General features: G+C 65.5%; 55 protein-coding genes and 1 other RNA gene (2 of these 56 cut by a window edge). 29 read left to right on the plus strand and 27 right to left on the minus strand.

Going from position 1 to position 56123, the window contains the following annotated elements:
- The 5 genes from CO669_RS20470 to CO669_RS20490 all read left to right on the plus strand — a co-directional run.
- A protein-coding gene (locus CO669_RS20470; protein ID WP_097661747.1) for a ligase-associated DNA damage response exonuclease crosses the window boundary here: on the plus strand, positions 1 to 441 show its 3' portion. It extends 597 nt beyond the left edge of the window; only the last 441 of its 1038 coding nucleotides appear in the window; its start codon lies beyond the left edge, outside the window; its stop codon occupies positions 439 to 441.
- Positions 438 to 2207 carry an ATP-dependent DNA ligase gene (locus CO669_RS20475; RefSeq protein ID WP_097661748.1) on the plus strand — a complete coding sequence of 590 codons (1770 nt, stop codon included), beginning with the start codon at positions 438 to 440 and terminating at the stop codon, positions 2205 to 2207. The genes CO669_RS20470 and CO669_RS20475 overlap by 4 nt, the downstream gene beginning before the upstream one ends.
- A 324-nt stretch (positions 2208 to 2531) precedes the next feature.
- Positions 2532 to 2834, plus strand: a complete 303-nt coding sequence (locus CO669_RS20480) for a DUF6460 domain-containing protein (protein WP_097661749.1) — start codon at positions 2532 to 2534, stop codon at positions 2832 to 2834.
- A gap of 31 nt (positions 2835 to 2865) precedes the next feature.
- Positions 2866 to 3600 carry an MBL fold metallo-hydrolase gene (locus tag CO669_RS20485; RefSeq protein WP_097661750.1) on the plus strand — a complete coding sequence of 245 codons (735 nt, stop codon included), beginning with the start codon at positions 2866 to 2868 and terminating at the stop codon, positions 3598 to 3600.
- Position 3601: 1 nt separating this feature from the next.
- Positions 3602 to 4927: an MATE family efflux transporter gene (locus CO669_RS20490; protein ID WP_097661751.1), complete on the plus strand. Its 1326-nt coding sequence runs from the start codon at positions 3602 to 3604 to the stop codon at positions 4925 to 4927.
- A gap of 100 nt (positions 4928 to 5027) precedes the next feature.
- On the opposite strand, the gene CO669_RS20495 is transcribed toward CO669_RS20490, so the two are convergent.
- On the minus strand, positions 5028 to 6125 hold the full coding sequence (locus CO669_RS20495; RefSeq protein ID WP_097661752.1) for a quinone-dependent dihydroorotate dehydrogenase: 1098 nt from the start codon (positions 6123 to 6125) through the stop codon (positions 5028 to 5030).
- Complete coding sequence (locus tag CO669_RS20500) at positions 6122 to 6466, minus strand: DUF952 domain-containing protein (protein WP_097661753.1); 345 nt, start codon at positions 6464 to 6466, stop codon at positions 6122 to 6124. The genes CO669_RS20495 and CO669_RS20500 overlap by 4 nt, the downstream gene beginning before the upstream one ends.
- A 294-nt stretch (positions 6467 to 6760) precedes the next feature.
- On the opposite strand from CO669_RS20500, the gene CO669_RS20505 reads away from it, so the two are divergent.
- Complete coding sequence (locus CO669_RS20505) at positions 6761 to 7414, plus strand: S24 family peptidase (RefSeq protein WP_097661754.1); 654 nt, start codon at positions 6761 to 6763, stop codon at positions 7412 to 7414.
- Between the two features lie 133 nt (positions 7415 to 7547).
- Complete coding sequence (locus CO669_RS20510) at positions 7548 to 8300, plus strand: carbonic anhydrase (protein WP_097661755.1); 753 nt, start codon at positions 7548 to 7550, stop codon at positions 8298 to 8300.
- Between the two features lie 116 nt (positions 8301 to 8416).
- Here CO669_RS20510 and CO669_RS20515 read toward each other — a convergent pair whose 3' ends face one another.
- The 5 genes from CO669_RS20515 to CO669_RS20535 form a co-directional block, all read right to left on the minus strand.
- Complete coding sequence (locus CO669_RS20515) at positions 8417 to 10060, minus strand: lysine--tRNA ligase (RefSeq protein WP_097661756.1); 1644 nt, start codon at positions 10058 to 10060, stop codon at positions 8417 to 8419.
- 153 nt (positions 10061 to 10213) lie between these two features.
- On the minus strand, positions 10214 to 11149 hold the full coding sequence (locus tag CO669_RS20520; protein ID WP_097661832.1) for an ABC transporter substrate-binding protein: 936 nt from the start codon (positions 11147 to 11149) through the stop codon (positions 10214 to 10216).
- Positions 11150 to 11349: 200 nt separating this feature from the next.
- Complete coding sequence (locus CO669_RS20525) at positions 11350 to 11940, minus strand: SCO family protein (protein WP_097661757.1); 591 nt, start codon at positions 11938 to 11940, stop codon at positions 11350 to 11352.
- A 24-nt stretch (positions 11941 to 11964) separates the two neighbouring features.
- On the minus strand, positions 11965 to 12159 hold the full coding sequence (locus tag CO669_RS20530) for a hypothetical protein (protein ID WP_097661758.1): 195 nt from the start codon (positions 12157 to 12159) through the stop codon (positions 11965 to 11967).
- 147 nt (positions 12160 to 12306) lie between these two features.
- On the minus strand, positions 12307 to 12828 hold the full coding sequence (locus CO669_RS20535) for a hypothetical protein (protein ID WP_198964138.1): 522 nt from the start codon (positions 12826 to 12828) through the stop codon (positions 12307 to 12309).
- A 278-nt stretch (positions 12829 to 13106) separates the two neighbouring features.
- On the opposite strand from CO669_RS20535, the gene CO669_RS20540 reads away from it, so the two are divergent.
- The 7 genes from CO669_RS20540 to CO669_RS20570 all read left to right on the plus strand — a co-directional run bounded on the left by CO669_RS20540 (position 13107) and on the right by CO669_RS20570 (position 20663).
- Entirely contained in the window at positions 13107 to 14765 is a 1659-nt protein-coding gene (locus tag CO669_RS20540) for an FAD-binding dehydrogenase (RefSeq protein ID WP_097661759.1), read from the plus strand.
- A 3-nt stretch (positions 14766 to 14768) separates the two neighbouring features.
- On the plus strand, positions 14769 to 15686 hold the full coding sequence (locus tag CO669_RS20545) for a CE1 family esterase (protein WP_097661760.1): 918 nt from the start codon (positions 14769 to 14771) through the stop codon (positions 15684 to 15686).
- A gap of 150 nt (positions 15687 to 15836) precedes the next feature.
- The gene (locus CO669_RS20550; RefSeq protein WP_063199776.1) at positions 15837 to 16187 is read left to right on the plus strand and encodes a RidA family protein; all 351 of its coding nucleotides are present in this window, start codon (positions 15837 to 15839) and stop codon (positions 16185 to 16187) included.
- 170 nt (positions 16188 to 16357) lie between these two features.
- Positions 16358 to 16723, plus strand: a complete 366-nt coding sequence (locus CO669_RS20555; RefSeq protein ID WP_198964139.1) for a nuclear transport factor 2 family protein — start codon at positions 16358 to 16360, stop codon at positions 16721 to 16723.
- A 78-nt stretch (positions 16724 to 16801) separates the two neighbouring features.
- Complete coding sequence (locus CO669_RS20560; protein WP_097661762.1) at positions 16802 to 19399, plus strand: ligase-associated DNA damage response DEXH box helicase; 2598 nt, start codon at positions 16802 to 16804, stop codon at positions 19397 to 19399.
- Between the two features lie 42 nt (positions 19400 to 19441).
- Positions 19442 to 20113, plus strand: a complete 672-nt coding sequence (gene pdeM / locus CO669_RS20565; protein ID WP_198964140.1) for a ligase-associated DNA damage response endonuclease PdeM — start codon at positions 19442 to 19444, stop codon at positions 20111 to 20113.
- 118 nt (positions 20114 to 20231) lie between these two features.
- A complete protein-coding gene (locus CO669_RS20570; RefSeq protein ID WP_097661764.1) occupies positions 20232 to 20663 on the plus strand; it encodes a hypothetical protein in 432 nt (143 codons plus the stop codon).
- Between the two features lie 126 nt (positions 20664 to 20789).
- Here CO669_RS20570 and CO669_RS20575 read toward each other — a convergent pair whose 3' ends face one another.
- Positions 20790 to 21572, minus strand: a complete 783-nt coding sequence (locus CO669_RS20575; RefSeq protein WP_198964141.1) for a DUF2865 domain-containing protein — start codon at positions 21570 to 21572, stop codon at positions 20790 to 20792.
- A 295-nt stretch (positions 21573 to 21867) separates the two neighbouring features.
- Positions 21868 to 22431, minus strand: a complete 564-nt coding sequence (gene pyrE / locus CO669_RS20580; protein ID WP_097661765.1) for an orotate phosphoribosyltransferase — start codon at positions 22429 to 22431, stop codon at positions 21868 to 21870.
- Between the two features lie 201 nt (positions 22432 to 22632).
- Between pyrE and CO669_RS20585 the strand changes: the two genes are divergently transcribed.
- Positions 22633 to 23259, plus strand: a complete 627-nt coding sequence (locus CO669_RS20585; RefSeq protein ID WP_097661766.1) for a glutathione S-transferase family protein — start codon at positions 22633 to 22635, stop codon at positions 23257 to 23259.
- 180 nt (positions 23260 to 23439) lie between these two features.
- On the opposite strand, the gene CO669_RS20590 is transcribed toward CO669_RS20585, so the two are convergent.
- The 3 genes from CO669_RS20590 to CO669_RS20600 form a co-directional block, all read right to left on the minus strand.
- Positions 23440 to 24075 (minus strand): LysE family translocator, encoded by a 636-nt coding sequence (locus CO669_RS20590; RefSeq protein WP_097661767.1) that lies wholly within the window; start codon positions 24073 to 24075, stop codon positions 23440 to 23442.
- A gap of 242 nt (positions 24076 to 24317) precedes the next feature.
- A complete protein-coding gene (polA, locus tag CO669_RS20595; RefSeq protein ID WP_097661768.1) occupies positions 24318 to 27383 on the minus strand; it encodes a DNA polymerase I in 3066 nt (1021 codons plus the stop codon).
- Positions 27384 to 27599: 216 nt separating this feature from the next.
- Entirely contained in the window at positions 27600 to 28667 is a 1068-nt protein-coding gene (locus CO669_RS20600; protein WP_097661769.1) for an acyltransferase family protein, read from the minus strand.
- Positions 28668 to 28862: 195 nt separating this feature from the next.
- On the opposite strand from CO669_RS20600, the gene CO669_RS20605 reads away from it, so the two are divergent.
- From CO669_RS20605 to CO669_RS20630, 6 genes are all read left to right on the plus strand, one after another.
- Positions 28863 to 30179 (plus strand): UDP-glucose dehydrogenase family protein, encoded by a 1317-nt coding sequence (locus CO669_RS20605; RefSeq protein WP_097661770.1) that lies wholly within the window; start codon positions 28863 to 28865, stop codon positions 30177 to 30179.
- A 143-nt stretch (positions 30180 to 30322) separates the two neighbouring features.
- A complete protein-coding gene (gene hrpB, locus CO669_RS20610) occupies positions 30323 to 32797 on the plus strand; it encodes an ATP-dependent helicase HrpB (RefSeq protein WP_097661771.1) in 2475 nt (824 codons plus the stop codon).
- A gap of 128 nt (positions 32798 to 32925) precedes the next feature.
- Complete coding sequence (locus CO669_RS20615) at positions 32926 to 33438, plus strand: TIGR02281 family clan AA aspartic protease (protein ID WP_198964142.1); 513 nt, start codon at positions 32926 to 32928, stop codon at positions 33436 to 33438.
- Between the two features lie 77 nt (positions 33439 to 33515).
- A complete protein-coding gene (locus tag CO669_RS20620) occupies positions 33516 to 33812 on the plus strand; it encodes a nucleotidyltransferase family protein (RefSeq protein WP_097661773.1) in 297 nt (98 codons plus the stop codon).
- Complete coding sequence (locus tag CO669_RS20625) at positions 33802 to 34149, plus strand: HepT-like ribonuclease domain-containing protein (protein ID WP_097661774.1); 348 nt, start codon at positions 33802 to 33804, stop codon at positions 34147 to 34149. Before CO669_RS20620 ends, CO669_RS20625 begins: the two co-directional genes overlap by 11 nt.
- A gap of 159 nt (positions 34150 to 34308) precedes the next feature.
- Complete coding sequence (locus CO669_RS20630; RefSeq protein ID WP_097661775.1) at positions 34309 to 35808, plus strand: phosphomannomutase/phosphoglucomutase; 1500 nt, start codon at positions 34309 to 34311, stop codon at positions 35806 to 35808.
- Between the two features lie 160 nt (positions 35809 to 35968).
- Here the strand turns inward: CO669_RS20630 and CO669_RS20635 are convergent, their stop codons facing one another.
- The 9 genes from CO669_RS20635 to CO669_RS20675 all read right to left on the minus strand — a co-directional run bounded on the left by CO669_RS20635 (position 35969) and on the right by CO669_RS20675 (position 43458).
- On the minus strand, positions 35969 to 36478 hold the full coding sequence (locus tag CO669_RS20635; RefSeq protein WP_097661776.1) for an Lrp/AsnC family transcriptional regulator: 510 nt from the start codon (positions 36476 to 36478) through the stop codon (positions 35969 to 35971).
- Positions 36479 to 36548: 70 nt separating this feature from the next.
- The gene (locus CO669_RS20640; protein WP_198964143.1) at positions 36549 to 37499 is read right to left on the minus strand and encodes a sugar kinase; all 951 of its coding nucleotides are present in this window, start codon (positions 37497 to 37499) and stop codon (positions 36549 to 36551) included.
- A 10-nt stretch (positions 37500 to 37509) separates the two neighbouring features.
- Complete coding sequence (nudC, locus tag CO669_RS20645; RefSeq protein ID WP_097661777.1) at positions 37510 to 38454, minus strand: NAD(+) diphosphatase; 945 nt, start codon at positions 38452 to 38454, stop codon at positions 37510 to 37512.
- A 9-nt stretch (positions 38455 to 38463) separates the two neighbouring features.
- Positions 38464 to 38883, minus strand: coding sequence for an HIT domain-containing protein (locus CO669_RS20650; protein WP_097661778.1), 420 nt, complete (start codon positions 38881 to 38883; stop codon positions 38464 to 38466).
- 263 nt (positions 38884 to 39146) lie between these two features.
- Positions 39147 to 40274, minus strand: coding sequence for a muconate cycloisomerase family protein (locus CO669_RS20655; RefSeq protein WP_097661779.1), 1128 nt, complete (start codon positions 40272 to 40274; stop codon positions 39147 to 39149).
- On the minus strand, positions 40271 to 41026 hold the full coding sequence (locus CO669_RS20660; protein ID WP_097661780.1) for an SDR family NAD(P)-dependent oxidoreductase: 756 nt from the start codon (positions 41024 to 41026) through the stop codon (positions 40271 to 40273). The genes CO669_RS20655 and CO669_RS20660 overlap by 4 nt, the downstream gene beginning before the upstream one ends.
- Complete coding sequence (locus tag CO669_RS20665; RefSeq protein ID WP_097661781.1) at positions 41026 to 41832, minus strand: amino acid ABC transporter ATP-binding protein; 807 nt, start codon at positions 41830 to 41832, stop codon at positions 41026 to 41028. The genes CO669_RS20660 and CO669_RS20665 overlap by 1 nt, the downstream gene beginning before the upstream one ends.
- Entirely contained in the window at positions 41829 to 42491 is a 663-nt protein-coding gene (locus tag CO669_RS20670; RefSeq protein ID WP_097661782.1) for an amino acid ABC transporter permease, read from the minus strand. The genes CO669_RS20665 and CO669_RS20670 overlap by 4 nt, the downstream gene beginning before the upstream one ends.
- A gap of 121 nt (positions 42492 to 42612) precedes the next feature.
- Positions 42613 to 43458: a transporter substrate-binding domain-containing protein gene (locus CO669_RS20675; protein WP_097661783.1), complete on the minus strand. Its 846-nt coding sequence runs from the start codon at positions 43456 to 43458 to the stop codon at positions 42613 to 42615.
- Positions 43459 to 43640: 182 nt separating this feature from the next.
- Here CO669_RS20675 and ffs point away from each other — a divergent pair.
- The 5 genes from ffs to CO669_RS20700 all read left to right on the plus strand — a co-directional run bounded on the left by ffs (position 43641) and on the right by CO669_RS20700 (position 47157).
- An RNA gene (gene ffs, locus CO669_RS20680) (signal recognition particle sRNA small type) lies at positions 43641 to 43737 on the plus strand.
- A 94-nt stretch (positions 43738 to 43831) separates the two neighbouring features.
- Complete coding sequence (locus CO669_RS20685; RefSeq protein ID WP_097661784.1) at positions 43832 to 45673, plus strand: DNA polymerase III subunit gamma/tau; 1842 nt, start codon at positions 43832 to 43834, stop codon at positions 45671 to 45673.
- Positions 45674 to 45703: 30 nt separating this feature from the next.
- The gene (locus CO669_RS20690; RefSeq protein WP_097661785.1) at positions 45704 to 46024 is read left to right on the plus strand and encodes a YbaB/EbfC family nucleoid-associated protein; all 321 of its coding nucleotides are present in this window, start codon (positions 45704 to 45706) and stop codon (positions 46022 to 46024) included.
- A gap of 1 nt (position 46025) precedes the next feature.
- Positions 46026 to 46628 (plus strand): recombination mediator RecR, encoded by a 603-nt coding sequence (gene recR / locus CO669_RS20695; RefSeq protein ID WP_097661786.1) that lies wholly within the window; start codon positions 46026 to 46028, stop codon positions 46626 to 46628.
- A 91-nt stretch (positions 46629 to 46719) separates the two neighbouring features.
- Complete coding sequence (locus tag CO669_RS20700; RefSeq protein WP_097661787.1) at positions 46720 to 47157, plus strand: hypothetical protein; 438 nt, start codon at positions 46720 to 46722, stop codon at positions 47155 to 47157.
- A 137-nt stretch (positions 47158 to 47294) separates the two neighbouring features.
- Here CO669_RS20700 and CO669_RS20705 read toward each other — a convergent pair whose 3' ends face one another.
- From CO669_RS20705 to CO669_RS20715, 3 genes are all read right to left on the minus strand, one after another.
- The gene (locus CO669_RS20705; protein WP_097661788.1) at positions 47295 to 48659 is read right to left on the minus strand and encodes an AmpG family muropeptide MFS transporter; all 1365 of its coding nucleotides are present in this window, start codon (positions 48657 to 48659) and stop codon (positions 47295 to 47297) included.
- 203 nt (positions 48660 to 48862) lie between these two features.
- Positions 48863 to 49141, minus strand: coding sequence for a GIY-YIG nuclease family protein (locus CO669_RS20710; RefSeq protein ID WP_097661789.1), 279 nt, complete (start codon positions 49139 to 49141; stop codon positions 48863 to 48865).
- Positions 49142 to 49271: 130 nt separating this feature from the next.
- Positions 49272 to 50471 carry a DNA recombination protein RmuC gene (locus CO669_RS20715; protein WP_198964144.1) on the minus strand — a complete coding sequence of 400 codons (1200 nt, stop codon included), beginning with the start codon at positions 50469 to 50471 and terminating at the stop codon, positions 49272 to 49274.
- A 171-nt stretch (positions 50472 to 50642) separates the two neighbouring features.
- Here CO669_RS20715 and def point away from each other — a divergent pair, with 171 nt between their 5' ends.
- The 3 genes from def (at position 50643) to truA (ending at position 53165) form a co-directional block, all read left to right on the plus strand.
- Entirely contained in the window at positions 50643 to 51167 is a 525-nt protein-coding gene (def, locus tag CO669_RS20720; RefSeq protein ID WP_097661791.1) for a peptide deformylase, read from the plus strand.
- A 208-nt stretch (positions 51168 to 51375) separates the two neighbouring features.
- Positions 51376 to 52308, plus strand: coding sequence for a methionyl-tRNA formyltransferase (gene fmt, locus CO669_RS20725; RefSeq protein WP_097661792.1), 933 nt, complete (start codon positions 51376 to 51378; stop codon positions 52306 to 52308).
- Positions 52309 to 52427: 119 nt separating this feature from the next.
- Entirely contained in the window at positions 52428 to 53165 is a 738-nt protein-coding gene (truA, locus tag CO669_RS20730; RefSeq protein WP_198964153.1) for a tRNA pseudouridine(38-40) synthase TruA, read from the plus strand.
- A gap of 189 nt (positions 53166 to 53354) precedes the next feature.
- Here the strand turns inward: truA and dapE are convergent, their stop codons facing one another.
- The 3 genes from dapE to dapD all read right to left on the minus strand — a co-directional run.
- Positions 53355 to 54521 carry a succinyl-diaminopimelate desuccinylase gene (dapE, locus tag CO669_RS20735; RefSeq protein ID WP_097661794.1) on the minus strand — a complete coding sequence of 389 codons (1167 nt, stop codon included), beginning with the start codon at positions 54519 to 54521 and terminating at the stop codon, positions 53355 to 53357.
- Positions 54518 to 55174: a DUF805 domain-containing protein gene (locus CO669_RS20740; RefSeq protein ID WP_097661795.1), complete on the minus strand. Its 657-nt coding sequence runs from the start codon at positions 55172 to 55174 to the stop codon at positions 54518 to 54520. The genes dapE and CO669_RS20740 overlap by 4 nt, the downstream gene beginning before the upstream one ends.
- A gap of 150 nt (positions 55175 to 55324) precedes the next feature.
- On the minus strand, positions 55325 to 56123 hold the 3' portion of the coding sequence (gene dapD, locus CO669_RS20745; RefSeq protein ID WP_097661796.1) for a 2,3,4,5-tetrahydropyridine-2,6-dicarboxylate N-succinyltransferase. 47 nt of this gene lie beyond the right edge of the window; 799 of the gene's 846 nt are visible here — the last part of the coding sequence; the start codon falls outside the window, past its right edge — the gene reads right to left on this strand; its stop codon occupies positions 55325 to 55327.

Here is a 56123-nt window from a genome sequence, read left to right on the forward strand (position 1 = left end):
GGTGCGATGGAGACGATCACCGCGTACTACCAGAGCCGCGGCATCGACCTCGGCGAGCTCAGGCCGGTGAAGGACGTCAAGAAGGGGGCGCTCGCCGGTACCATCACGCTGGCACCGCCCTCGGCGACGTCAGATCTGTGGACGCGCCGCTTTCCCGATCCCGTCACCGCTTTCGCCTCGGGCTGGATGCGCGTGCGCGCCCGGGCGCGGCAGCGCGGCGTCGAGTTGCCGCTGGTGATTTCCGACCACGCCGATTGGGACGGTCTCACCGCCACCATTGGCGCGACCGGCGCTGGCGAGATCTGGGTCACGCACGGTCAGGAAGATGCGCTGGTGCATTGGTGCAGGTCGCAGGGCCTGAAAGCGCAGCCGCTCGATCTCGTCGGCTATGGTGACGAGGAGGAGAGCGAGGCGCCGGCCAGTGACGAGGCCGAGGCATGAATCGCTTCGCCGAACTGCTCGACCGTCTCGCCTACGAGCCCGGCCGCAACAACAAGCTGCGTCTGCTCGCCGGCTATTTCCGCGAGGTCGGCGATCCCGATCGCGGCTATGCGCTCGCCGCGCTCACCGGCGCACTCAGCTTCAAGCACGCCAAGCCTGCGCTGATCCGCGATCTCATCGCATCGCGCACAGATGAAGTGCTGTTCGGGCTGAGCTACGACTATGTCGGCGATCTCTCCGAGACGGTCGCGCTGATGTGGCCGAAGGCGCCAACCATTTCGCAATCCTTTCAGAGCCACCCCTCTCCCCAACCCTCCCCCCTTGTCGGGGAGGGGCAGGGAGGGGGCTACTCCGGGCGAGATGCTGACGAGTCTCCTCACGCGCGCCACCACAACAACCCGCCGCCGCCGACCCTCACCGAGGTCGTCACCACGCTGCGCACGCTCGGCAAGACCGAGTTGCCAAAACAGCTCGAGCGCTGGCTCGATGAGCTCGATGAGACCGGCCGCTGGGCGCTGCTGAAGCTCGTCACCGGGGCGCTGCGCATCGGCATCTCCGCGCGCCTTGCGAAAACGGCAGCGGCCGCGCTCGGCGACAAGGACCCGCACGAGGTCGAGCTGATCTGGCCGGGGCTCAGCCCGCCCTATCTCGACCTGTTCGCCTGGCTGGAAGGCCGCGGCGACAAGCCCGTCAATCGCGATCCCGCGCCGTTCCGCCCGGTGATGCTGGCGCATGCGATCGAGGACAGCGATTTCGCTGCGCTCGATCCCGCCGACTACATCGCCGAATGGAAATGGGACGGCATTCGCGTGCAGGCCGTCGCCGGTCGCGACGAGCTTGGCCGCATCACCGCGCGACTCTATTCGCGCACCGGCGAGGACATCACGGGAAGCTTTCCGGATCTCGTGCCGTCGCTTCGATTGCCGGGCGCGATCGACGGTGAGCTTTTGATCCTGCGCGAAGGCCGTGTGCAGAGCTTCAACGTCCTGCAGCAGCGGCTCAACCGCAAGGTCGTCTCGCCCAAGCTGATCAAGGCGTTTCCAATCCACCTTCGCGCCTACGACCTGCTCGGCGATGACGAGAACGATTTGCGCGAGCTGCCGTTCGCGGAGCGTCGTGAGCGGCTGGAGACCTTCATCGGGAAGCTCGGGGATCCCCGCATCGATCTGTCGCCCACCGTTTCCTTCGCGAGCTGGGCGGCGCTGACCGCCGCACGCGCCGATCCTGCAAGCGCAGGCGCGGGCGAAGACGCGGATGCGGTCGAGGGCGTCATGCTGAAGCGGCGCGATGCGCCTTATCTGCCGGGACGGCCGAAGGGGCAGTGGTGGAAGTGGAAGCGCGATCCGCACATCATCGATGCCGTGCTGATGTATGCGCAGCGCGGCCACGGCAAGCGCTCGTCCTATTATTCCGATTACACCTTTGGCGTCTGGACCGCCGGCGCTGGTGGCGACGAACTGGTGCCGGTCGGCAAGGCCTATTTTGGCTTCACCGACGAGGAGCTGCTGCAGATCGACCGCTTCGTCCGCCGCAACACCACGGAAAAGTTCGGCCCCGTTCGCCATGTCGTGCACGAGCCGGAGCAGGGGCTGGTGCTGGAGGTCGCGTTCGAGGGCCTGCAGCGTTCGCCGCGCCACAAATCCGGCGTCGCCATGCGCTTCCCCCGCATCAGCCGCCTGCGCTGGGACAAGCCACCGCGGGAAGCCGACCGGCTGGAGACGCTGGAACGGATGCTGAAGGCGGAGACGGTGGAGGTTGAGGCGTGAAGGGGTGTGATCAGTCGGACTTTGGCTGCGCCTGCGTGCACGCCTCGTCCTTCGAGACGCCCGCTTTACGCGGGCTCCTCAGGATGAGGACGGAGTGCGTGGCAGCAGTTTCAACGGGCACCGATGCCGATTAGCCTCATCCTGAGGAGACCGCGAAACGGTCGTCTCGCAGGATGGCGGCCGGGACACAATCTCATCGGACGGCGGGAGAGACAAACCGACCATCGAATTAAACTCCCGTAACCCGATTGACGCGTGGTTGCGGGTTCCCCATGTGCCTCGCCGTGCCCTATAATGGGGTCGAATCCCCCTGAGGAGTTTGAGATGGTCCAAGACGTCAGAGATTTGCCGGCCGGCCGCAATGATGGCCTGAACCGCTTTCTCGGCGGCTCGCCGCTGGCGGTCGCGTTTCGGCTGGTCCTGCTCTCGATCCTGGTCGGCGTCGTGCTGGCCGCGATCGGATTCGATCCGTGGAACATCCTCACCAGCATCCGCCTGCTGTTCCAGCACCTGTGGGATCTCGGCTTCGACACCATCAACTGGCTGTGGCGCTACTTCCTGCTCGGCGCGGTCATCGTGATCCCGATCTGGCTGCTGTCGCGCGTGTTCGGCACGCCGCGCCGCTAAGTTCAGCCCGTCCGGAAGGAGCCCGCAGCCGATGCAACTCCGCTTTGTCGGCTGCGGCGACGCCTTCGGCTCCGGCGGCAGGCTCAACACCTGCTTCCACGTCTCGGGGCGCGAGGCCAACTTCCTGATCGATTGCGGCGCGTCGGCCCTGCCGGCGCTGAAGCGGCTCGAGATCGACCGCAGCGAAATCGATCTCATCCTCATCACTCATTTCCACGGCGACCATTTTGCCGGTCTGCCGTTCCTCCTGCTCGACGCGCAATTCTCGCGGCGGACCAGGCCGCTGACGATCGCAGGCCCGCAGGACATCGAGAGGCGACTGCGTGAGGTGATGGAGGTCTTGTTCGAGCATTCCTCGACGACCAAGCAGCGCTTCGAGCTCGACGTCGTCGAGCTCGCGCCCGGGCAAAGCCGGACCTTCGGCGCCGTGACGGTGACGCCCTATCCGGTGGTGCACGGCGAATCCGGGGGGCCCTTCCTCGCCTACCGTGTCGAGGCCGAGGGCCGGACGCTCGCCTACAGCGCCGACACCGAATGGACGGAGACGCTCATTCCGCTGGCGCAGGGCGCGGACCTTTTCATTGCCGAGGCCTATATGTACGAGAAGGTGGTCAAGAACCATCTCAGCCTGAAGACCTTGGAACAGCATCTGCCCGACATCGGCGCAAAGCGCCTGATCCTCACCCATATGAGTGACGACATGCTGTCGCGGCTGGATGATATCGCGCATCTCGCCGCCGAAGACGGTATGGTCCTCGTATTCTGACATGCACGCGCCCGCTCCGCTCAAGATCGGATCCCGTCAGGTGTTCGCCATCGCCGGTCCTGCGATGGTCGCGAACCTGACGACGCCGCTGATCGGCGTGGTCTCGACCACCGCGATCGGCCGGCTCGACGATGCGGCGCTGCTCGGCGGCGTCGCGATGGCTTCCGTCATCTTCGACTGCCTGTTCTGGCTGTTCGGCTTCCTGCGCATGAGCACGCTCGCCTTCACCGCGCAAGCGCTCGGCGCCGGCGAGACGCGCGAGCCGCCCGCGATCCTGGCGCGCGGCTTCATCGTCGCCGGCCTGATCGGCGCCGCTCTGATCGTCCTGCAGCTGCCGCTGGCGGCACTCCTGTTCGACCTGATGGGCGGCAGCGAGGGCGTGACGCGGGCAGCAAAGACCTATTTCAAGATCCGGATCTGGTCCTCGCCCTTCGCGCTGGCCAACTACGTCATCCTCGGCTGGCTGATCGGCCTCGCCCGTGCCAATTCGGCCTTGCTGCTTCAGGTCGTCATCAATCTCGTCAACATGGCGGCGACGATCCTGCTGGTGCTGGTCTACGATACCGGCATCGCCGGTGCCGCGATCGCCGCGCTGCTGTCGGAGGCGGTCGGACTTGCCCTCGGCGTGATCGTCTGCCGGCATTATGCCGACGCCGGCTTCGCCGTCCCGTACGCGAACCTGCTCGATCGAGCGAAGCTGTTGCGGTTGCTGGCGGTGAATTCCGACATCATGATCCGCACCGCGGCGCTGATCGCCGTGTTCCTGTTCTTCACCGCCAAGGGCGCGCAGGCCGGCGACGTCACGCTGGCCGCCAACTCCGTGCTCAACAATTTTCTGCTGATCAGCGCCTTCTTTCTCGACGGCCTCGCCAATGCGGCCCAGCAGCTTTGCGGCCGCACGCTCGGCGCACGCGACCCCAAGGGCTTTGCCGCGTCGACGCGGCTGGTGCTGCTCTGGGGGCTCGGCTTCGCGATCGTCGTCGCCGTGCTGTTCGCGCTGTTCGGGCCGGCGCTGATCGACTTCATGACGACGAGTGACGACGTCCGCCGGGCCGCGCGCGAATTCCTCCCTTTCGTCGTGCTGGCGCCCATCCCCGGCGTGTTCGCCTTCGGCTTCGACGGCATCTATATCGGCGCGACCTGGGCGCGCGAGATGCGCAACCTGATGCTGGCCTCGCTCGCCATCTTCCTCGCCACCTGGTGGGCGCTGCAATCGTTCGGCAATGCCGGGCTGTGGTGGGCGCTGATGGCCTCCTACCTCTCGCGCGGCGGCCTGCAGGCCGCGCGCTATCCGGCGCAGTTCAGGGCGACGTTTGCGAAGTCGTGAATTCGTAGCCCGGATGGAGCGCAGCGAAATCCGGGGCCGCCGTAGTTGCGGATCAAATCCCGGATTGCGCTGCGCTCCATCCGGGCTACGGGGTCACGCCCTACATCCCCGGCCAGTCTTCGGCGGTGAGGGTCGCTGCATCGGCGCCGACGATCTCGGACAGCGAATCGCGCCCGGTGCGGAGCAGCGTCGAGGTGAGGTCGCGCTTGATCTCGTCGACGAGGCCGAGGCCCTTGTAGACCAACGACGAATACAGCTGGATCAGGCTGGCGCCCGCGCGGATCTTGGTCAGCGCGGCGCCGCCGGAGTCCACGCCGCCGACGCCGATCAGCGGAAATGCGCCCTCGACGCGCACATAGGTTTCGGCGACCATCCGCGTCGACAGGCGGAACAGCGGCCGGCCGGACAGGCCGCCTTGCTCCTTGGCGCGCATCTCCTCCCGCAGCGTGCTCGGCCGGGCAATCGTCGTGTTCGAGACGATCATGCCGTCGACCCTGCGTGAGCGCGCGACCTGCACGACATCGTCGAGCTGGGCGAGGCTCAGATCCGGCGCGATCTTGAGCAGCACCGGCGTGTCGCCGGCCTTCTGCCTGACACGCTCGCGCGCGTCGATCACGCGTGCGAGGAGATCGTCGAGCAGCGCGCCTTCCTGCAGATTGCGCAGGCCAGGCGTGTTCGGCGAGGAGACGTTGACGGTGAAATAGCTCGCGACCGGCGCGAAGGTCTCGATCAGCTTGACGTAATCGGCGACGCGATCCGGCGAATCCTTGTTGGCGCCGACATTGACGCCGACGATGCCGCCGTGCTGCGCGCGCGCGGCGAGCCGGCGCAGGGCCACGTCCGCGCCGTCATTGTTGAAGCCCATGCGGTTGATGATGGCTTCGTCGCGCTCGAGGCGAAACAGCCGCGGCCTGGGATTGCCGGCTTGCGGCTTCGGCGTCACCGAGCCGATCTCGACGAAGCCGAAGCCGAGCCGCAGCAGCGCGTCCGGCACCTCCGCGCTCTTGTCGAAGCCGGCGGCCATGCCGATCGGGTTGGGAAAGTTGAGTCCGAAGGCGCGCATCGCGAGCTTGGGATCGTCGGCGCGCGGCTTGATCGGCGGCAGGAAACGCAGGCCCTGGATCGCCAGGCGATGCGCATCTTCCGGGTCGAGCCAGCGCAGCACCGGCAGCGAAAAGGCGTCGAAAGCGCGGATCACGGGGCAAGCTCCGGAACGTCGTGGCCGCCGTCGGAGCGGATGTTGAGATTCGTCACCGCGATGACGGCGCCGAGATCGAGCTCGCCATAGAGATGAGGAAACAGCTCCTCATTGCGCGAGCGCTCCCAGCGCAATTCGCTGCCGAGCGCGTCGCTGTCCACCTCGACCAGGAACAGCGCGCGCTGGCCGAAATAGTGCTTGCGCAGGGTCTCGGGAACCTGGGCGGCGGTCGAGAGATGGATGAAACCGTCGCGCGCATCATCGGCGCTGCCGAGGTAGACGCCCCGCCGCTCCGCCTCACGCCAGGCCGAGGCCGGACAGATTTTGTAGATCTTGACCACCGCTTGCGCAGCCCTGTTGCTCTTTGAGTCTTTTGGGTTTTTTCGTCTATCGCGGGTCTTTTAAACCCCCGGCGCGACCGTAAAGGCCGCCCCTGCCGAACTCAAGACCTCAAGCCATTTCCGGTCCGATGAAATCGAAACGAGGGCTCCAGGTCCTCGTTTTGACGCGTTTTCCTGGCGCGAACCGGTACTCGCCTCGCTTGAAACGCTTTCGCCCGCTGCCTCTTGCGCGAAAATCGGAAAACCGGTTGATTTGAGGATAGTTTTCCTGGGTTGCGACAGGCTGGACCTTCCATGGTCAGACAGGCCAAAGCGCAGAGGATACTGACTCACGACCAGATCTGGGTCGCGCTGGATCGGCTGGCGGAGCGCGCCGGTCTGTCACCGTCCGGCCTTGCCAAGCGCGCCGGGCTCGATCCCACCACCTTCAACAGGTCCAAACGCGTTACCTCGGACGGCCGCGAGCGCTGGCCCTCGACCGAATCGATCGCGAAGGTGCTGGCCGCCGCAGATTCCTCGATGGCGAGCTTTGCGAAGCTGATCGACGACGACGCGGGCGATGGCCGCTCGGTCCCGCTGCTCGGCTTCGCTCTGGCCGGCGCGAGCGGGGCCTTCGACGAGTCCGGCCTTCCCTCCGGCAAGGGCTGGACCGAAACAGCGCTTCCCGCCACCGAGGACAGCCACACTTTTGCGCTTGAGATTTCCGGCGATGCGTTCGCCCCTGTCTATCGCGACGGCGACATCGTGCTGGTTTCGCCGGGCGCGCCGATCCGCAAGGGCGACCGCGTGGTGGTGAGGAGCAAGACGGGCGAGGTGACGATCGCAACGCTGCGGCGCCGCACCGCGAGGGCGCTGGAGCTGCACTTGCTCGATGCGCCGCAGGCCGGGCGCACGATGGCGACGGGCGAGGTGGCGTGGATTGCGCGGATCGTGTGGACGAGCCAGTGATCATGACCTTGGCCGCCTCGTGACCCGCATTCCTGCGGGCCGCGTTTCATTCCGATCGCCATTGCGACTCACCGGCCCTCTCGCATAGGTTGCGGCCGATACTACCGGCCCAGCTTTATCTTAGGGGAATACGATGAATCGCCGTCACGCCTTGAAGGCCCTCGCGGGTCTCGCGCTTTGTCCGTTGTGCAAGCCAGCTTTCGCCGCCGAAGGCGCGCATTGGAGTTATGAAGGCGCCGGCGGCCCGGCCAAATGGGGCGATCTCGACACGGCCAACAAGGCCTGCGCGGTCGGCCTGCAGCAATCGCCGATCGACATCGAAGGGACGATCAAGTCGCAATTGCCGGTTCTGAAACCGAATTGGGGCAAGAACGCTGACACGATCGTCAACAACGGTCACACGATCCAGCTCAACTTCGCCGAAGGCAGCACGCTGATGCTGGGCGACGTCAAGTACAAGCTGCTGCAGGTGCACTTCCACCGGCCGAGCGAGCACATGATCGGCGGCAAGAATTTCCCGATGGAGGCCCATTTCGTCCATCGCAACGAGGCCGGCGGGCTCGCCGTGGTCGGCGTGCTGATGGCAGAGGGCAGGGCGAACCCGGCTTTCGGCAAGATCGTCAAGACCATGCCGGCGGCGGAAGGCCCCGCGGTGAAGGCCGATGCCGGCATCGATCCGCACGCCATGCTGCCGACCAAGCTCAGCTACTTCCGCTATCCCGGCTCGCTGACGACGCCGCCCTGCTCGGAAGTGGTCGAGTGGCTGCTGCTGACCACCCCGATCCAGGTGTCGTCCGCCGACGTCGCCGCGTTCGCAAAGCTCTATCCGATGAACGCGCGCCCGGTGCAGAAGGACAACAGGCGCTACGTGCTGAAGTCGATCTGAGCGAGCGCTGAAGGTCCGTAGCCCGTATGGAGCGCCGCGCAATCCGGGACGACTGGAGCGCTCGTGAAGACCCCGGATTGCGCTGCGCTCCATCCGGGCTACACGCTACATCTTCCTCACGCGCTCCGCGCCAGCGCGCCGTCGATCATGTTGACGGCGTTCTGCACACCGTACACCGCGACGAAGGAGCCGAAGCGCGGGCCCTTCTCCTGGCCGAGCAGCACCTGGTAGAGCATGTTGAACCAGTCCAGCGTGACGCCGGGACGGCCGTCCTTGCCCTTCTTGACCTGGTCGAGGAAGGGCTCGCGGCGGCCGATCTCGTAGACGACGTTCTGGATGTCCTCGGCCGATGCCTCCGGCGCGAGCTGTGACAGCGCATCGCGCAGATCCTGCAATGCGGCGCGCTCGGTGTCGTTGGGCACGCGGAACTGCTTCGTCGGCGCGACGAAGTCGCGGTAATAGTTGATGGCGTAGCCGACCATCGCATCCAGCTTCGGATGCGTCTGCGGGCTCACGCCGGGACGGTAGCGGCCGATGAAGCCCCACAGCGTCTCGGCATTCTCCGCGTTCGACGACGACACCAGCGTCAGCAGCAGCTGGAAGGTGACGGGCATGTCGCCCATCGGCGGCTTGCCGTTGTGGATGTGCCAGACCGGATTGCCGAGCTGCTGCTTGCCGTCTTGCTTGGCAAAGCCATCAATGAATTGCTGATAGTCGTCGACCTGGCGCGGGATGACGTCGAAAAACAGCCGCTTCGCCGCCTTCGGTTCGCGATACATGAACAGCGACAGCGATTCCGGCGAGGCGTAGCGCAGCCATTCGTCGATGGTCAGGCCGTTGCCCTTCGACTTCGAGATCTTCTGGCCCTTCTCGTCGAGGAAGAGCTCGTAGTTGAAGCCTTCGGGCGGGGAGCCGCCGAGCGCCCTCGCAATCGCGCCGGACAGCTTCACGGAATCGATCAGGTCCTTGCCTGCCATCTCGTAGTCGACGCCGAGCGCGACCCAGCGCATCGCCCAATCGGCCTTCCACTGACACTTGACGTTGCCGCCGGTCACGGGCGTCTCGACTTCCTGGTTGGTATCGGGGTCGACATAGGTCACCGTGCCGGCCGCGACGTCGCGGCGGATCATCGGCACCTGCAGCACGATGCCCGTGGTCTTGCTGATCGGCAGGAACGGCGAATAGGTGGCGCGACGATCCGGACCGAGCGTCGGCAGGATGATGTCCATGATCTTGTCGTAGGCGGCAAGCATCTTGAGCAGCGTCGCGTCGAAGCGTCCGGACTTGTAGTAGACGGTCGAGCTGGCGAACTCGTAGTCGAAGCCGAAATGATCCAGGAACGCGCGCAGGCGCGCGTTGTTGGCATCGCCGAACGACGGATGCTCGTTCGAGAACGGGTCCGGCACGGACGTGAGCGGCCGCCCCAGATATTGCGCCAAGAGATCCTTGTTCGGCACGTTGTCGGGCACCTTGCGGAAGCCGTCCATGTCGTCGGAGAAGGCGAGCAGGCGCGTCTTGATCTTGTCCTCGGTCAGAACGCGGAAGGCATGGCGCACCATCGAGGTGCGCGCGACCTCGCCGAAGGTGCCGATATGCGGCAGGCCCGACGGCCCGTAGCCGGTCTCGAACAGCACCTCGTCCTTCGGGCTCTTCTTCAGCCGCGCGACAATGGCCTTCGCCTGCTCGAACGGCCAGGCGTTGGATTGTTCGGCGAGCGCACGCAGGTCGCTCGGGCTCATGCTGGGATCGATAACAGACATCAAGAAGGGCCTCCGGGCCGCGGAAAATAGCGATTTTTGCGCGGAATGCAAAAATAGTCTTGGTCGTCATTCCGGGGCGATGCGCAGCATCGAACCCGGAATCTCGAGATTCCGGATTCGCGCTTCGCGCGCCCCGGAATGACGATTGATTGGTTAGAACGGGCTCACCGAGAAATAGCGCAGCCACAGGTCGGTGTAGCGGCCTTTTTCCCAGACCCGGAACAGCGCCCAGTTCAGGGCCTGGCGCAGCACGTCGTTGCCCTTGCGGACGGCGATGCCGATGCCTTCGCCGAAGAAGCGGCTCTCGACGAAGGGGCCGCCGGAGAAGGCACAGCAATCGCCGGAATCGGTGCCGTTGATCCAGAACGCCAGCGAGATGGCGTCGCCGAAGATGAAGTCAACCTCACCCTTGCGAAGTGCGGCGCGCATCGCATCGTCGTTGGGATAGGGGTGCAGCTCGGCGTCGGTGAACAGGGCCTTCAGATAAGCCTCGTGCGCGGAGCCGGCGATGACGCCGACCTTCTTGCCCTCGAGATATTCCGGGCGGATCTCCGGCATCACCGCGTCCTTGCGCGAGGCGAAGCGCGCCGGCACGCGGTAATAGGGATCGGTGAAATCGACCCTGGCCCGCAGCTGCGGGCTCACCGCCATCGAGGCGATGATGGCATCGCCCCGGTTGGAGGAGAGCGCGTCGACCAGCGTCTCGAAGCGGCGCATCTGCACCGTGCAGGTGACCTTGATCTCCTCGCACAGGCTGCGGGCGAGATCGACGTTGAAGCCGGCCGGGTTGCCGTCGGCGCCGGTGTAGTTGAACGGCGGATAGTCGGTCTCGGTCAGGAAGCGGATCACGGTCAGGCGCGACAGGTCCGGCCGCTCCGGGCGCCGCCGGGGATCCCAGAAGCCCGGCACGGCCTGCGGCGCCGCCTGGGGCGCGACCTGCGGCGTGGCCTGGGGTGCCGCCGGGGGTCGCTTGGCGGGCGCCTGGGCCTCGGCGGCGGGGACGCCGGCGAGCAGGCAGGCACCAACGGCCAGCCCCGTCAGCAAGCCAAGGACAGATTTGGACGATTTCGCCTGTTGCGATGGAGCCATCGGCCGGAAATGAAGGAATTTCATTGGGATCGGAGGGCGTTATAGACCATCCGGGCCGGAACGCGAGTGCCGATTGCGGGCTGGGCAAAGGTCTCTCAGGCGTCATGCCCGGGCTTGTCCCGCCCGCGCGGCCGAAGCCACTTCGGAAGGCTATGCCCGGCCATGACGATGTGGAAAGCGCTCGGCCTAAATCAGGGGCCTCAGAGATACTTCTTCAAATCCGCCGCCGCCTCTTCCGGCGTCCGCTTCAGATTGAACGGCGAGACGAACCTTCCGTCGCGGTCCATCAGGTAGATCAGCGCGGTGTGGTCCATGGTGTAGTCGCCGTCCTTGGTCGGGACCTTCTTGGCGTAGACCCGGTAGGAGGTGACGACCTTGGCGGTCTCGGCGGGATCGCCGGACAGGCCTTCGAGGTGCGGATCGAAGCTCGACAGGTACTCCTTCATGGTCGCCGGCGTATCGCGCTCGGGGTCGACCGAGATGAAGACGGCATTGACCTTGTCGGCATCCTTCCCCATCGCGCGCAGCACTTCCGAGATCTCGAACAGCGAGGTCGGGCAGACGTCGGGGCAATGGGTGTAGCCGAAGAAGATCAGGGTCGGCTTGCCCTTCAGGTTCTTGTCGGTGACGGCCTTGCCGTGCTGGTCGGTGAGCTGGAACGGGCCGCCGATCGCAGCCGGCTGCGCCACCTTGCTGACCCCGCCCATGGCCCAGAACAAGATCAGGAGCCCGACGACGAGACTTGCGGCGAAGGCGGTCGCGATCACCAGCGGGCGGGTGGCGGAACTCATGAGCGGAAAACTTCCTGTCGCGGATCAGAAGCAGGCGGCGAAACCGGTCCTGATGATTTCGAAGAACATCTGCGTGCCATAGTGGAACCACAGCGCCAGCGCGCCGAGCACGAGCAATCCGCCGATCGCCGCACCCACCCACAGCAGCACGGACGGCGTCCGGCCGGCAGTGGACGAATTGTCCTGTAACGGATGCGAGGGGTGCAGGGGTTGAGCCATGACAACGATCGGGGGGCGAAGGCCCGGGTTCCAGGCTCTCAGATAGGCCTTGGCCCGCCGGCGGGCAAGGCGGCACCAGCCCCTCAAGGCGCTATCAGCGGTCAAAGCGCCGCCGGAGGCCGAAAGAATGTTGTCAGGCTGGGAGCGTCAGTGCAGCAGCTGGCCGCGGGCGGATTCGAGCTGGTCGCCTTGGGGGAGCGGCCGGCGCGACGGCTTGATGGTCGAGGCCTGCGCGTCGAGGTAGCAGGGCTTGTACATGGCCTGAAGCTGCTTGCCCTTCAGGAAGAGCATGTGCGGGGTGAGGCCGCCGCGCTGGCTGATCCAGCGCTTCACCTGCGAGGGGTACATCGCATAGAGCATCTGGGTCGCCTCGGGATTGGTCACGGCGCGGCCATTGCTGCCGAAATCCCAGGCGGCGTGGAAGCCGAGCGTCGCGCTCGAGGTCACGCAGATGCGGTCATGCGGGATGGCGCCGAGGACGATGGTGCAGGCGGAGGCACACAGGCCGTCGATGATGACGGTCTCGCCGGATTGACGCAGGTCCTGGTACTTGTCGACGTAGGTTCCAATCCGGCCACCGCGGTCATCCGCGATCCGAACCACCGCGTGAGAAGCCCCCATGCCAGCGATCAAGAGAACTGCCGCAAGCAACCCCGTCAGAAACTTCATTGTCCCCCGCCCCGGTCGAATTCGAATCTGCGTGTCAGGTGGTGATGCCCGGCTAGCGTCCGTCGTAACCGCGGTTTTGTCTAGGCAGGCCGGCTGGCTCAAAACAAATTCAAATCCAGTGTTGCGTCCGCGCTGCACTCGGTGGGTCTCTATCCCAAAGTGGAACAAGTTAAGGATGTCTTGCGCGCCACGCCCTTGATCTCAGTTACAACCGCTGGCTTCAATCCGGGCGAATACAGGGGAATCCATCGAGGAGGGAATCATGGAGGGGGAAAACCATGGCTGAGGAGACCGATGTCATCGTCGTCGGCGCCGGATTGTCGGGCCTCGTTGCCGCAACCGAGATCGCGGACGCGGGCAAGCGCGTGATCGTGGTCGACCAGGAGGGCGAGCAGTCGATCGGCGGCCAGGCGTTCTGGTCGTTCGGCGGATTGTTCCTGATCAATTCGCCGGAGCAGCGCCGGCTCGGCATCAAGGACTCCTACGACCTCGCGATGCAGGACTGGCTCGGTACCGCCGGCTTCGACCGCGACGAGGATTTCTGGCCACGCAAATGGGCCGAGGCCTATGTGGCGTTCGCCGCCGGCGAGAAGCGCGACTGGCTGCGGGCGATGGGCCATCGCATCTTCCCCGTGGTCGGCTGGGCCGAGCGCGGCGGCTATGACGCGATGGGCCACGGCAATTCCGTGCCGCGCTTTCACGTCACCTGGGGTACCGGCCCCGGCATCGTCGAGCCGTTCGAGCGCCGTGCGCGCGAGGCCGTCAGAAGCGGCCGGCTGGTCTTCAGGTGTCGCCATCGCGTCGACGCGCTTTCGATCACCAACGGGACGGTCGATGGCGTCAGCGGCGCCGTGCTCGCGCCTGATGCTGTCGAGCGCGGCAAGAGCTCGTCCCGCAACGTGGTCGGCGAATTCGCGATCAAGGCCCAGGCCGTGATCGTGGCGTCCGGCGGCATCGGCGGCAATCACGAGCTGGTGCGGCAGAACTGGCCGGAGCGGCTCGGCACGCCGCCAAAGTTCATGATCTCCGGCGTGCCCGAGCATGTCGACGGCCGCATGATCGGCATCACCGAGAAGACGGGCGCGCGGCTGATCAACCGCGACCGCATGTGGCACTATGTGGAGGGCATCCAGAACTGGAATCCGATCTGGCCGCGCCACGGCATCCGCATCCTTCCGGGGCCGTCGTCGATGTGGTTCGACGCCACGGGCACGCGGCTGCCGGCGCCGCTGTTCCCGGGCTCCGACACGCTCGGTCAGCTCAAATACATCATGTCCACCGGCTATGATTATTCCTGGTTCATCCTGACCCAGAGCATCATCAAGAAGGAGTTTGCGCTGTCGGGGTCGGAGCAGAACCCCGATTTGACCGGCAAGAGCTGGCGCATGACGATCAAGCGGGCCACCAACAAGGGCGCGCCGGCGCCGGTCGAGGCGTTCAAAAGCCATGGTGTCGACTTCATCGTGCGCGACAAGCTCGAGGACCTCGTCGCGGAGATGAACAAGCTTGCCGGCAGCGACCTTCTCAAGCTCGAGCACATCAGGATGCAGATCGAGGCGCGCGATCGCGAGATCGCCAACCCCTACGTCAAGGATGCGCAGGTGATGAACATTCACAACGCGCGCCGCTATATCGGCGACAAGCTGATCCGCACCGCGTCTCCGCACAGGATTCTGGATCCCGCCCAGGGGCCGCTGATCGCGGTCAAGCTCAACATCCTCACCCGCAAGACGCTGGGCGGTTTCGAGACCGATCTCGACTCGCGCGTGTTCGGTGCCGAAGGCAGCGTCATTCCCGGCCTCTACGCGGTCGGCGAAGCCGCGGGCTTCGGCGGCGGCGGCGTGCACGGCTATCGCTCGCTGGAAGGCACGTTCCTCGGCGGCTGCCTGTTCTCGGGCCGCAACGCCGGGCGCGCGGCAGCGAAAGCGGTGGGATAGGTCATGCGGTGGTGGATGCGTATCGGGGCGCTGGCCGCGACATTGATCGTCGCTTCGTCTGCATCCGCCGAGACCATCGACGTCAACGGCGTGAAGCGTTCCTACACCGCGCAGCTTCCGGGAAAGAAGCCGGCTCCGCTGGTGGTCGTGCTGCACGGCAAGACCCAGCGCGGCGCCGACATGATCGCGCGGACGGCGTGGCCGCAGGTCGCAAAGCGCGAGGGTCTTGCCGTCGTGTTTCCCGACGGCCTCAACCATGCGTGGGCGGACGCGCGCACCAAGGCGGGGCCCACGCTGCGCGGTCCGCCCGAGGGCACTGACGACGTCGCCTTCATCGCAACGCTTGTCGAGAAGCTGGTGGCGGACGGCACCGCCGACGCCAAACGCGTCTATGTCACCGGCATCTCCAATGGCGGCGCCATGGCGATGACGCTCGTCTGCGCCCGCGCCGATCTGTTCGCGGCCGGCGCGAGCGCGATCATGAACCTCACCGACGAGTCCGCCGTCACCTGCCATCCGTCGCGGCCGCTGCCGATGCTGCTCATGAACGGCACGGCCGATCCGCTGGTGCCCTATGCGGGCGGACGCGGGTCGAGCTATTTTGCCGCAGACGGATTCTGGTCGACCGAGGAGACGCTGGCGTTCTGGCGCAAGCTCAACGGCTGCGAGGCCGATGACGCGGCCAGCACCGAACTGCCCGACAGGAACGCTGCGGACCAATCCACGGTGACGCGGATCTCCTCGCGCTGCCCTCAAGGCCACGACGTCGTGCTCTATCGCGTCAACCATGGCGGCCATCGCATGCCCGGATTGTCTCCGGATGCCCGCTTCCCGAGGGTCGCGGCGGGCCTGCTCGGGCCGCAGAATGCCGACATCGACGGCGCCGAGACGATCTGGGCTTTTTTCAGTCGGTTTCCGTAAAGCCACATGCGCAGTGGTGACGCATGCGCCGCAGGCCACGCATGCGTGCGGGGCAACACATGCGTGCCCTGCAACGCAATGCGTGCCAGGGGTGGCAGAGCGCGAGGTGCTGGGCTAGACAGGGCCGCCATTTCAGTGAGGAGACCCCCAATGAGCATTCAGCGTTTCGAAACCGGCCCGCGCATGAGCCAGGTCGTCGTGCACGGTAACACCGTCTATCTCGCCGGCGTCGTCGCCAACAAGGCGGCCGGCGAAAGCGTGACGAAGCAGACCCAGGACATCCTGGCCACCATCGACGGCCATCTCGCCAAGGCCGGCACCGACAAGTCGAAGCTGCTCTCGGCTACCATCTACATCACCGACATGAAGACCTTCGGCGAAATGAACGCGGTGTGGGACGCCTGGGTGTCGCCCGGCAACACGCCCGCGCGCGCCACCGTCGAGGCCAAGCTGGCGGCGCCGCAATACACCGTCGAGATCATGGTGGTTGCCGCGAAGTAATCGTCGCGAACGATCCACAACCGAAAGAAGCGCGATGAGGGCATCATCGCGCTTCTTTTTTTGCACGTACCTCAGCTTCTTTGCGCATGACCTCCGAGGTAATCGATCGGCGCACGCATTCCTTCGATAGTGACGGTCAGCCGAACACGGCGTCCTCGAAGGAGATCACCATGACCGACCCCGTCACCATCGCCCGCCGCTACATCGAGCTCTGGAACGAGCGCACCGCCGGCCGCCGCCGCGAGCTGCTCGGCGAGGACTGGACGAATGATGCGAGCTATGTCGATCCCCTGATGAAGGGCGACGGCCACGACGGCGTCGAGGCGCTGATCGCGGGCGTGCAGCAGCGTTTTCCCGATTTCAAGTTCAGCCTGATCGGCGAGCCCAATGGCTACGGCGACCATATCCGCTTTTCCTGGGGCCTCGGTCCCGACGGCGCTGACAGCCCGATCAAGGGCACGGATTTCGCCGTGCTGAAGGACGGCCGGATCAGAAGCGTGACCGGATTTCTCGATCAGGTGCCGCCCGCGGCGTGAGACGGGCGGCTCTCCCCGTGCAGGCAGGGAGGGCCGCACCCCTCGACGAAGCCACTCTCGCGGCTTACCTGTCATGGCGTGACGCGCCGCATCCTCAAAAGTCAGGCCGAGACGCCTTCGCTGCTGCCCGACCGCTTCAAGGCGTGGTTCGCGGCTCGCGGCTGGTCGCCGCGCGCGCATCAATTGGAACTGCTGGAGAAAGCGCGCGAGGATGCGAGCGCGCTGCTGATCGCACCGACCGGCGCCGGCAAGACGCTGGCGGGATTTCTGCCGACCCTGGTGGAGCTTTCGACCGAGGCGGCCGAACGGAAAGCCGCCGAGAAGCAAGGCCTCGTCTCCACCGGCCGTGGCCTGCAGCGGACCGGCGGCTTGCACACGCTCTATATCTCGCCGCTGAAAGCGCTCGCCGTCGACATCGCGCGCAATCTGGAACGGCCGATCGCGGAGATGGGCCTGCCGATCAAGGTTGAGACCCGCACCGGCGATACGCCGGTGTCGCGGCGCCAGCGGCAGCGGCGCTATCCGCCCGACGTGCTGCTGACGACGCCGGAGCAACTCGCGCTGCTGCTCTCCTCCGACGACGCGCCGTTCCTGTTCTCCTCGCTCAAGCGCATCGTGCTCGACGAGTTGCATGCGCTGGTGACGTCCAAGCGCGGCGATCTGCTCTCGCTCGGCCTCGCGCGGCTGTGGCGGCTGGCGCCGCAGATGCGCGCGATCGGCCTGTCGGCCACGGTGGCCGAGCCGGAGCAGCTCGCGCGTTTCCTGGTGCCGCAGCCCGATGGCCGGGAGCAAGCAGCCGACATCGTCGTCGCCGGTGGTGCTGCGCCCCCTGAGGTCGAGATGCTCGACACGCGCGAACGCCTGCCCTGGGCCGGCCACAGCGCGCGCCACGCGCTCCCCGAAATCTACGAGCTGATCAAGGCGAACAAGACCACGCTGGTCTTCGTCAACACCCGCAGCCAGGCCGAGATGCTGTTCCAGAATCTCTGGAGCATGAACGACGACGGCCTCGCCATCGCGCTGCATCACGGCTCGCTCGACGTCGCCCAGCGCCGCAAGGTCGAGGACGCGATGTCGGCGGGCAGATTGCGCGGCGTGGTCTGCACCTCCTCGCTCGACCTCGGCGTCGACTGGGGCGATGTCGATCTCGTCGTCAATATCGGCGCGCCCAAGGGCTCCTCGCGCCTGATGCAGCGCATCGGCCGCGCCAACCATCGCCTCGACGAGGCCTCGCGCGCCGTGCTGGTGCCGGCCAACCGTTTCGAGGTGCTGGAGTGCCGCGTCGCGATCGACGCCATTGCCGAGAATGCGCAGGACACGCCGCCGCTGCGTACCGGCGCGCTCGACGTGCTGGCCCAGCACGTGCTCGGCTGTGCCTGCGGCGAGCCGTTCCTCTCTGACGAGCTCTATGCCGAGGTCCGCACCGCCGCGCCTTACGCAAATCTGTCGCGGCAGGATTTCGACGATGTCGTCGATTTCGTCGCCTCCGGCGGCTACGCGCTGAAGACCTATGAGCGCTTTGCCCGCATCAAGCAGGACAAGGAGGGCCGCTGGCGCGTCGCCAATCCCAAGGTGCGGCAGAGCTACCGGATGAATGTCGGCACCATCGTCGAGGACGACATGCTGAAGGTGCGCCTGGTGCGCTCACGCGGCGGCGGCCATGGAAAGGCTGGCGGCTCCACCGGCGTGATCGCGCGCGGCGGCCGGCTGCTCGGCGAGATCGAGGAAGCCTTCATCGAGGGCCTCTCGCCCGGCGACACCTTCGTGTTCTCCGGCGAGGTGGTGCGCTACGAAACGCTGGTCGAGGATCAGGTCTATGTCTCGCGCGCGCATGACAAGGACCCCAAGGTTCCCTCCTATATGGGCGGCAAGTTTCCGCTCTCGACCTATCTCGCCGAACGCGTGCGCCGCCTGCTCGACGATGGCCGCGCCTGGGGCGGCCTGCCGGAGCAGGTGCGCGACTGGCTGTCGCTGCAAAGGGACGTCAGCCGCGTGCCGGCCGTGCGCGAGCTCCTGGTCGAGAGCTTTCCGCGGGCCAACAAGCACTACATCGTCTGCTATCCCTTCGAGGGCCGCCTTGCGCATCAGACCCTCGGCATGCTGCTGACGCGCCGGCTGGAGCGCGCCCGCGCCCGGCCGCTCGGCTTCGTCGCCAACGAATATGCGGTGGCGATCTGGGCGCTCGGCGATCTCTCCGCCATGATCCGCGATGGCCGCATCGATCTCAATGCGCTGTTCGACCCTGACATGCTCGGCGACGATCTGGAGGCCTGGCTTGCCGAATCCGCGCTGATGAAGCGCACGTTCCGCAACTGCGCCATCATCTCCGGACTGATCACGCGCCGGCATACCGGCGAAGAGAAGAGCCGCCGTCAGGTGCTGTTCTCGACCGATCTGGTCTACGACGTGCTGCGCAAGCATCAGGCCGATCACGTCCTCCTGCGCGCCGCGCGCGCCGACGCCGCCACCGGCCTGCTCGATCTGCGCCGCCTCAGCGACATGCTGATGCGCATCCACGGCCGCATCACGCATCGGGAACTCGACCGCGTCTCCCCCCTCGCGGTGCCCGTGATGCTGGAAATCGGCCGCGAGTCAGTCTATGGCGAAGCTGCAGACGAGCTTTTGGCCGAAGCCGCCGATGAGCTCGTCAAAGAGGCGATGGATAGAAGCGGGTAAGACGTGACGACAGGCGCGCAGGTTTCGGAGGATGTCGACGACATGCGCGTGTCCACGGTCACCATCAGCGATGTGACCTTCGCCGCCGATCTCTCCGGCGCGCTGTTCTGGGAGGAGCAGCGCCTGCTGGTGGTCTCCGACCTGCATCTGGAGAAAGGCTCCAGCTTCGCCGCGCGCGGCGTGCTGCTGCCGCCTTACGATACGCTGGCGACGCTCAGTCGTCTCGCTGCTGTCATCTCCCGCCATGATCCGCGCACCGTCATTGCACTCGGCGACAGCTTTCACGATCGCACCGCGCATGAACGGTTGTCGCCGGACGACCGCGATGCCGTCGCCGCGCTCCAGGCCGGCCGCGACTGGATCTGGATTTCCGGCAACCACGATCCGATGCTGCCGCGCGATCTCGGCGGCACCGTCGCGGACGAGGTCGCGATCGGCCCGATCACCTTCCGTCACGAGCCGACCGGGGCGCGCGGCGAGATCGCCGGCCATCTCCATCCCAAGGCACGCGTCTCCGCGCGCGGCCGCTTCCTGGAGCGCCGCTGCTTCGCCTCCGACGGGATGCGCGCGGTGATGCCGGCGTTCGGCGCCTATGCCGGCGGCCTCAGCATCCGCGACGCCGCCTTCGCGAAGATCTTTCCGGCCAGGGGCTTCGTCGCCCACCTGCTCGGCGACCGCCGCGTCCACGCGATTGCGGCCTCGCGCTGTTCCTGAGATTCCGACGCCATCTCAGAACAAATTAAGAACACTTTAGCAAGTCTTTGATATATCATTGTGATTCGGCACGTTGCCGACACAATATCTAGCGTCTGTCAGACTTTGCGAGGACTAGATGTCCACCATCGCCTTCGATCAATTTGCCCTCACCCGGATCGCCGATTTCGCGCGCTCGCTGTCACGGCTGCATCAGGCGGCGCGCCGCCAGAGGATCGACGACGACCAGTTCGACCGCGAGTTCAACGCGGTGTGCCAGTCGATCTGGGGCTACACCATCGACGATGTCAGCGACGAACTGTTCTCGACCGAGGACCATCTGTTTCTGGACACGCTGGACGAAGCGCAGGCGCGCATTTTCGCGGCCGAGCAGGGTTACGACCTCGTCGCCGATCACGGCATGCTGACGGACTGGTGGGGTTTCTGCTGGATGATTTTGGCGGAGAAGCGCGGATTGCTGACGGCGGAAAACCGCGCTGCCGCGCGCGCGGCTATCGAGGAGAAATACCTGGCGGCACCGAATGTGATCGGGGTGATCATCGGGAGGTGACGGCGCGCTCGCCGTCATTCCGGGGCATCGCGCAGCGATGAACCCGGAATCTCGAGATTCTCAGGTGCGCAATTGCGCACCATAGTTCGATGCTGTCGCATCGCCCCGGAATGACGATCCTTGCTACTATTCCAGCCCCGCCCGCTTCGCCGGTTTCTGCGTCGCCGTCTTCGGCACCGTCACATTGGGCAGCGTCTCACGCACGATCTCGGTCGATGCCGGCGCGTCTGCCGACACCGTCTCCGCGCGCACCGGGGCCACCTTCATCTCGCCGAGGCGGGCGCGGACCTGGGCGGTGAGGCCGGGATAGGAGGCCACGGGAGTGAAGTCGGCAGCCTGATCATTGCCGACGCGGATGCCGGTATAGGCGACGAGGCCGTCGGTGGTGGCAATGACGTCGCCGGCCTTCAGCGAGGAATCCAGCGCAAGATCGACCGGGGCAAGGCCGACCGGCTCGCGGCCATTGCAGGTGCAATCCGAACGCAGCGCCTTGCGGTAGGCGAAGGCGTTCTCGCTGTCGGCATAGCGCTCGCCGGTCTGCGACGCCGCACCGTCGATCGAGGAGCCGAAATAGACCTTGGTCGCGCTGGCGGGACAGAACGCCTGACACATCTGGGCCGGCGAGGCGAGGCCGCGCATCAGCGGAAAATATTTGCCGTCGCAGCTTCGCACGCAAAAGGCAGGTCCCGAGCCTCCGGCCGCAGCCGAGCGGGTTGGCGGCACATATGGCTGGGTTGCGGGATTCTGCTGGCCGGTGAAGGGATCGGCGTAGGAGCTCGCCTGTTGCGGCACCTCGCGCTGCGGCCGCTGCTGCTGCATGCCGCCGAAGAAGAAGTCGAACAGGCCTTCGGCCGAAACCGGGGCGGGAGCCGCAAGCAGCGGTGCTGCAAGCGTGGCGGCCACAAGCATCGCGCGACGCCGCCGGCGCGCATGGAACAGGACTGTACGCAACGCTCACTCCACCCGACGCAACTGAACCGGGCCGCGACCAGCGAGGTCTTGGCACATGATTCACCATAAGCCGGGATGGTAAATGAGCGGTTGAAGGCCTCTTCACCTCTCCCCGCTTGCGGGGAGAGGTCGGAATGCGCGCTGAAAGCGCGGATTCCGGGTGAGGGGGTACAGGTCTCCCGGCGATCTCGCGTCGTGGATAGAGCTCACCTCGACCCTCTCCCCGTAAGAACGGGGCGAGGGAGAAGAAAGATCAGCCCTTCAAAAACTCCGACGCCTTGTACAGCGAGCGGAACGGCAGGCCGGCCGCGCCGAACGTGTCGGTGGCGCCTTCCTCGCGATCGACCATGGTCAGCACCAGCACCACTTCGGCGCCGGTCTCGCGCACGGATTCCACCGCCTTCATCGCCGAGCCGCCGGTCGTGGTGACGTCCTCGACGATCACGACGCGCTTGCCCGCCAGCGTCTCGCCTTTCGGCAGGCCCTCGATCGCGAGCTTGGCGCCGTGCTCCTTGGGCTTCTTGCGCACGAAGAAGGCTGCGATCGGATGTCCCTTGATCCAGGAGATCTGGGCCAGCGCGCCGGCCAGCGGCACCGCGCCCATCTCGAGGCCGCCGATGAAGTCGAGCTTGTCGTCCTTCAGCGCCTCGTAAGTCAGCTCGGCGAGCAGCGTCGCGCCCTCGGGGTCGAGCATGGTGGGCTTGAGGTTGAAGTAGAAATCGCTCTTGCGGCCCGACGCGAGCGTCACCTCGCCGCGGCCGAAGGAGCGCCGGCGGATGATTTCGAACAGGCGGGCGCGGGAGGCAGATTTCGACACGGCGGTCCCTCGAACAGCGTTTTTGGAGGAGGCGGAATTTATCCGCGACCGACGCGACATTCCAGAGGGGGCGTCCCTCGTCAACAGGGATCGGCCATCCCCGGCCGCCGGTTGTGGGGGCGCGACCTTCTGGAGTAGGTGAGAGCCCGGATCGGGCCGCCGCCTCCTCGGGGAGGAAGCGGGCATGGGAAGGACGCGAAAATGACCATCGAGCTGCACACCTGGAACACGCCGAACGGCCGCAAGATCTCCGTCGCGCTGGAGGAGATGGGGCTGCCCTACAAGGTGATCCCGGTGAACATCACCAAGGGCGAGCAGATGGCGCCGGAGTTCCTGAAGCTGTCCCCCAACAACAAGATCCCTGCGATCCTCGATCCCGATGGCCCGGACGGCAAGCCGGTCAGCATCTTCGAATCCGGCGCAATTCTGCTGTATCTCGGCGAAAAGACCGGCAAATTCCTGCCCAAATCGCTCGCGGGCCGCATCCCGGTCTATGAATGGCTGATGTGGCAGATGGGCGGCTTCGGCCCGATGCCCGGCCAGGTGCATCATTTCATCGCACTCGAGAACGAGCATGATCGCGCCTACGGCCTGAAGCGCTACATGGCCGAGACCCGCCGGCTCTACGGCGTGCTGGACCGCCGGCTGGCGGATCGCGACTTCGTCGCGGGCGAGCTCTCGATTGCCGATTTTGCCATCCTGGGCTGGGCTTGGCGTCACCCTCGCCACAAGGTTGATCTCGCCGATTTTCCCAACGTCAAGCGCTGGTACGACGCCCTGATGGCCCGCCCGGCCGTGAAACGGGGCATGGAGGCGAAGCTGGATTGAGGGGGCTTACCCTCCCCTGGAGGGGGAGGGTCGATCGCGCGCAGCGCGAGCGGGGTGGGGTGATCTCTCCACGCGGACACTGTTGGACGGGGAGATACCTTCACCCCACCCCGCTACGCATTCCGCTTCGCTACATGCGCAGCGACCCTCCCCCTCCAGGGGAGGGTGAAGAAAGAAGTCTCACACCTTCTTCGCTTCCACCGCCATCCGCACGGCAAGCCCGGCCAGCACCGTGCCCATCAGCCAGCGCTGCACCAGCATCCAGCTCGGCCGGTTCGCCAGGAACAGCGCGATCGAGCCGGCGGCGAGCGCGATCATGGCGTTGACGCTGACGCTGATCGCGATCTGGATCGCGCCCAGCGCCACCGACTGCGTCAGCACGCTGCCGGCGGCGGGATCGATGAACTGCGGCAGCAGCGCCAGATAAAGCATCGCGATCTTCGGGTTGAGCAGGTTGGTGACGAAGCCCATCGCGAACAATTTGCGCGGGCTGTCGACCGCGAGCTGCTTCACCTGGAATGGCGAGCGTCCGCCCGGCTTCACCGCCTGCCAGGCCAGCCAGAGCAGATAGCCGGCGCCGGCAAAGCGCAGCGCGTCGTAAGCAAAGGGAATCGCGAGCAGCAGCGCCGTGATGCCGAACGCCGCACACAGCATGTAGAACACGAAGCCGAGCGCGACGCCGCCGAGCGAGACGATGCCGGCCGCGGGGCCTTGCGTGATCGAGCGCGAGATCAGGTAGATCATGTTCGGTCCCGGCGTCAGCACGAGACCGAGGCAGACGAGGGCGAAGCCGAGCAGAGCGGAAGTGTGAGGCATGGGTGAACCGGGGTGCAAGACGGCACGGTTCTAATATGCGCGGGCCAGGGGAGCCATCGCGCAATTGCTCGGAGGACAATTCGGTACTCGCAGACCACTTCAGTGTCGTCCCCGCGAACGCGGGGACCCATACCCCCAGGGAGAAATTTGACACGAGATGGTCATGGGCAATCTTCGCCTCACTCGATCCTGTGGCTATGGGTCCCCGCGTTCGCGGGGACGACGACCGAGTATGTGGCGCCTCAATGCGCCTCGTCCCAGTTGTTAGCCGCACGCGCATCGACATGCAGCGGCACCGACAGCAGCACGGCCGGGAACGGCGCGTCCTGCATCACGTGCTGCACGACCGGCAGCGTCGCCTCGACTTCGGCGTCCGGCACCTCGAAGATCAGTTCGTCATGCACCTGCAACAGCATCTGCGCCGACAGATTCTTTGCCGCGAGCGCGTCTTCCACCCGCGTCATGGCGCGGCGGATGATGTCGGCGGCGGTGCCCTGCAGCCGCGCGTTGATCGCGGCGCGCTCGTTGAAGGCGCGTACCGAGGCGTTGGAGGCCTTGATGTCGGGATAGTGCATCTTCCGGCCGAACAGCGTGGTGACGTAGCCATGGCTCCGGCAGAAATCCCGCGTCTCGTCCATGTAGGCGCGGATGCCGGGAAAGCGCTCGAAATATTTCTTGATGTAGGCCGAGGCTTCCTCGCGCGCGATGCCGAGCTGATTGGCGAGCCCGAACGCGGAGATGCCGTAAATGATGCCGAAATTGATCGCCTTGGCGCGGCGGCGGATCTCGCTTGGCATGCCCTTGATCGGCACGCCGAACATCTCCGACGCCGTCATGGCGTGAATGTCGAGGCCATCGCGGAACGCCTGCTTCAGCACGGGAATGTCGGCGATCTCCGCCAGCAGGCGCAGCTCGATCTGCGAATAGTCGGCGGAGACGAGCTTGTGGCCCTTCGTTGCGATGAAGGCGCGGCGGATCTTGCGGCCGTCCTCGGTACGAACAGGGATGTTCTGCAGATTCGGCTCGTTCGACGACAGCCGGCCCGTCGTGGTCGCGGCCAGCGCGTAGGTCGTGTGGACGCGATGGGTCTGCGGGTTGACGTAAGTCGGCAGCGCGTCGGTGTAGGTCGATTTCAGCTTCGAGACCTGGCGCCACTCCAGAATCTTCTTCGGGAGATCGTGGCCCTGCTCGGCGAGGTCGTCGAGCACCTGCGCGGTGGTCGACCACGCGCCGGTCTTGGTCTTGGTGCCGCCGGACAGTCCCATCTTGCCGAACAGGATGTCGCCGATCTGCTTGGGGCTGCCGACATTGACCGGCTCGCCCGCGATCTCCTGGATCTCGGCCTCGACGCGCGCGGCGGTCTGGGCGAAGTCGCCCGAGAGCCGCGACAGCACCTGGCGGTCGATCGAGATGCCGCGCCGTTCCATCCGTGCCAGCACCGACACCAGCGGCCGCTCCAGCGTCTCATAGACGGTCGTCATGTGCTCGGCGACAAGGCGCGGTTTCAGCACGCGCCAGACCCGCAAGGCAACGTCGGCGCCTTCGGCCGACAGCGCCGCGGCCTTGTCGATCGGCACCTGGTCGAAGGTGATCTTGCCCTTGCCGCTGCCGAGCAATTCGCTCTCCTTCAGCAGGGCATGGCCGAACCAGCGCTCGGCGAGCGAGTCGAGTTCATTCGAACCTCGTCCGGCATCGAGCACGTAGGAGATCAGCTTGGCATCGTCGATGTTGCGCAAGGTGATGCCGTGCTGCGCCAGCATCACAGCGGCGAATTTGATGTCGAAGCCGATCTTGAGAATGCCCGAGGATTCCAGCACCGGCCGCAGCGCTTGAATCGCATCCTCATGCTTGACCTGGTCCGGCGCGAGGCCGGCGTCGAACAGGCCGGCGCCGCCGCCGGACTGCTTGTGCGCCAGCGGCACGTAGCAGGCCTCGTTCGGCGCCAATGCCAGCGCGATGCCGCAGAAATCAGCCTGCATCGGATCGATGGAGTTGGCCTTGAGCTCGATCGCGACATGACCGGCGTCATGGATGCGTCCGACGAAGGCGTTGAGCTCCTTCAGCGTCTTGATCGCCTGATATTTGGTTCGATCGACCGGGAGCTTGCGCAAGGCCTCCTCGCGCACGGCGGCCAGCGAGATCGGCGCGCCCTTGAGGCTGGCCGATTTGTCACCCTTGTCGCCGCCCGTTGCAGCGACTGCCGGCGCGGCGAAGAGATCGCCGGAGGCTTGGGACGGTGTTGCTGTGGCGGCCCCGCCGGCCCTGGCGCTGCTGCTGTTGCTCGCATCGGCATCGACATTGGCCGGATCGATCTGCGAATAATCGGCGACGCGGCGCGTCAGCGTCGTGAACTCCATCGCCTTGAGGAAGGCGATCAGCTTGCGTGCGTCCGGCTCGTGGACGGCGAGATCGTCGAGCGGCACCTCCAGCTCGACCTTGTCGTCGAGCAGCACCAATTGCCGCGAGATGCGCGCCTTCTCGGCATTCTCCAGCAGCGCCTCGCGCCGCTTCGGCTGCTTGATCTCGGTGGCCCGGAACAGCAATTGCTCGAGGTCGCCATATTCGGTGATCAGCTGCGCCGCGGTCTTGATGCCGATGCCGGGCACGCCGGGCACGTTGTCCGTGGAATCGCCGGCCAGGGCCTGCACCTCGACGACCTTCTCCGGCGGCACGCCGAACTTCTCGATCACCTCGGGAATGCCGATGCGGCGGTCCTTCATGGTGTCGTACATCATGATCTTGTCGTTCACGAGCTGCATCAAATCCTTGTCGGAGGACACGATGGTCGTGGTGGCGCCGCGCTCGCTGGCCTGCCGTGCATAAGTCGCGATCAAATCGTCGGCCTCGAAGCCGCCCTGTTCGAGGCAGGGCAGGTCGAAGGCGCGCACGGCTTCACGGATCAGCGCGAATTGCGGGATCAGGTCGTCCGGCGCGGGCGGCCGGTGCGCCTTGTATTCAGGGTAGATCTTGTTGCGGAAGGTGACTTCCGACTTGTCGAACACGATCGCCAGATGAGTCGGCCGGTTGTCGGCGGGCATGTCGCGGAGCAGCTTCCACAGCATGTTGCAGAAGCCGAGCACCGCGTTGACCTGCAGGCCGTCGGACTTGCGGTTCAGCGGCGGCAGCGCGTGATAGGCGCGGAAGATGTAGCCGGAACCGTCGACCAGGAAGATGTGGTCGCCCTTGCCGGCCGCCTTTGCCGCAACCGGTTTGGCAGCAGCTGGCGCGGCGGGCTTGGTCTCGGCGGCGGCCTTGGACGCGGCCTTGGTGTCAGCTTTGGCGGAGGTCTTTGGGGCGGTTTTGGGCATGGCCGCAATGTATGAATTTTTGCGGGCTTTGACAGCCTTGGACGGGGGATTTTTGCCTCGCTGGCGCCGCTATCCCCCGCTGACATTCGCTACGTCCTCCGCTGTCATTCCCCGCGAAGCGGGGAATCCAGTACGCCGCGGCCTATCGATCAACAACGATCGTCTCTGGAATACTGGGTCGCCCGGTCGAGCCGGGCGATGACACCGAGAATGGTGCTACTCCGCCGCCTGCAACACCGGCCCCGCTTTCTTCGGCGCGATCCAGAACGCATCGGGCCGCTCGAACAGGAAGTCGGCATGCAGCCGCAGTGCAATCCGCCAGATCGCGAGCGCACCGAGCACGCCGACGACGGTGACGATCAGCGACACCGTGCCGATGTCGGGAATGATGCCGGTGCGCAGCAGCAGCGTCCTCGTCGTCGCCATCGGCAGGAAGAACGCGAGATAGATCACGATCGAATGCTCGCCGCAGAAGCGCAAGAAGTTCATCCACTGGGCGCGCGCGAGCAGCGTGCCCATCGTGATGATCGCGCAGGCGCCGGCAAAGCCGAGCACGAGCGAGACGAGCTTCCATTCGCTGGCCCCCAGCACGACGAGGCCGGCATTGACCAGCGCCCAGGTCGCGAGCGCCGCGAGCGCAAGCGCCGGGTGCTTCCGCGCACGGTCCGACAGCGCGAACACGTAAGGCGCGAACAGATAGCCCGAATAGAAATAGACGAAGCGCGCGCAGAACTCGTCGATGACGGTCCAGCCGGTCGAGATGCGGGCCGTCTCCAGCGCCGCGGCGACGAGCCAGACCGCGAGCGGCGGTATCTTGCGTGTCAGTTTTGTGACGACGAAGAAGATCGGCAGGAGATAGATGAACCACAGCGTGCCGAACGGCTCGATGAAGGATTCCAGATACAGGAAGCCAACATGGTGCCAGCCCGTCTCAGCCGCGAAGGCCGGCGCCTTGAAGGCGAACTGGATCGTCACCCAGACGACATAAAAATAGGCGAAATGCACCACCTTGCGGTCGAGATAGGTTCGCCAGTCCCTGTCGATCACCAGCGGCAGGAACAGACCGGAGATCAGGAAGAAATCCGGCATCCGGAACGGCTTTGCGAAGGCCACGGCAACATGCATGAAACCGGTCTCGCCGGCGGCGAGCTCGACCCCCAGCACCGAATGCATCATCACGACCATGATGATGCAAATGCCCTTGGCGTAGTCGACCCAGTCGACACGCGCGGCGGAGGGGGGACTGGTGCCTCCGCTCCCTGCGATTGTGCCTGATGGTGCCATGGTGTCTCTTTTCGAGGCGTGTTCCGCCCGTCCTGTCCGGGTGTGGGGCAGTGTGGGGCCTGCACGGTTTCCGACTTCTTTACCGGTTCAATTCCCGTGCCGCTTTTTTGCATGCGGACTGTTCCTTCTCCTCGGGAAAATGCTAAACCGCCCCGCGTCGGGGTTTCGTTAACCAATTCAAGACAGGGACTTTTCATGCGTATCGCGATGATCGGCACGGGCTATGTGGGACTGGTGTCCGGCGCCTGCTTTGCCGATTTCGGTCACGACGTCACCTGCGTCGACAAGGACGAGAAGAAGATCGCGGCGCTTCATCGCGGCGAGATCCCGATCTACGAGCCCGGGCTCGAAGAGCTGGTCGCGACCAACGTCAAGGCCAAGCGGCTCGACTTCACCACCGACCTGTCAAAGCCGGTCGCCGATGCCGACGCCGTGTTCATTGCGGTTGGCACGCCGTCGCGCCGCGGCGACGGTCACGCCGATCTCTCCTATGTCTATGCCGCCGCGAAGGAGATCGCGCAGTCGCTGTCCGGCTTCACCGTCGTGGTGACGAAGTCGACCGTGCCTGTCGGCACCGGCGACGAGGTCGAGCGCATCATCCGCGAGACCAATCCCAAGGCCGACGTCGTGGTCGCCTCGAATCCCGAGTTCCTGCGCGAGGGCGCCGCGATCCGCGACTTCAAGTTTCCCGACCGCGTCGTGGTCGGCACCTCCGACGAGCGCGGCCGCAAGGTGATGGGCGACATCTACCGCCCGCTGTCGCTGAACCAGGCGCCGCTGATGTTCACCGCGCGCCGCACCGCGGAGATGATCAAATACGCCGCGAACGCGTTCCTTGCGACCAAGATCACCTTCATCAACGAGATCGCCGACCTCTCCGAGAAGGCCGGCGCCAACGTCCAGGAGGTCGCGCGCGGCATTGGCCTGGACAACCGCATCGGCACCAAGTTCCTGCATGCCGGTCCCGGCTTCGGCGGCTCGTGCTTTCCGAAGGACACCAAGGCGCTGATCAAGATCGCGCAGGATTACGACGTCTCCTTGCGCATCGTCGAATCCGTGCTGGCGGTGAACGAGAACCGCAAGCGCGCGATGGCGCGCAAGGTGAGCCAGGCGCTGGGCGGCAATCTGCGCGGCAAGACCATCGCGGTGCTCGGCCTCACCTTCAAGCCCGACACCGACGACATGCGCGACGCGCCGTCGATCCCGCTGGTGACCGGCCTGATCGACATGGGCGCCAAGGTGAAGGCGTACGATCCCGTCGGCATGGAGCAGGCCAAGGGCGAGCTGCCCAGCATCACCTATTGCGAGGACGCCTATACTTGCGCGCAAGGCGCCGATGCGCTCGTCATCGTCACCGAATGGGTGCAGTTCCGCGCGCTCGATCTCGACCGGCTCAAGAGCGTCATGGCGCAGCCCGTCGTCGTCGATTTGCGCAACATCTACCGCCCCGAGGAGATGGAAGCCGCCGGCTTCACCTACGACAGCATAGGCCGCCCGCCGGTGCAGGGCTGATAGCGACACACGATTGTCATACCCCGCGAAGGCGGGGTATCCAGTCATCCCGATCTTCGCAATGATCGGGATCTGAGCTTACTGGATCACCCGCCCCAATGCGCAATTTGCGCACAAGGCGGGGCGATGACGGATCGAGACTCTTGCCCCGCAGCTTCGACACGCCCTTACCCATCGATGCCGTGCTCGACGACCTCTCGCGCACGCTGGAGGCGCATAATGCGGCCGTGCTGGTGGCGCCTCCCGGCGCCGGCAAGACCACGCGCGTGCCGCTGGCTCTGCTCGATGCGCCCTGGGCCGGGGACAAGAAGATCATCGTGCTGGAGCCGCGCCGCATCGCGGCGCGCGCCAGCGCCGACCGCATGGCCAAATCGCTGGGCGAGCGCACTGGAGAGACCGTCGGCTATCGTGTCCGGTTCGGCTCCAAGATCTCGCGCGCGACCCGCATCGAGGTGGTGACCGAGGGCATCTTCACCCGCCGGATCCTCGACGATCCCGAACTCTCGGGCGTTGCCGCCATTCTGTTCGACGAATTCCACGAGCGCTCGCTCGACGCCGACATGGGCCTCGCGCTGGCGCGCGACGCGCAGACCGGCCTGCGCGAGGATTTGCGCATCCTCGTGATGTCGGCGACGCTCGATGGCGCGCGCGTCGGGAAATTGCTCGGCGATGCGCCCGTCGTCGAAAGCGAGGGACGCGCCTTTCCGGTCGAGACGCGCTATCTCGGCCGCAAGGTGGACGCGCCGATCGAGCGGCAAATGGCGGATGCGATCGCGTCCGCGTTGCGGGCCGACAGTGGTTCCGTGCTGGCGTTCCTGCCGGGCGCCGCCGAAATCCGCCGCACCCAGAACTTCCTCTCCGAGCGCGTGCAGGATGCTTCGATCGAGATCGTGCCGCTGTTCGGCGCGCTCGATGCCGCCGTGCAAGACCGTGCCATCTTGCCGGCGCCCAGGGGCATGCGCAAGGTGGTGCTGGCGACCTCGATCGCGGAGACCTCGCTGACGATCGAAGGCGTGCGCATCGTGGTCGATTCCGGGCTCGCCCGCGTGCCGCGCTACGAGCCCGATATTGGCCTGACGCGGCTCGAGACCGTGCGCGCCGCGCGCGCGGCGGTGGATCAGCGCCGCGGCCGCGCCGGCCGCACCGAGCCCGGGGTCTGCTACCGGCTCTGGGACGAGCCGCAGACGGCCTCGCTCGCGCCCTACACCCAACCGGAAATCCTGAGCGCGGATTTGTCCTCGCTGGTGCTCGATCTCGCGCAATGGGGCGTCAGCGATCCCGCCGCGCTGTCTTTCCTCGATCCCCCGCCTGGGCCCGCGTGGAAAGAGGCCAAAAGCCTGCTCGAAGAGCTCAACGCGCTCGATGGCGATGGCCGTATCACCGCGGAAGGCAAGAGCCTGCGTGCGCTGGCGCTGCCGCCGCGGCTGGCACGCATGATCGTGGATTCACATCGCGCCGGGGAGGGCGAGGCCGCGGCCGAGATCGCCGCCATCATCACCGAGCGCGGCCTTGGCGGCGACAGCGTCGATCTCGAGCACCGGCGCGACCAGTTTCGCCGCGACCGCTCGCCGCGCGCCGCCAGCGCGCGCGATCTGGCGCGGCGCTGGGCCTCGCAGGTGGCGGCCTCGGAGAAGGCCGGACCGCGGGAGGATCTCTCGACCGGCCTGATGCTCGCCTACGCCTTCCCGGACCGGGTGGCCCGCAATCGCGGCAATGGCAGTTTTGTCCTTGCCAACGGCCGCGGCGCCGCGGTCGAGCAGACGTCGTCGCTCGCCCGCGCGCCCTATATCGCGATCGGCGAGATGACGGGCACGGCGGCGAGCGGACGCGTGCTGCTCGCCGCGCAGATTTCGCAAGAGGAGATCGAGCAACATTTCGCCGAGCATATCGAGAGCGCCGACGAAATCACCTTCGATCGCGGCGCGATGGCGCTGCGCGCGCGGCGCAAGCGCGTACTGCATGCGATCACGCTGTCCGAAGCGACGATGGCCGTGTCACCCTCGGAGGACACCGCGCGCATTTTCGCCGATGGATTGATCGCTGCCGGCCTCGACCGGCTGCCCTGGTCGAAGGCCGCCAGGCAATGGCGCGACCGCGTGATGTTTTTGCGCAAGGCCGAGGGCGACAGCTGGCCCGATCTCACCGACGACGGATTGATCGGGCGGCGCGACGACTGGCTGGTTCCCGCGCTCTACGACAAGATCGCATTGAAGGACATTTCGCCGGGCGATCTCTCGGATGCGTTGATGGCGCTGCTGCCGTGGGAGATGCGCGCGCGGCTCGACCGCGAAGCGCCGACGCATTTCGAGGCGCCGACGGGAAGCGTGCTCGCGATCGACTACGAGGCCGAGCAGGGGCCGACCATCGCGGTGCGGCTGCAGGAATTGTTCGGCCTCAACACCCATCCCTCGGTCGCCGCCGGCAAGGTGCCCCTGGTGCTGGAATTGCTGTCGCCGGCACAGCGCCCGGTGCAGGTGACGCGCGATCTGCCCGGCTTCTGGCGCGGCAGTTATGCTGCGGTCCGCTCCGACCTGCGCGGCCGCTATCCGCGTCATCCCTGGCCCGACGATCCCGCGAGCGCCGTGCCGACAAGGCGGGCGAAGCCGCGCGGGACATGAGAAACAGGGCAGCGCATTAACCGTCCGCTCATCCTTTTCGTCAAAATGACACGGGTGCCGGCGTGGCTCCGCTCGCGGTCAGCCTTGTCGCGTGGTGAAATCGGGCTTTCCGGCTCGAAAGTGGTGTGATGCGTAACATTATGATCTTCGCGGCCGTCCTGATCGGCCTCGGCACTTTCATGGCGCAGATGGCCGACAAGATGAGCTCCGCGTCCGCAACCTCGGCGCCGCGTACCACTGTGGCCGTTGCCGCGACCGCGCCGGCCGGCGGCCGCAGCCTCGCCATTTCCCGCGACGGTCGCGGTCATTTCCAGACCGAGGGCCGGATCGACGGCCAGCGCATCGGCTTCATGGTCGACACCGGCGCCTCCGTGGTTGCGCTCAATGAGACCTCCGCCGCCCGCTTCGGCCTGCGTCCCTCGCGCGGCGAATACAACGCCACCGTCTCCACCGCCAACGGCACCATCAAGGCCGCGCGCACCCGCATCGCGATGCTCGATGTCGGCGGTCTCATCGTGCGCGACGTCGACGCCATGGTGCTGCCCGACGAGGCGCTGTCGGAGAACCTGCTCGGACTCTCCTTCCTGTCCCGCCTGAAGCGCTTCGAATATTCCAACGGCCAGATGGTGTTGGAGCAATAGGCGGGGGCTCCAACTGGCCCCATTAGGGCCTCCCTTAGGGCCTCCCTTAGGGCCAGCCTGGGTGCTATATTCCGCCCATGGACAGCCCCGGTGCGATTGCCATCCTCAGACGTTCCGAGCGCGCCCTTCGCGAGCGGGGCGTCTTGCATGCGGCGTTGTTCGGTTCGGTCGCCAGGGGTGACGCTCATCCCGGCAGCGATATCGACATCATGGTCGAGATCGATCCCGACGCGCGGATCACCGTCTTCGACTACGTCGAACTCAAGGAGTACATTTCCAATCTCTTTGAGGGCCCGGTTGACGTCGTCAATCGCGATGGTTTGAAATCATACGTCGCGCCCGCTGCGACGGCCGATGCCGTCTATGCCTTCTGATCGCATCGACGGGACCCTGCGGGACATCCTGCATCACATCGACTTGGCAGCCGAGTTCGCCGGGGATCTCGGTCGCGAGGCGTTCGCGGCGGACTTGCGGGCGATCTATGCCGTTACGCGTTGTCTGGAGATCATCTCAGAAGCCTCTCGTCGTCTGCCAGAGGATCTGAAGACCAGGCACCCCGGAATTGCATGGAGGCAAATGGCGGCGGCGGGCAATGTCTATCGGCACAACTATGAGGATGTTGCAGCCCGCCTTGTGTGGGAAACTGTTCGGCAGGCTCTGCCGGCACTCAAGGCAGTTGTCGAAGAGGAGATTGCACGACTGCAGAGCTAGTCTATTCCGGTCATACATTTGGTACCGCCCCGGCGGTAACGTTTCTTCGTTACCAAACTGCCGCAATTATCGGCCATAAGCCTGCATTCCCGCCTTCCGCTGCGGCCCGGCATTCGCTAAGGCTGCCTCAATTCCTGCCCTTTTCACGAGATCGTCTCAATGTTCCCGAAGCCGAAATCCGTCCTGCTGCCCAACACCTACGCCTTCGAATCCGAGCCGATGGTGAAACCGACGGGCTTTCGTGAATACGACGCGCGCTGGTTGTTCCAGAAGGAAATCAACCTGATGGGTGTGCAGGCGCTCGGCATGGGTCTGGGCGCGCTGATCGCCGAACTCGGCGTCAGCCAAGAGATCGTCACCGGTCACGATTTCCGCGGCTATTCGGCCTCGATCAAATACGCGCTGATCTCCGGCCTGATGGCCGCGGGCTGCAAGGTCCACGACATCGGGCTTGCGGTGACGCCGATGGCCTATTTCGCGCAGTTCGATCTCGACGTGCCCGCCGTTGCGATGGTCACGGCCTCGCACAACGACAATGGCTGGACCGGCGTGAAGATGGGCGCCAACCGTCCGCTGACCTTCGGCCCCGACGAGATGACGCGGCTGAAGGAAATCGTGCTCAATGCCGACTTCAAGAACAAGGCCGGCGGCTCCTACCAGTTCCACGAGAACTATCCGGCGCGCTACATCGCCGATCTCACCAATCGTCCGAAGCTGAAGCGCAAGCTCAAGGTCGTCGCCGCCTGCGGCAACGGCACCGCTGGCGCGTTCGCGCCGCAGGTGCTGGAGGCGATCGGCTGCGAGGTGATCCCGCTCGACACCGAGCTCGACCACACCTTCCCGAAATACAATCCGAATCCGGAAGACATGGAGATGCTGCACGCGATCCGCGACGCGGTGCTGCAGCACAAGGCCGACGTCGGCCTCGGCTTCGACGGTGACGGCGACCGCTGCGGCGTCGTCGACAACACCGGCGAGGAGATATTCGCCGACAAGGTCGGCGTGATGCTGGCGCGCGACATGTCGGCGATCCACAAGGACGCCCATTTCATCGTCGACGTGAAGTCGACCGGCCTGTTCGTCACCGATCCCGTGCTGCAGAAGCAGGGCGCCAAGACCGCCTATTGGAAGACCGGCCATTCCTACATGAAGCGCCGCACCAACGAGACTGGTGCGCTGGCGGGCTTCGAGAAGTCCGGCCATTTCTTCTTCAACAAGCCTTATGGCCGCGGCTATGACGACGGTCTCGTCTCGGCGCTCGCGATCTGCGACATGCTCGACCGCGCGCCGGGCAAGTCGATGGCCGATCTGAAGAACGCGCTGCCGAAGACCTGGTCGTCGCCGACCATGTCGCCGCATTGCGCCGACGAGACCAAATACGGCGTCATCGACCACGTGGTGAAGCACTTCGAGGGCCTGCAGGCCAAGGGCGCCAAGATCGGAGGACAGTCGATCCGCGATCTCGTCACCGTCAACGGCGTGCGCGTCACGGTCGAGGACGGCAGCTGGGGCCTGGTGCGCGCCTCCTCCAACAAGCCCGAGCTCGTCGTCGTGGTCGAGAGCCCGGTCTCCGAGCAGCGCATGCACGACATGTTCGAGATGGTGAACAGCGTGCTGCGCACGCATCCCGAAGTCGGCGAATACAATCAGAAGATTTGACGGGCGTCAGGGAGACGCAACCCGCGCCACAATCTCGCTGTCATGCCCTGGCTTGACCGGGGCATCCAGTACGCCACGGCCTCTCGGTTCAATCACACCGCCTCGGAGTCCTGGATCGCCCGGTCAAGCCGGGCGATGACACGTTCCGTGTGGTGAAGCCTCAAGCCGCCACCACCGCCGGGATCGGCAGCGCGGTCACCGATTTGATCTTCTCCATCGCAAAGCGCGAGGTGACGTTCTTCAGCGGCACGGCGCTGATCAGCTTCTTGTAGAACACGTCATAGGCCTGCATGTCCGCGACCACGACGCGCAGCATGTAATCGACGTCGCCGGCCATGCGGTAGAATTCCATCACCTCGGGCATCGCGCTGACGGCTTCGGCGAATTTCTTCAGCCAGGCGTCGGAATGATCGGAGCTCTCGACCGACACGAACACGGAGATGCCGAGCCCGATCTTGTTCTGGTCGACCAGGGCAACCCGCTTGATGATCACGCCGTCAGCCTCCAGCCGCTGGATGCGCTTCCAGCAGGGGGTCGAGGACAGGCCGACGCGGTCGCCGATCTCGGCGACGGACAGCGAGGCATCCTCCTGAAGGACCATCAGAATCTTGCGGTCGATGGCATCGAGGCGACGGCTGGTCTCGGGGGGCTGGACAGCGAGGTCAGTCATTTGAAGAACTTTGTTCCATTTCAGGGGTCCATTTCCCTGATATAGAGAAAATATTTCTATAGCAAGTCCATTATCTCGGCGACCTGCCGGCCTCCGCCAGCCGCGCAGTGCGCAAAAGCTCTTCAACTTCAAGGCGTTGCGGGGCGGCCTGACCGCCGCCATGGCGGGTGCATTTCAGCGCTGCGGCGGCCGCGGCGAATCGCAGCGCCTCCCTGATCCCCTCGCCCTCGGCCAGGCGAAGCGTGAAGGCGCCATGGAAGACATCGCCGGCGCCGAGCGTGTCGACCGCCTGGACCGGGAAGGCCGCGGTCTCCTCGAGTTCGCCGGTCTCGTTCAGCCAGATCGTGCCGTTCGGGCCGCGCGTGGCCGCGAGGAAGGCGGGCGTCAGTCCTGCGAGAAGCTTCAAGGCCTCGCCGTCCCCGGTGACGCCGGCGGTCTCCTGAACCTGCTCGCTGGAGAATAGCAGATGCGAGGCCGCTGTGAGCAGGCTGTCCTGCAACGACATCGCGCGATCGACGCCGACGATGACGGGAATGCCGCGCTGGCGCGCTTCAGTGCAGAGACCGGTCCCGAACGCCGCGCAGCGGCTTTCGACGAGCAGTGCTCCGCAACCGGCGAGTAATTCGTCGGCGTCGGGCAACTCGACGGTCCAGAGCGCCGGATCGCGATAAATGGTCAGCGTCCGCTCGCCGGAGGGCTCGATCATGATCGTGGACACCGGCGTGGTCACATCGGGCATGCGCACGATGTGCGTGGTGTCGATGCCCTCCTGCGCCATCTGCGCGAGGATGAAGCTGCTCGACGTCTCCCGCGCATCGCCCATGGGCCCCGCGAATGCGACGCGGCCGCCGAGCAGTGCGATCGCGATGGCGGCATTGAGCGCGTTGCCGCCGCAGATCTCGGCGAGATGGGTGGCGTTGGCCTTGCTGCCGCGCGCGGGCACGGCCTCGACCCGAAAGGTGAGGTCGCGCACGGGAATGCCGACGCAGAGGATGCGCGGCGCGGTCCCTGATAGCACCATCGATGCTCGCTTATGCGTCGCTCTTGTCGTGCACCCAGCGGCCGAGCAGGTGATGGGCGATGGCGAAGGGATGCGGGCCGGCGAGCCCGTCCGGATGCGTCCGTGTCAGCATCAGGGCGGCCTCTTCGCGCGTGAACCAGCGCGCGTCCTCCAGCTCCATGCGATCGACGACGATGTCCTCGCTGACGGCGCGCGCGCTGCAGCCGATCATCAGCGACGACGGATAGGGCCAGGGCTGGGTCATGTAATATTGCACGTCGGTGCAGTGGATGCCTGATTCTTCCAGGATCTCGCGGCGCACGGCGTCCTCGATGGTCTCGGCGGCCTCGACGAAGCCGGCGAGGCACGAATACATGCCGGGGGGAAACTGCTTCTGGCGGCCGAGCAGGCACTTCTCGCCGGACGCCACCAGCATGATCACGACCGGATCGGTTCGCGGAAAATGCTCGGCCTTGCAGGAAGGGCAGTCGCGCTTCCAGCCGCCTTCCTTCATGGCGCTGCGCGCGCCGCAATTGGCGCAATAGCCGTGGCGCTGGTGCCAGCTCACCATCGACTTCGCCATCGCGATCGCCGACAGCTCGTCGGGCGGGATCGCGCCCTGCATCGCCATGCCGCGCAGCTCGGTGACCGTGTAGTCCTCGCGTCCCACCAGCTTCTCGGCGGCGGCCTGCGACAGGCCCATGCCGAACATCGCCGCGCCGTCGCGTAGTCCCAAGAAGATCGTGCCGGGATTGGCGCCGCATTTCAGCGCCTCGTCGATCGAGAGCAGCGCGCGCACCTTGTCGCCCTCGCGCTTCACCAGCAGCGAGTCGCGATAGACCACATAGGCGCGCGAGGTTGGTTTCTGTTCCAGCGCGAACAGCTTCTCGTCGTCACGGCGCAGATGCGCGGCGCGGTCGAGGATGTTGGTGACGAAGGCCGGCTGTCCCAGCGGAAAGGCGTCGAATGCTGACATTATGTTCTTTCAACCCAACCAGATCTTGCGGCGAAGCGCGCTGATGAAATTCTGAACCTCCGCGGCGTCGTGCGCCAAGGGCGGCATCACGCCCCAGACCGGCCGCGGCCAGGCCGCGTCACTGGTGCGGCGTGCGATGATGTGGACGTGAAGCTGCGGCACGAGATTGCCGAGCGCTGCGACATTGAGCTTGTCGCATTTGGTGATGTCCTTCAGCGCGCGCGAGACGCGGGAGATTTCGGTCATCAGCTGCGCCTGCTGCACCTCGTCGAGATCGATGATCTCGACCGCATCGGCGCGCCGCGGCACCAGCAGCAGCCAGGGATAATGCGCGTCCTTGATGACCAGCACCTTCGACAGCGGCAGATCGCCGATGTCGATGGTGTCCTCTTTCAGGCGGGAATGCAGCGACCAGGCGGGTTCGGACATGTTCGTTTCCGGATGGCCCGATGGGGTCGGGCGTATTGGGTGCGACCATACGACAGCGATTCCGATAGGGGAAGGATTGGGGCTCCGCTGTCACCGCATACGCGGTCGTCGTCCCGGACAAGCGAAGCGGAGCGCTGATCCGGGACCCATCGGCTACAGGCAGTGGTCGTTACGCGCGCTGGCAACTCCGAATCTTCGCCAAACCCGACCCTGTGGTTATGGATTCCGGGCTCGTGCTGCGCGCGCCCCGGAAGGACGGAAACTCACGCCTCCGCGATCACCCGCGCGTTGGCGCGGACGGAAGCTTCGCTGACGCGGATGCCGAGACCGGGACCGTCGGGCACCACGACATGCCCCGCGCGGTTGGCGACGCGCTCCTCCAGCACGTCCTCGGTCAGCACGTGGTGCGGCATGTAGAATTCGCAGCCGAGCGAGATGCCCGGCGTCGCCGCGATCAGTTGCGTGCCGGCGGCTAGCCCGATGCCGCCCTCCCACAGCGTGCCGCCATAGCCGGGCAGGCCGGCGATGTCGGCGATCGCCATGATCGCCTGCGCCTCGAACAGGCCGCCGGCCTTCATCAGCTTGATCGAGACGGCATCGGCCGCCTCGCGGCGCACCACCTCCATCATGTCGCGGCGGTCGAAGCAGCTTTCGTCGGCCAGCACCGGCGTTTCCAGCGCAGCGGTGAGCTGCGCCATCACGTCGAGAAATTTGCGCGGCACCGGCTGCTCGATGAAGGTCGGCGCGAACTCCTCGACATCACGCAGGATCTTGATGGCGCCGAACGGCGCCAGCGCCTGATTGTAGTCGACGCGCAGATCGACCTTGTCGCCAAATTCCTTCCGGATCGCTTCGAGATGGTCGAGATCCTCGCGATGCGGCTTCACGCCGGTCTTGACCTTGTAGATGACGTTCCCCTCCGGAACCATCTTTCGCATCCGCTCGAGATCGGCGGCAAAATCCGGATCGGCGATCGAGAAGGAAAGGGGAATCGTGTCGCGCACCCGGCCGCCGAGCAGATCGGCCGCCGACAGCCCCGACGCCTTGCCGACGATGTCGAGCAGCGCCATCTCGATGCCGACCTTGGCCTCGGCATGTCCGACCAGCGCGCGGTCGAGCTCGGCCATCAGCGCGCGGATGCGGCGCACCGGCTTGCCGAGCACGACGGGCCTTAAGTAAATATCGAGCGCGGAGAAGGCTGCCTCCGGCGTTCCCGTGAACACCTCCCACGGTGCCGCTTCGCCCCAGCCGATCACGCCGTCGCTCGCGGTGAGCTCGATCAGCACGCGCTTGACCGTACCCTTGACGTTGCCGACGCCCTGCAGGCGCGCCATCTTGATCGGGCTTTCGATCAGGAACAGCCTGAGGCGTTCGATGGTTGCTTCGGTCATGTCAGGCCTCCATTAACGTGCCAGACCTGGCCGGTGACGTAAGACGCCTTCGGGGATGCCAGGAAGGCGATGATTTCGGCGACTTCCTCCGGTCGTCCGCGGCGACGCATCGGAATCAGCGCCTCGGTCGCGGCGATCTGCTCGGGCGACAGCCGGCTTTCGCTCGGCTTGTCCTTGATGATGAGGCCCGGCGACACCGCGTTCACGGTGATGCCGTCTTTCGCCAGCTCGACCGCGGTCAGGCGCACCAGCGCTTCCAGCGCGGCGCGGCTCGCGGCTGTTGCGGCGAAGGGCGCGAATTCGGGTCGGATCGCGTGCGCGACGAAGGACGACACCGCGACGATGCGCGCATCGGATCCTGCGCGCAGCAGTGGCAGCGCGGCCTCGACCAGTCGCGTGAACGCCAGCGCCGATTCGTCCATTGCCTGTCGGAACTGATCCGCCGGCGTGCCGATCGCGCTGCCGCGGCGGGCGTGGCCGCCGACGAGAACCAGTCCATCGAGCCGGCCGAATGCGGCGTGCGCGGCCGCGATGGCGGCAGTGACGGCTGTTTGCTCGGCAAGATCGCCGAGACATCTTGCGACCACTGCGCCCTGCGCTTGAGTCTCTGCCGCGGTGGCGTCGAGACCTCCTGCGTTGGAGCGGGTGTGCAGCAGCAGCGCGACGCCGGGCGCGGCAAGCAGCTTTGCGGTGGCGCGGCCGATGCCGCTGGCGGCACCGGTGACGAGATAGACGCGTTTGATATCAGGCATCAGGTTGTCGTGTTGGCCGGCGGCAACGCGCCGGTGCGGTGGAAATGGCTGAGGAAGGCGCGCGTCGCGCTTTCTTTCGGATTGTCGATCACCTGCCGCGCCGGGCCCTCTTCGACCACGACGCCGTCGCGCATGAAGATCAGGCGGTCGGCGACCTCGCGCGCGAAGGCGATCTCGTGGGTGACGATCACCATCGTCATGCCCTCGGAGGCCAGCTGCTGGATCACGTTCAGTACCTCGCCGACGAGTTCGGGATCCAGCGCGGAGGTGGCCTCGTCGAACAGCATCACGTCGGGCTCCATCGCGAGCGCGCGTGCGATCGCGACGCGCTGCTTCTGTCCGCCGGAGAGCGTCGCCGGATATTGGTCGGCCTTCTCGGCAAGTCCGACTTTGGCGAGCTGCGTCCGCGCCAGCTTCTCGGCGTCAGCCTTGGCCATGCGCCGCACCGTGACCGGCCCCTCCATCACGTTCTGCAGCGTGGTCATATGCGGGAACAGATTGAAATGCTGGAACACCATGCCGGTGCCGGCGCGGAAATTTGCTAGCGTCTTCACCTCGGGTAGTTTCGCACCGTCGCCGAATGCAAAGCGCGTGTCGCCGACGCGGACGCTGCCGCCGTCGGGCACCACCAGCAGATTGATGCAGCGGAGCAGCGTCGATTTGCCGGAGCCCGACGGGCCGATCAGCGCGACGACGCCGCCCTTGGCGACGTCGAGGTTGATGTTCTTCAGGACCTCGTTGCTGCCAAAGCTCTTGCGTAAGGCCCGGATCTCGATCTTCGAAGTGTTCTTTGGCGTCTCGCTCATTCGCTCACCGCCAGTCGCTTCTCGCCGCGGCGGACGATGATGGTGAGCGGGATCAGGATCGCCGCATAGGCGACCGCGACGGCGGTGTAGGTCTCCAGCGGCCGGTAGCTGTCATGGGCGGCGACCTGGCTCTGGTAGACTAGGTCGGGCACCGCCAGCACCGACACCAGCGAGGTGTTCTTGAACTGGATGATCGACTGGTTCATCAGCGCCGGGATCATGCGCTTGATCGCCTGCGGCAACACGATGCGCCGCATGCTCTGCCCGGGCGTCATGCCGAGCGCGGCGCCGGCTTCCGACTGGCCCTTGTCGATCGAGATGATGCCGCCGCGGATGATCTCCGAATAGAAGGAGCCGCCATAGAGCGAGAGCGCCAAGGCCGAGGCGGTGATCGGCGTCATCTCGACGCCGGCGAGAATCGGCAGCGCGTAATAGAACCAGATCAGCTGCACCAGGATCGGCGTGCAGCGAAAGGCTTCGATAAAGGTGAGGGCGAGCAGCCGCAACGCCTTGAAGCGCGACAGGCTGCCGAAAGCTCCGAGCAGGCCGAAGACGAGCCCGAGCAGCACAATGACGATCGTGAAGCCGACGGTGACGCCGAGCCCGTTGAGAAAGAGCCAGCGATAGCTCCAGAGGATGCCGAAGTCCCACTGATACATGCGTGTGTTACTCGTCGTGGGTGCCATTGGCACCGTCGTTCCGGGGCGATGCGAAGCATCGAACCCGGAACCTCGAGATTCCGGGTTCTCGCTTCGCGAGCCCCGGAATGACAGTGGGAGATTACAGCGAAACGCCCGGCGGAATGTCCGCTTCGGTCACGCCCACCAGCTCCATGTTGGTGATGATGGCGTTGCGGATGAAGCCGAGGCCCTTGTTGAAGTCGATCCAGGTGTTGACGTAGTCGCGCCAGGTCTTGTCGGTCTCGCGGCGGAAGCCGGCATTCGACGTCGTCGCGAAGATCGGCGTCGGCAGCACGAGCTGGCCGAGCGAGGGATTCTTCTTCAGCACGGTCAGCGACAGCATGGTGATCAGGCATTGCGCGTCGACGCGGCCGGTCTGCAGCGCGGCGGTCGCGTCGTCGGCAGTCTTCAGCCGCGTGATCTGCGCCTTCGGCGTCAGGCGGCTGACGACCTGGTCGTGCGAGGAACCCTGGTCGACCGCGATCTTGATGTCGGGCGAGTTCAGCTCGGCCCAGCTCTTCGGCTTGAAGTCCTTCTTGCAGAGGATGGCGAAGGCGTTGTTGAAGACCGGCACCGAGAAGTCGACCACCAGCGCGCGCTTCGGGGTCGGGTTGAGGCCGAAGAAGATGTCGATCTTGTTGGCCTGCAGGTCCAGCACCGAATTGCCCCAGGTGGTTTCGGTGATCTCCAGCTCGGCCTCCATGTCGTCGGCCAGCCCCTTGGCGATGTCGATGTAGAAGCCCTTCCACTGGCCGCTGGAAAGATCCTTCATGTAATACGGCGCGCCGCCGCCGACCGCGCCGATCCGCATCTTCTTGGTGCGGCGGATGCGGGCGAAGGTCGATTCGTTGGGATCGGCAGTCTGGGCCACGGCCGGGGCGGCCAGCGTGGCTGCGGCGACCGCGCCGAGTCCGACAATCGATGCAACATCACGACGTGTAACCATTGGGATCACTGCTTTTCTGGTTGGATGGAGTTCCGCCAAGGTTCTTAGCAAGGCGGTCGCAGCAGAGAAAGCACAGCCTATCGGCTGGGCAGTTCAGGAATTGCCCGGATGCTGGGCAGGATCAGGCAGGCCGGGCCGATACCCGCTTGCTTTCCGCTCCCTTTGGCCCCAAATAGGGACCGGGAGATTGGCGGTGGACGAGCCACTCGCCAACCGGGTCAGGTCCGGAAGGAAGCAGCCCTAACGAGGTCCGGATCGGGTCGCTCGTCAGTCTCCTACCTGTTTTTCGAGCGAACCAGCGCCGGCGGCACCAGCCGCCAGCGCGCTCCTTTCCGCAAAGCCGGCCAAGAGACATTTAATTGCGGATCGACCGATGACCGACGCTGGCGCCCCTCCGAACCCTGATAGCGCCGGGCAGGCCGGCAACGCGCCCTACCGGGTTCTGGCGCGCAAATACCGTCCCTCGAGCTTTGACGATCTGATCGGCCAGGAGGCCGTGGTCCGCACCGTCTCCAACGCCTTCGAGACCGGCCGTATTCCGCAGGCCTGGATCCTCACCGGCGTCCGCGGTGTCGGCAAGACCACCACTGCGCGCATCCTGGCCCGTGCGCTCAACTACGAGATGCCGGACGGCTCGGTGAAGGGCCCGACCATCCACATGCCGACGCTCGGTGTGCATTGCCAGGCGATCATGGAAAGCCGGCACATGGACGTGCTGGAGATGGACGCGGCCTCGCATACCGGCGTCGACGACGTCCGCCAGATCAATGACAGCGTGCGCTACGCGCCGGCCAGCGCCCGCTACAAGGTCTACATCATCGACGAAGTCCACATGCTGTCGACGGCGGCGTTCAACGCTTTCCTCAAGACGCTGGAGGAGCCGCCGGAGCACGCCAAGTTCGTGTTCGCCACCACCGAGATCCGCAAGGTTCCGGTGACGGTGCTGTCGCGCTGCCAGCGTTTTGACCTGCGCCGCGTCGAGGCCGACGTGCTGATGAAGCACCTCGCCAATATCGCCACCAAGGAAAACGTCGAGATCGAGCCGGAGGCGCTCGGCATCATCGCCCGCGCCGCAGAAGGTTCGGTGCGCGATTCGCTGTCGCTGCTGGACCAGGCGATCGCGCATGCGGCCGGCGCCGTGAAGGCCGACGCAGTCCGGCAGATGCTGGGCCTCGCCGACCGCACCCGCGTCATCGACCTCTTCGATTCGCTGGCGCGCGGCGACATCGCGAGCGCCTTCAGGGAATTCCGCGATCAGTACGACGTCGGCGCCGATCCGATCGTCGTGCTCTCCGACCTCGCCGAATTCGTCAATTTCGTCACCCGCGTGAAGATCGTGCCGGCGACTGCCGACAACGTCGCCTATGGCGAGACCGAGCGCGTGCGCGCGAGGGAATTCGCCTCGAAGATCTCGATGCGCGTGCTGTCGCGGATGTGGCAGATGCTGCTCAAGGGCATCACCGAGGTGCAGGCCGCGACGCGGCCCGCCGCGGCCGCCGAGATGGTGCTGGTGCGCATCGCCTATGTCGCCGACCTGCCGACGCCGGACGAAGCGATCAGGATGCTGGAGCAGAACGGCGGCGGCTCACCGGTCGCGAGTGGCGGCGGTGGAGCTGCGCGCAGCACTGCGCCATCCGCGCCGATGGCGTCGGCCGCGCCAATGTCCGCTGCGCCCGTGCGCATGCCGACATCGTCGCCGACTGCGTTCGGTGGTGGCGCCCGGCCGCAGATGGTGGCGCCCGCGCCGGACCCGCAAGGGGCGGCGCCCCAGCTGCGCGTCACGAGCTTCACTCAGCTCGTCGCGCTCGCCGGGCAGAAGCGCGACATCATGACCAAGAGCGCGCTCGAAGGCGACATGCGCCTCGTCCGTTTCGAGGAGGGCCGGCTGGAAGTCGCGCTCGAGCCCAACGCCTCCAAGACCATGATCTCGGAGCTTGCGAAGAAATTCGAGCTGTGGACCGGCCGGCGCTGGACCATCGTCGTGTCCAACGAGCAGGGCCAGCCGACGCTGCGCTCGGTGAACCAGGCCGCCAAGCAGGAGCATGCGCGCACCGCGGAAGCCGATCCGCGCGTGCAGGAGGTGCTCTCGCGGTTCCCCGGCGCCAAGGTCGTCGAGGTCCGCAGGCTTGCCCCCGAGACGCCGGAAGCCAATATAAACGCTGACTATGGCAGCGACGATCCGCCCGACGGTTCCGACGGCGACGACGATCTCTGAGCCATTTCTTCTTTCTAAGGACACGCACCCATGGCTGATTTTCTCGGCATGATGAAGCAGGCGGCGCAGCTGCAATCCAAGATGCAGGAGATGCAGGACCAGCTCGCCAATGTCGAGGTCGAGGGCATTTCCGGCGGCGGTCTGGTCGCCGTGCGCATGACCGCGAAGATGGACGTCAAGGGCGTCAGGATCGATCCCTCGCTGATGAAGCCGGAAGAGCGCGAGGTGCTGGAAGACCTGCTCGTCACCGCGTTCGGTGATGCGCGCCGCAAGGCGGAGGCTGCGATGCAGGAGAAGATGCAAGCCCTCACCGGCGGGCTCGGCCTGCCGCCGGGGTTGTTCGGCCAATAGTATGGGCGCGGTTGCAGGTCCAGAAATCGAGCGGCTGGTGCAGCTTCTCGCGCGGCTGCCGGGCCTTGGCCCGCGCTCGGCGCGGCGCGCGGCGCTGCATTTGATCAAGAAGCGCGAGGCGCTGATGATGCCGCTGGCCTCGGCCATGCAGGTGGCGCTCGACAAGGTTCAGGTCTGCAAGACCTGCGGCAACATCGACACGCAAAATCCCTGCACCGTCTGCACCGACCCGAAGCGCGATCCCGCCATCATCGTCGTCGTCGCCGATGTCGCCGATCTCTGGGCGCTGGAACGGGCCAATGCGACTCAAGGGCGCTATCATGTGCTCGGCGCGACATTGTCGCCGCTCGACGGCGTCGGCCCGCAGGATCTGACCATCGATGCGCTGGTGGCACGCGCGCATGATGCGCAGGTGCACGAGATCATCCTGGCGCTGAATGCGACGGTCGACGGTCAGACCACCGCGCATTACATCACCGACCTGCTTCAGGACGCCAATGTGAAGGTGACGCGGCTCGCCCACGGAGTTCCCGTCGGCGGCGAGCTTGATTATCTCGACGAAGGTACGCTATCGGCAGCGATGCGGCAGCGCACCCTGTTCTAGAGCGTTCTCGAGCGAAGTGGATACCGGTTCGCGTGAAGAAAACGCGTCAAAACAACAATCTCCATCTCAAAGATCTCACGGAACTGACGACATGACGAAACTTTTCGCCACACGATTGGCTTTGGTCGCGACGATGGCCATGCTGGTGACGCCGGCCATCTCCGCGCAGCAGGGCGACGAGGCGCCGCCGCCCTCGAAGCCCGGCAAGCCGATCAACACCGGCGACGTGCTCTCGGGCGAATTGAACGCAATGAAGGTGCGCGACGTCAAGAACGCCGGCAAGCGCGTTTCGATGTACCAGATCACGTCCGAGCCGCGCCGCCTGCCGGCGCCGAACGGGCTGTGCAACCTCGAGACCGGTCCCGAGACCTTCCAGCTCGTCACCTCCAGCGATGCGCAGGCCACGCAGCTGAAATCGTTTGTCGGTAAGGAGATCTCCGTCAAGGTCGACGAGATCGCCTGCGCCAGCGATGCCGGCCAGATGAGCGAAGCCGTGATCACGAAGTGGAGCCTGATCAAGAAGCAGTAGGGGGGCGTCTCCGTTTCCTCAACTTCGGTGTCATCGCCCGCGAAGGCGGGCGATCCAGTACGCCGCAGCTTCTCGGTCAATCAACAATTGTCTCGGCGTACTGGTTGCCCCCGCCTTCGCGGGGCATGACGAGACCGTCACACCCGCACCGGCCCCAACGCATCAAAATGCCCGCGCTTCTGTAGCCAGGCCAGCAGCACCAGGCTCGGGATCGCGACCAGCACGCAGATCACGAAGAACAGCGCCCAGCCGGTGCCATCAGCCACGAAGCCCGCGCCAGATGACAGATATGTCCGCCCGACCGCCGCAAGCGCGGTGAGCAGCGCATATTGCGTCGCCGTGTGCAGCGGGTTCTGGCAGAGCGCCGAAAGATAGGCGACGAAGATCACGGTGCCGATGGCACTGGTGAAATTCTCCGCGCAGATCGCGAAAGCCAGCGCCCATTGATTGGTGCCGACCACGGCGAGCCAGGAAAACGACAGATTGGCCAGCGCCTGCACGATGCCGCCGATCCAGAGCGATGTCGCCAGCGGGTAGCGCCGTGCGACGAAGCCGCCCGCGAAGCCGCCGATCAGGGTGGCGGCGAGGCCGACGCCCTTCACGATTGCCGCATAATCGTTGCGGGTGAAGCCGAGGTCGATCACGAACGGCGCGGTCATGGTGCCGGAGAAGGCGTCGGTGAACTTGAACAGCACGACGAAGGCGAGTGCGACGAGCGCGTCCTTGCGCGTCAAAAACTCCGAGAAGGCGCCGACCGCCGCGTGCAGCACGCGCGCAAAAGCGGTGTCGGCCTGTGTCGCGGCATCGGCGCGCTGCGACTGCTCCGGCTCGGTCGCGAGCAGCGCCGTGATCGTGCCGATCAGCACCATCGCGGCCATCACCACATAGCCCCACATCCACGCGGAGGTGCGCGTGATGCCGGTGCTCTCGAAGCCCGACACCATGAACAGCGCGCCCGCGGTCGAGACCAGCATGCCGATGCGGTAGGCGGCGACGTAGGCGGCCATGCCGGCGGCCTGCTCGCTCTCGGGCAGGCTCTCGACGCGAAAGGCGTCGACCACGATGTCCTGTGTCGAGGATGTGGTCGCCACCAGTAGGGCCCCGAGCGCGACGTAGAACGGCGAGCGTGCCGGGTCGGTCATCGCCAGCAGCAGGATCGCGACGATCAGAAGCAATTGCGAGAACAGCAACCAGCCGCGCCGTCGTCCGAAGGCGCGGGTGAACAGCGGCACATGCAGCGCATCGACCAGCGGCGCCCACAGGAATTTCAGCGTGTAGGGCGTGCCGACCAGCGCAAACAGCCCGATGGTCTTGAGGTCGACCCCGGCCTCGCGCATCCACACCAGCAGCGTCGAGCCCGACAGCGCCAGCGGCAGGCCGGAGGAGAAGCCGAGAAACAGCACGATCAGCACCCGCGGTTGCAGGTACACGGCCAGGCTGTCGCGCCAGGAGGTCGCAGGGGTAGGGCTGGCGGCAGAGGAGGTCGCGTCGGGTGAGGTCATGGGGTGGTGTTAGCAGATTCTGGCGGGGCGAGTGAGTTTGTCGCTGCTGCCCCCGCTGTCATCGTCCGCGAAGGCGAACGATCCAGTACTCACCGGCATCTCGGGACGACAATAGCTGCCGCGGCGAACTGGTCGCCCCGCCTGCGCGGGGCACGACAGCGTGACTGAGGATGACACGGTCATGGCGGGCCGGCAATCTGGTGTTACAAATCATCCCAATTTGGATTGTGCTGCTCGATCAATCGGATCTTCCAGGCCCTGTTCCACTTCTTCAGCCGCTTCTCCCGCTTGATCGCATTCTCGGGGTCGTCGAACTGCTCGAAATAGACCAGCCTTGCCACGTCGTATTTCTCAGTAAAGCTTTCGATGAATTTCGATTTATGCTCGACGACTCGGCGGATGAGATCGTTCGTCACGCCAATGTACAGCGTGCCCCCGATCTTGCTGGCGAGAATGTAGACGTAGTAATGGCGTGCGCCCATGTGACCACCCCAACGGTGTCATCGTCCGCGAAGGCGGACGATCCACTAATCACCGGCGTCCCGGTTCAATCACGACCGCTGCGGCGTACTGGGTGCCCCGCCTGCGCGGGGCACGACAGTGTGCCCCATCTCACTCCCCCGCCTGGAGCTTCCTTGGAAACAGTTCGCCGGCGCCTGCCACCAGCCGTGGTCCCTCCGCCGGCGCATCGCTCTTGCTGAAATCGAGCTCCTCGATGCGTCCGGCGCGCTTCTCGATCTTGTCGGCGGAGATCAGGATCTGGCGGACGTCCTCGTTCGCGTCGGAGAAATGTTTCTGCAGTTTGACCACGCGATCCCTGAGCCGTCCCAGGTCGTCGCCGAGCTTGATCACTTCGGTCTGGATCTGGTCGGCGGCATCGCGCATGCGCGCGTCCTTCATGATCTGTTGCATCACCTGGATCGCCAGCATCAAGAGCGAGGGCGACACCAGCACGACGCGGGCGCGATAGGCTTTCTGGATCACGTCGTCGAAACCGTCATGGATCTCGGCGTAGACCGATTCCGACGGCACGAACATCAGCGCCATCTCCTGGGTCTCGCCGGTGACGAGATATTTCTCCGCGATGTCGCTGACATGCTTCATCACGTCGGCGCGCAGCCGCTGGGTGGCGACGCGCTTCTCCTCGTCGGTGCGGGCGTCGTGCAGCGCCGTCATCGCCTCCAGCGGGAATTTCGCGTCGATGCAGAGTGGGCGCTGGTCGGGCAGGAACACGACGCAGTCCGGCCGCTTGCCGGTCGAGAGCGTGAACTGGAACTCGTAGGCGCCCTTTGGAAGACCGTCCTGGACGATCGCCTCCATCCGCGCCTGGCCGAAGGCGCCGCGCGACTGCTTGTTGGCGAGCACGTCGCGCAGGGTCGTCACCTGGGTGGTGAGGTCGGTGAGGTTCTTGTGGGCGCTGTCGATGATGCCGAGCCGCTCGTGCAGGGCGCGCAGGCTCTCCATGGTGTTGCGGGTCGAGTGCTCCATGGATTGGCCGACGCGATGTGTCACCGAATCCAGCCGCTCGTTGACCGCCCGCGCCATCTCGGCCTGCCGTCCCGCCAGCGCCTGGGTCATGGCATCGACCCGCCCTGAGGATTCGCTCTGGGCGCGCAGCACCTCGCTGAGGCGCTCCTCGAGCTCGTCGGCCCGGATCGCATGCGCCATCGCAAGTTCCGCCCCGCGCCGCCCGGAGCGCGCGATCACGACCGCAATCACCACCAGCAGGATGAGGATGAGCGCACCAAAGCCGATCAGCGCATCGATCGTGCGGACCGGCAAGTCGCCCAGCATGAAAATGATCTCGTTCATGACTGCCCTTCTAGCCGATTCGGCAGCCGACACGAACGAATAGCGAACATTTCCAATGAATGCCCCGTTAATTTTTATGGTTAACGAAATGCGAAGTTTTATGGTTAGCGAGGGGTTAACGGGGTTCCTCGCCGGATTGACCGCATCCGGCATGCGGCTTAAATCGCGGCCATGGCCCTCAGAGAAATCATCATCCTGCCCGACAAGCAGCTGCGTCTGGTCTCCAAGCCGATCGAGAAGGTCACGGCCGAGATCCGCAAGCTTGCCGACGACATGTTCGAGACCATGTACGACGCGCCCGGCATTGGCCTCGCCGCGATCCAGATCGCGCAGCCGCTGCGGCTGATCACCATGGATCTCGCCAAGCGCGACGAGAACGGCGAAACCACGCCGCTGCCGCGCGTCTTCATCAACCCCGAGATCATCGCCTCGTCCGAGGAGCTGTCGGTCTACGAGGAGGGCTGCCTGTCGATCCCCGAATATTACGAGGAGGTCGAACGGCCTGCGAAGGTGCGCGTGCGCTTCACCGATCTCGACGGCAAGGTGCACGAGGAGGACGCCGAAGGCCTCTACGCCACCTGCATCCAGCACGAGATCGACCATCTCAACGGCGTCTTGTTCGTCGACTATCTGTCGAAGCTCAAGCGCGATCGCGTCATGAAGAAGTTCGAGAAAGCCGCCAAGCGCGCGGAGTGAGCTAGTGTGAATGCTGCCCAGTACTCCGCTGCGCTCCCTCCCCCCTTGTGGGGGAGGGCGGGGGAGAGGGGTAGCCCAGGGCGGAAGTCTATCCGTCATCCGTTTCGAGTGCGTGCCGCGAACGCTTGCGCCGACAGAGCGCGTCGTGTGGCACCCCCCTCCCTAACCCTCCCCCACAAGGGGGGAGGGAACGTACCGAGTTCTTGTCATGCCCCTCCGCCTGATCTTCATGGGCACGCCCGATTTCTCCGTGCCGACGCTGCTCGAACTGGTCGCGCATGGCCATGAGATCGTGGCCGTCTACACCCGCGCGCCGAAGCCGGGCGGACGGCGCGGCCTGCAATTGCAGCCGACCCCGGTCGAGGAGGCCGCGCGAAAGCTCGGCATTCCCGTGCTGACGCCGAAGACGCTGAAGACCCAGGAAGCGCTCGACGAGTTCAGCGCGTTCGACGCCGATGCCGCCGTCGTCGTCGCCTACGGCATGATCCTGCCGCAGGCGATCCTCGATGCGCCAAAGCTCGGCTGCTACAATCTGCACGCCTCGCTGCTGCCGCGCTGGCGCGGCGCCGCCCCCATCAACCGCGCGATCATGGCAGGCGACAAGCGAACCGGTGTCATGGTGATGAAGATGGATGCCGGTCTCGACACGGGAGACGTCGTCGTTAGGGCAAAGTCCACCGTTCGAATCACAGATTCAACGACTTATGCCGACCTGCATAATGAGCTAATGAATCTGGGTGCCACGCTTATGGCGCGAGCCATTACCCAATTAGCTCGGGATAAGAAACTCCAACTCGTTCCGCAGATTACTTACGCCGCGAAGATCGACAAGGCCGAAGCACGAATCGACTGGAGGAAGTCAGCGCGCGAGGTTCTGCGCCACATCCACGGCCTGTCGCCCTTTCCAGGTGCTTGGACTGAGCTCGCTGGCGCTAGCGAGAACGCGCGTATCAAAGTTCTGCGTTGCGAACTGGCAAAAGGCCGGGGTGCGCCCGGCGCGATGCTCGACAACCAGCTCACTGTTGCTTGCAACAAAGGCGCGATCCGCATTCTGGAGCTCCAACGCGAAGGTAAACCCCGGATGCAGGCCGCGGACTTCCTGCGGGGTGTGCCGTTGAAGGCCGGCGCCAAATTCACCTGACGCTGTCATACCCCGCGAAGGCGGGGTATCCATTCCGCCGAGACGTCTCGGTTGACCGGATAGGCTGCGGAGTACTGGATTGCCCGCCTTCGCGGGCAATGACAGTGAAACTGGACAAGATGCCCCGCTACAAGCTCACCATCGAATATGACGGCGCACCGTTCTTCGGCTGGCAGGTGCAGGACACGCTGCCCTCGGTGCAGGGCGCGCTGGAGGCCGCCGTGAAGGCGATGACCGGTGCTGATTTGCGGGTGCACGGCGCCGGGCGCACCGATGCGGGCGTGCACGCGCGCGGGCAGGTCGCGCATGTCGATATCGAGAAGCAGTTTCCGCCGGGCCGGTTTCGCGACGGTCTCAACGCACATCTGCGCCCGCATCCGATTGCGGTGCTGGAGGCCGAGGTCGTGCCTGACAGTTTCGAGGCGCGCTTCTCGGCCGTGAAGCGGCACTATCGCTATCGCGTCATCAACACCCGCGCCAATCTCGCGCTCGACATCGGCCACGCCTGGCGCGTGCCGCGCAAGCTCGATGCCGAGGCGATGCATGCGGCAGCACAACGCCTGCTCGGCAAGCATGATTTCACGACGTTTCGCGATACCGAGTGCCAGGCGAAATCGCCGGAGAAGACGCTCGACCAGCTCGACGTCACGCGCGACGGCCGCGAGATCATCATCGTGACGTCCGCGCGCTCGTTCCTGCACAGCCAGGTGCGCTCGATGGTGGGATCGCTGGTCTGGGTCGGCGAGGGCCGCTGGACCGCGGACGATCTCTCCGCAGCGCTGGAAGCCCGCAACCGCGCCGCCTGCGGCATCGTCGCGCCGCCGGAGGGGCTGTATCTGATGCAGGTGGATTATTGAGCGAAGGGTGTAGAGCGCGCGCGGGCTCTTGCCGCATTCTCGGTGTCATGCCCCGGCTTGACCGGGGCATCCAGTACGCCGCGGCCTCTCGGCTGAATCACTGCTGTCTCTGGAATACTGGATCGCCCGGTCAAGCCGGGCGATGACAGCGGAGGGTGGGGCGACAAGAGTGAGGCGGGCAGCGGGCGCTCATCCAAAATACCGCGTCAGTATCCCGCGATACACCTGCGTCAGCTTCTCCAGGTCTTTCACCGGGACGCGCTCGTCGACCTGGTGCATGGTCTGGCCGACCAGGCCGAACTCGATCACCGGGCAATAGCTCGAGATGAAGCGCGCATCCGAGGTGCCGCCTGATGTCGACAGCTCCGGCTTGCGGCCCGTCACTTCCTCGATCGCGGAGACCGCGAGATCGGTGAACGGGCCGGGCTTGGTCACGAACACGTTGGAGTTCGAGGGCTCCCAGACGATGCGGGCCTTGATGCGGTTGCCGCAGGCTTTTGCCAGACGCGTCTCGACCAGTTCGCGCAATGACGCCTGGGTGTGGTTGTCGTTGTAGCGGATGTTGAACTTGGCGCGGGCCTCGCCCGGGATGACGTTGCTCGCCTTGTTGCCGACGTCGACCGAGGTGAATTCGAGATTGGAGGCCTGGAACTGCGCGCTGCCGTGGTCGAGCGGCTCGTCACTGATCGCCACGATCAATCGCGAAATGTCCGGCACCGGATTGGAGGCGCGATGCGGATAGGCGACGTGACCCTGCACGCCATCCACGTAAAGCGTACCGGATTGCGAGCCGCGGCGGCCGACCTTGATGGTGTCGCCGAGCGTCTCGACATTGGAGGGCTCGCCGAGCACGCAATGGTCGAATTTTTCGCCGCGCTCCGCGGTCCATTTGAGCAGCTTGATGGTGCCGTTGATGGAGACGTCTTCCTCGTCACCGGTGATCAGGAACGAGATCGAGCCTTTTCCGTCGCTGCGCGGCTTGCCGTCATTTGCGGCGAGATGCTGCAGCACGGCGGCGACCGAGCAGGCGATGCCGCCCTTCATGTCGACCGCACCGCGGCCGTGCAGGACACCGTCCTTCACCTCGCCCGAGAACGCGCCGACGCTCCAGGCGCTCTCGTCGCCGGGCGGCACCACGTCGGTGTGGCCGGCAAAGGTGATGTGCGGGCCTTCGGTGCCGATCCGGGCATAGAGATTGTCGACGTCGGCGGTGCCGTCCTCGCTGAAGGTGACGCGGTGGCAAATGAAGCCGGCGGCACTGAGGGCTTTTTCAAGCACCCCGAGCGCACCGGCGTCTTCAGGGGTTACCGAGGGGCAGCGGATGAGATCGCGGGCAATGGAGAGAGCATCGGTCATGCGCCCCGCTTAACATGCATGCCGCCGGGTGGGCTAGCGCTGGGTGGCACCAATTCGATCTCGCGGCTCTGGTCCCAGTTTTTCGCAGGGGATGCGGGCGCAGGATCGTCCTCCCCATCCTGCGCAAGTGGGTCGGGGCCGAACCGGTTGTCGCCTGCCGTGCCGGGCACAATGAACATCTCGACGAGGCCCCACAGCCACAGCGCGTAGATCGCCAGGTCGAACGGAACGAACCAGCGGGCGTCGGGCAGCAGATCCGAGAAATGAAATCCCAAATTGGGGATGAAGACGAAAGGGACGATCCACCAGCCGCTTCGGTCGCGATCGTGCAGCCGCTTGATCGCGGTCGCGAGGGAGATCCACAGGAACAGCGATGCGCCCAAAATCCTCAGGACCAGGCTCACGCGCTCAGTGGACGACAGCGGGTGATGTCGTCGCGGATCGATGATCCCAAACAGGCTCTCGAGGCCAAAGTCGAAATCGAAGTCGATACGGAACTTGAACTTGGCGGATTCGGCCCCTTCGGGGATGTTGATGGCCTGGTCGACCATCCCCAGCAACGCCGCCAGCAGCGCGACGATCAGCAGCGCCTGCCACAGCAGGGCGCGGTTGATGCGGCCGTCGAAGCGGAAGAGATACGAGGTCCAGTCCATGCGAAGGGCTCCGGGCGGAGGTGGCCGCCCGAAAATTGGTCGCGATGGAGGGATTGCGGGTTCGATATGCCGTCAGACCGTCATCCTTCGAGCGCCGCCGTAGGGGCGGCCGCCTCATCAGGGTGACGGATTACATCTTCCGGGCCGAGATCAATCCCGCAGCAGCTCGTTGATGCTGGTCTTGGAGCGCGTGCGCTCGTCGACGCGCTTGACGATGACGGCGCAGGCGGTGCTGGGGCCGATCTGGCCGTTCTTCATCGGCTTGCCGGGCAGCGCGCCGGGCACCACCACGGAATATTCCGGCACTTCACCCATGTAGATCTCGCCGGTGTCGCGGTCGACGATCTTGGTCGAGGCGCCCAGGAACACGCCCATCGCCAGCACCGCGCCCTTGCGTACGATCACGCCTTCGGCGACCTCGCTGCGCGCGCCGATGAAGCAATCGTCCTCGATGATCACGGGCTCGGCCTGCAGCGGCTCGAGCACGCCGCCGATGCCGGCGCCGCCGGAGATGTGCACGCGCTTGCCGATCTGGGCGCAGGAGCCGACGGTCGCCCAGGTGTCCACCATGGTGCTCTCATCGACGTAAGCGCCGAGATTGACGAAGGAGGGCATCAGCACGACGTTCTTGGCGATGAAGGCCGAGCGGCGCACGACCGCACCCGGCACCGCGCGAAAACCGGCATCGCGAAAGCGGTTCGGGCCCCAGCCTTCGAACTTCGAGGGCACCTTGTCCCACCAGCTCGCCTTGCCCGGGCCGCCGCCGATCACGTCCATGTCGTTGAGACGGAAGGAGAGCAGCACGGCCTTCTTCAGCCATTGATTGACCTTCCACTTGCCGTCGGCGCCGCGCTCGGCAACGCGCGCCTCGCCCTTGTCGAGGGTTTCCAGCGCCAGGTCCACGGCCTCGCGCACCTCGCCCTTGGTCGAGGTCGAGATGCCGTCACGC

Origin of the sequence: Bradyrhizobium sp. Y36 (genome assembly GCF_002531575.1) — a bacterium.
Taxonomy (GTDB): Bacteria; Pseudomonadota; Alphaproteobacteria; order Rhizobiales; family Xanthobacteraceae; genus Bradyrhizobium.

Bases quoted from the DNA above. Each gene is read 5' to 3' on its own strand.
- CO669_RS20475 (WP_097661748.1), top strand. From the start codon at position 438: ATGAATCGCTTCGCCGAACTGCTCGACCGTCTCGCCTACGAGCCCGGC.
- CO669_RS20480 (WP_097661749.1), top strand. From the start codon at position 2,532: ATGGTCCAAGACGTCAGAGATTTGCCGGCCGGCCGCAATGATGGCCTG.
- CO669_RS20485 (WP_097661750.1), top strand. From the start codon at position 2,866: ATGCAACTCCGCTTTGTCGGCTGCGGCGACGCCTTCGGCTCCGGCGGC.
- CO669_RS20490 (WP_097661751.1), top strand. From the start codon at position 3,602: ATGCACGCGCCCGCTCCGCTCAAGATCGGATCCCGTCAGGTGTTCGCC.
- CO669_RS20505 (WP_097661754.1), top strand. From the start codon at position 6,761: ATGGTCAGACAGGCCAAAGCGCAGAGGATACTGACTCACGACCAGATC.
- CO669_RS20510 (WP_097661755.1), top strand. From the start codon at position 7,548: ATGAATCGCCGTCACGCCTTGAAGGCCCTCGCGGGTCTCGCGCTTTGT.
- CO669_RS20515 (WP_097661756.1), bottom strand. From the start codon at position 10,060: ATGTCTGTTATCGATCCCAGCATGAGCCCGAGCGACCTGCGTGCGCTC.
- CO669_RS20520 (WP_097661832.1), bottom strand. From the start codon at position 11,149: ATGGCTCCATCGCAACAGGCGAAATCGTCCAAATCTGTCCTTGGCTTG.
- CO669_RS20525 (WP_097661757.1), bottom strand. From the start codon at position 11,940: ATGAGTTCCGCCACCCGCCCGCTGGTGATCGCGACCGCCTTCGCCGCA.
- CO669_RS20530 (WP_097661758.1), bottom strand. From the start codon at position 12,159: ATGGCTCAACCCCTGCACCCCTCGCATCCGTTACAGGACAATTCGTCC.
- CO669_RS20535 (WP_198964138.1), bottom strand. From the start codon at position 12,828: ATGAAGTTTCTGACGGGGTTGCTTGCGGCAGTTCTCTTGATCGCTGGC.
- CO669_RS20540 (WP_097661759.1), top strand. From the start codon at position 13,107: ATGGCTGAGGAGACCGATGTCATCGTCGTCGGCGCCGGATTGTCGGGC.
- CO669_RS20545 (WP_097661760.1), top strand. From the start codon at position 14,769: ATGCGGTGGTGGATGCGTATCGGGGCGCTGGCCGCGACATTGATCGTC.
- CO669_RS20550 (WP_063199776.1), top strand. From the start codon at position 15,837: ATGAGCATTCAGCGTTTCGAAACCGGCCCGCGCATGAGCCAGGTCGTC.
- CO669_RS20555 (WP_198964139.1), top strand. From the start codon at position 16,358: ATGACCGACCCCGTCACCATCGCCCGCCGCTACATCGAGCTCTGGAAC.
- pdeM (WP_198964140.1), top strand. From the start codon at position 19,442: ATGCGCGTGTCCACGGTCACCATCAGCGATGTGACCTTCGCCGCCGAT.
- CO669_RS20570 (WP_097661764.1), top strand. From the start codon at position 20,232: ATGTCCACCATCGCCTTCGATCAATTTGCCCTCACCCGGATCGCCGAT.
- CO669_RS20575 (WP_198964141.1), bottom strand. From the start codon at position 21,572: ATGCTTGTGGCCGCCACGCTTGCAGCACCGCTGCTTGCGGCTCCCGCC.
- CO669_RS20585 (WP_097661766.1), top strand. From the start codon at position 22,633: ATGACCATCGAGCTGCACACCTGGAACACGCCGAACGGCCGCAAGATC.
- CO669_RS20590 (WP_097661767.1), bottom strand. From the start codon at position 24,075: ATGCCTCACACTTCCGCTCTGCTCGGCTTCGCCCTCGTCTGCCTCGGT.
- polA (WP_097661768.1), bottom strand. From the start codon at position 27,383: ATGCCCAAAACCGCCCCAAAGACCTCCGCCAAAGCTGACACCAAGGCC.
- CO669_RS20600 (WP_097661769.1), bottom strand. From the start codon at position 28,667: ATGGCACCATCAGGCACAATCGCAGGGAGCGGAGGCACCAGTCCCCCC.
- CO669_RS20605 (WP_097661770.1), top strand. From the start codon at position 28,863: ATGCGTATCGCGATGATCGGCACGGGCTATGTGGGACTGGTGTCCGGC.
- CO669_RS20615 (WP_198964142.1), top strand. From the start codon at position 32,926: ATGCGTAACATTATGATCTTCGCGGCCGTCCTGATCGGCCTCGGCACT.
- CO669_RS20620 (WP_097661773.1), top strand. From the start codon at position 33,516: ATGGACAGCCCCGGTGCGATTGCCATCCTCAGACGTTCCGAGCGCGCC.
- CO669_RS20625 (WP_097661774.1), top strand. From the start codon at position 33,802: ATGCCTTCTGATCGCATCGACGGGACCCTGCGGGACATCCTGCATCAC.
- CO669_RS20630 (WP_097661775.1), top strand. From the start codon at position 34,309: ATGTTCCCGAAGCCGAAATCCGTCCTGCTGCCCAACACCTACGCCTTC.
- CO669_RS20635 (WP_097661776.1), bottom strand. From the start codon at position 36,478: ATGACTGACCTCGCTGTCCAGCCCCCCGAGACCAGCCGTCGCCTCGAT.
- CO669_RS20640 (WP_198964143.1), bottom strand. From the start codon at position 37,499: ATGGTGCTATCAGGGACCGCGCCGCGCATCCTCTGCGTCGGCATTCCC.
- nudC (WP_097661777.1), bottom strand. From the start codon at position 38,454: ATGTCAGCATTCGACGCCTTTCCGCTGGGACAGCCGGCCTTCGTCACC.
- CO669_RS20650 (WP_097661778.1), bottom strand. From the start codon at position 38,883: ATGTCCGAACCCGCCTGGTCGCTGCATTCCCGCCTGAAAGAGGACACC.
- CO669_RS20655 (WP_097661779.1), bottom strand. From the start codon at position 40,274: ATGACCGAAGCAACCATCGAACGCCTCAGGCTGTTCCTGATCGAAAGC.
- CO669_RS20660 (WP_097661780.1), bottom strand. From the start codon at position 41,026: ATGCCTGATATCAAACGCGTCTATCTCGTCACCGGTGCCGCCAGCGGC.
- CO669_RS20665 (WP_097661781.1), bottom strand. From the start codon at position 41,832: ATGAGCGAGACGCCAAAGAACACTTCGAAGATCGAGATCCGGGCCTTA.
- CO669_RS20670 (WP_097661782.1), bottom strand. From the start codon at position 42,491: ATGTATCAGTGGGACTTCGGCATCCTCTGGAGCTATCGCTGGCTCTTT.
- CO669_RS20675 (WP_097661783.1), bottom strand. From the start codon at position 43,458: ATGGTTACACGTCGTGATGTTGCATCGATTGTCGGACTCGGCGCGGTC.
- CO669_RS20685 (WP_097661784.1), top strand. From the start codon at position 43,832: ATGACCGACGCTGGCGCCCCTCCGAACCCTGATAGCGCCGGGCAGGCC.
- CO669_RS20690 (WP_097661785.1), top strand. From the start codon at position 45,704: ATGGCTGATTTTCTCGGCATGATGAAGCAGGCGGCGCAGCTGCAATCC.
- recR (WP_097661786.1), top strand. From the start codon at position 46,026: ATGGGCGCGGTTGCAGGTCCAGAAATCGAGCGGCTGGTGCAGCTTCTC.
- CO669_RS20700 (WP_097661787.1), top strand. From the start codon at position 46,720: ATGACGAAACTTTTCGCCACACGATTGGCTTTGGTCGCGACGATGGCC.
- CO669_RS20705 (WP_097661788.1), bottom strand. From the start codon at position 48,659: ATGACCTCACCCGACGCGACCTCCTCTGCCGCCAGCCCTACCCCTGCG.
- CO669_RS20710 (WP_097661789.1), bottom strand. From the start codon at position 49,141: ATGGGCGCACGCCATTACTACGTCTACATTCTCGCCAGCAAGATCGGG.
- CO669_RS20715 (WP_198964144.1), bottom strand. From the start codon at position 50,471: ATGAACGAGATCATTTTCATGCTGGGCGACTTGCCGGTCCGCACGATC.
- def (WP_097661791.1), top strand. From the start codon at position 50,643: ATGGCCCTCAGAGAAATCATCATCCTGCCCGACAAGCAGCTGCGTCTG.
- fmt (WP_097661792.1), top strand. From the start codon at position 51,376: ATGCCCCTCCGCCTGATCTTCATGGGCACGCCCGATTTCTCCGTGCCG.
- truA (WP_198964153.1), top strand. From the start codon at position 52,428: ATGCCCCGCTACAAGCTCACCATCGAATATGACGGCGCACCGTTCTTC.
- dapE (WP_097661794.1), bottom strand. From the start codon at position 54,521: ATGACCGATGCTCTCTCCATTGCCCGCGATCTCATCCGCTGCCCCTCG.
- CO669_RS20740 (WP_097661795.1), bottom strand. From the start codon at position 55,174: ATGGACTGGACCTCGTATCTCTTCCGCTTCGACGGCCGCATCAACCGC.